The organism is Pseudomonas rosaeacicularis, assembly GCF_057128745.1.
Genome location: NZ_JBSKHT010000015.1, coordinates 170,689 through 212,480, shown reverse-complemented (window position 1 = coordinate 212,480; position 41,792 = coordinate 170,689). Strand labels below are relative to the sequence as shown.

Annotated in this window: 28 protein-coding genes (1 of these 28 running past the window's edge); 9 read left to right on the top strand and 19 right to left on the bottom strand. The window is 57.5% G+C overall.

Annotation, left to right across the window (positions count from 1 at the left end; translation table 11 throughout):
• The first annotated feature begins 218 nt into the window (after nt 1-218).
• The 5 genes from lpdA (at nt 219) to ACWKWM_RS20355 (ending at nt 8,687) form a co-directional block, all read left to right on the top strand.
• Nucleotides 219-1,619: a dihydrolipoyl dehydrogenase gene (gene lpdA / locus ACWKWM_RS20375; protein ID WP_483847864.1), complete on the top strand. Its 1,401-nt coding sequence runs from the start codon at nt 219-221 to the stop codon at nt 1,617-1,619.
• 268 nt (nt 1,620-1,887) lie between these two features.
• Complete coding sequence (locus ACWKWM_RS20370) at nt 1,888-3,507, top strand: glucan biosynthesis protein (protein ID WP_483847863.1); 1,620 nt, start codon at nt 1,888-1,890, stop codon at nt 3,505-3,507.
• Nucleotides 3,508-4,058: 551 nt separating this feature from the next.
• Complete coding sequence (locus ACWKWM_RS20365; RefSeq protein ID WP_483847862.1) at nt 4,059-5,369, top strand: hypothetical protein; 1,311 nt, start codon at nt 4,059-4,061, stop codon at nt 5,367-5,369.
• On the top strand, nt 5,366-6,679 hold the full coding sequence (locus ACWKWM_RS20360) for a hypothetical protein (RefSeq protein ID WP_483847861.1): 1,314 nt from the start codon (nt 5,366-5,368) through the stop codon (nt 6,677-6,679). Before ACWKWM_RS20365 ends, ACWKWM_RS20360 begins: the two co-directional genes overlap by 4 nt.
• 58 nt (nt 6,680-6,737) lie before the next feature.
• Nucleotides 6,738-8,687, top strand: coding sequence for an acyltransferase family protein (locus ACWKWM_RS20355; protein WP_483847860.1), 1,950 nt, complete (start codon nt 6,738-6,740; stop codon nt 8,685-8,687).
• Between the two features lie 661 nt (nt 8,688-9,348).
• Here the strand turns inward: ACWKWM_RS20355 and ACWKWM_RS20350 are convergent.
• From ACWKWM_RS20350 to gcvA, 9 genes are all read right to left on the bottom strand, one after another.
• Entirely contained in the window at nt 9,349-11,178 is a 1,830-nt protein-coding gene (locus tag ACWKWM_RS20350; RefSeq protein ID WP_483847859.1) for an FAD/NAD(P)-binding protein, read from the bottom strand.
• On the bottom strand, nt 11,169-12,176 hold the full coding sequence (gene sbnB / locus ACWKWM_RS20345) for a 2,3-diaminopropionate biosynthesis protein SbnB (RefSeq protein ID WP_483847858.1): 1,008 nt from the start codon (nt 12,174-12,176) through the stop codon (nt 11,169-11,171). The genes ACWKWM_RS20350 and sbnB overlap by 10 nt, the downstream gene beginning before the upstream one ends.
• On the bottom strand, nt 12,169-13,188 hold the full coding sequence (gene sbnA / locus ACWKWM_RS20340; protein ID WP_483847857.1) for a 2,3-diaminopropionate biosynthesis protein SbnA: 1,020 nt from the start codon (nt 13,186-13,188) through the stop codon (nt 12,169-12,171). Before sbnA ends, sbnB begins: the two co-directional genes overlap by 8 nt.
• A gap of 2 nt (nt 13,189-13,190) precedes the next feature.
• Nucleotides 13,191-14,555, bottom strand: coding sequence for a SidA/IucD/PvdA family monooxygenase (locus ACWKWM_RS20335; protein ID WP_483847856.1), 1,365 nt, complete (start codon nt 14,553-14,555; stop codon nt 13,191-13,193).
• A 48-nt stretch (nt 14,556-14,603) separates the two neighbouring features.
• Nucleotides 14,604-15,548, bottom strand: coding sequence for an ABC transporter substrate-binding protein (locus tag ACWKWM_RS20330; RefSeq protein WP_483847855.1), 945 nt, complete (start codon nt 15,546-15,548; stop codon nt 14,604-14,606).
• On the bottom strand, nt 15,548-16,669 hold the full coding sequence (locus tag ACWKWM_RS20325) for an NAD(P)/FAD-dependent oxidoreductase (RefSeq protein ID WP_483847854.1): 1,122 nt from the start codon (nt 16,667-16,669) through the stop codon (nt 15,548-15,550). The genes ACWKWM_RS20330 and ACWKWM_RS20325 overlap by 1 nt, the downstream gene beginning before the upstream one ends.
• Before the next feature lie 17 nt (nt 16,670-16,686).
• Nucleotides 16,687-18,195, bottom strand: coding sequence for a methionine--tRNA ligase (locus ACWKWM_RS20320; protein WP_483847853.1), 1,509 nt, complete (start codon nt 18,193-18,195; stop codon nt 16,687-16,689).
• Nucleotides 18,195-18,638: a cupin domain-containing protein gene (locus tag ACWKWM_RS20315; protein WP_483847852.1), complete on the bottom strand. Its 444-nt coding sequence runs from the start codon at nt 18,636-18,638 to the stop codon at nt 18,195-18,197. The genes ACWKWM_RS20320 and ACWKWM_RS20315 overlap by 1 nt, the downstream gene beginning before the upstream one ends.
• A 284-nt stretch (nt 18,639-18,922) precedes the next feature.
• Entirely contained in the window at nt 18,923-19,831 is a 909-nt protein-coding gene (gcvA, locus tag ACWKWM_RS20310; protein ID WP_483847851.1) for a transcriptional regulator GcvA, read from the bottom strand.
• 157 nt (nt 19,832-19,988) lie between these two features.
• Between gcvA and ACWKWM_RS20305 the strand changes: the two genes are divergently transcribed.
• Nucleotides 19,989-20,909 (top strand): DMT family transporter, encoded by a 921-nt coding sequence (locus ACWKWM_RS20305; RefSeq protein ID WP_483847850.1) that lies wholly within the window; start codon nt 19,989-19,991, stop codon nt 20,907-20,909.
• Nucleotides 20,910-21,112: 203 nt separating this feature from the next.
• Nucleotides 21,113-22,045: a LysR substrate-binding domain-containing protein gene (locus ACWKWM_RS20300; protein WP_483847849.1), complete on the top strand. Its 933-nt coding sequence runs from the start codon at nt 21,113-21,115 to the stop codon at nt 22,043-22,045.
• 16 nt (nt 22,046-22,061) lie between these two features.
• Here the strand turns inward: ACWKWM_RS20300 and proB are convergent, their stop codons facing one another.
• From proB to ACWKWM_RS20270, 6 genes are read right to left on the bottom strand one after another with little or no spacing between them, the layout of a single operon-like run.
• Entirely contained in the window at nt 22,062-23,168 is a 1,107-nt protein-coding gene (gene proB, locus ACWKWM_RS20295) for a glutamate 5-kinase (RefSeq protein ID WP_483847848.1), read from the bottom strand.
• 21 nt (nt 23,169-23,189) lie between these two features.
• Nucleotides 23,190-25,244 carry a phosphonate metabolism protein/1,5-bisphosphokinase (PRPP-forming) PhnN gene (gene phnN, locus ACWKWM_RS20290; protein ID WP_483847847.1) on the bottom strand — a complete coding sequence of 685 codons (2,055 nt, stop codon included), beginning with the start codon at nt 25,242-25,244 and terminating at the stop codon, nt 23,190-23,192.
• A gap of 5 nt (nt 25,245-25,249) precedes the next feature.
• Nucleotides 25,250-26,086 (bottom strand): carboxylating nicotinate-nucleotide diphosphorylase, encoded by an 837-nt coding sequence (gene nadC, locus ACWKWM_RS20285; RefSeq protein WP_483835254.1) that lies wholly within the window; start codon nt 26,084-26,086, stop codon nt 25,250-25,252.
• Between the two features lie 46 nt (nt 26,087-26,132).
• The gene (locus tag ACWKWM_RS20280; protein WP_483835255.1) at nt 26,133-26,864 is read right to left on the bottom strand and encodes an ABC transporter permease; all 732 of its coding nucleotides are present in this window, start codon (nt 26,862-26,864) and stop codon (nt 26,133-26,135) included.
• Between the two features lie 5 nt (nt 26,865-26,869).
• On the bottom strand, nt 26,870-27,619 hold the full coding sequence (locus ACWKWM_RS20275) for an ABC transporter permease (protein ID WP_483847846.1): 750 nt from the start codon (nt 27,617-27,619) through the stop codon (nt 26,870-26,872).
• A gap of 31 nt (nt 27,620-27,650) precedes the next feature.
• Nucleotides 27,651-28,499: an ABC transporter ATP-binding protein gene (locus ACWKWM_RS20270; RefSeq protein WP_483847845.1), complete on the bottom strand. Its 849-nt coding sequence runs from the start codon at nt 28,497-28,499 to the stop codon at nt 27,651-27,653.
• A gap of 616 nt (nt 28,500-29,115) precedes the next feature.
• On the opposite strand from ACWKWM_RS20270, the gene ACWKWM_RS20265 reads away from it, so the two are divergent.
• Both ACWKWM_RS20265 and ACWKWM_RS20260 read left to right on the top strand, forming a co-directional pair.
• Nucleotides 29,116-30,102 carry an ABC transporter substrate-binding protein gene (locus tag ACWKWM_RS20265; RefSeq protein WP_483847844.1) on the top strand — a complete coding sequence of 329 codons (987 nt, stop codon included), beginning with the start codon at nt 29,116-29,118 and terminating at the stop codon, nt 30,100-30,102.
• 1,091 nt (nt 30,103-31,193) lie between these two features.
• Nucleotides 31,194-33,095 (top strand): hypothetical protein, encoded by a 1,902-nt coding sequence (locus ACWKWM_RS20260; protein ID WP_483847843.1) that lies wholly within the window; start codon nt 31,194-31,196, stop codon nt 33,093-33,095.
• Nucleotides 33,096-33,386: 291 nt separating this feature from the next.
• Here the strand turns inward: ACWKWM_RS20260 and ACWKWM_RS20255 are convergent, their stop codons facing one another.
• The 4 genes from ACWKWM_RS20255 to ACWKWM_RS20240 all read right to left on the bottom strand — a co-directional run.
• Complete coding sequence (locus ACWKWM_RS20255) at nt 33,387-34,133, bottom strand: hypothetical protein (RefSeq protein WP_483847842.1); 747 nt, start codon at nt 34,131-34,133, stop codon at nt 33,387-33,389.
• 478 nt (nt 34,134-34,611) lie between these two features.
• Complete coding sequence (locus tag ACWKWM_RS20250; protein ID WP_483847841.1) at nt 34,612-37,068, bottom strand: hypothetical protein; 2,457 nt, start codon at nt 37,066-37,068, stop codon at nt 34,612-34,614.
• Nucleotides 37,065-40,274 (bottom strand): hypothetical protein, encoded by a 3,210-nt coding sequence (locus ACWKWM_RS20245; protein WP_483847840.1) that lies wholly within the window; start codon nt 40,272-40,274, stop codon nt 37,065-37,067. The genes ACWKWM_RS20250 and ACWKWM_RS20245 overlap by 4 nt, the downstream gene beginning before the upstream one ends.
• Nucleotides 40,244-41,792: the 3' portion of a hypothetical protein gene (locus tag ACWKWM_RS20240; RefSeq protein ID WP_483847839.1), read on the bottom strand. The gene runs 2,864 nt beyond the window's last position; the window shows 1,549 of its 4,413 coding nt (coding positions 2,865-4,413); the start codon falls outside the window, past its right edge — the gene reads right to left on this strand; the stop codon is at nt 40,244-40,246. The genes ACWKWM_RS20245 and ACWKWM_RS20240 overlap by 31 nt, the downstream gene beginning before the upstream one ends.

Sequence of the window (41,792 nt, the reverse complement as noted above, 5' to 3'; positions counted from 1 at the left end):
GCCGCCTGCTGTTTTCGAAAAGCTGGCGGCCTAATACTCCTACGTGATGGTCCAAAAAAACTGGACCACTACAAGTTCGCTCCTACAGGTGCTTTTACTCAACTCTTGCTCACAAAGATTACAGCTGTAATTCTAATCGTCTGATGATCGCTCCTGTCTTTTCCACAGAGCGGTCTACGCTTCCCTCCATTGTCGATTTTTCCTACAGGAGCAGCTCAATGAGTAGCTATGACGTCGTAATCATCGGTGGCGGCCCAGGTGGCTATAACGCGGCCATCCACGCCGGGCAGCAGGGTTTGAAAGTTGCCTGCGTCGAGGGGCGTGAGACCTTGGGCGGCACGTGCCTGAACGTCGGTTGCATCCCTTCCAAAGCGCTGCTGCACGCCTCGGAGTTGTACGAAGCGGCCGTGGGGGACGAGTTCAAGAAGCTCGGCATCGAAGTCACGCCGACTCTGAATCTGGCGCAGATGATGGCGCAGAAAGGCGAAAGCGTTACCGCGCTGACCAAAGGCATCGAGTTTCTGTTTCGCAAGTACAAAGCTGACTGGATCAAGGGCTGGGGCCGGATAGCAGGGCCGGGCAAGGTAATCGTCAAAGATGCCCAAGGCGTCGAAACCGAGCTGACTGCCAAAGACATCATCATCGCCACAGGCTCCGAGCCGACGCCACTGCCGGGCGTGACCATCGACAACAAGCGCATTCTGGATTCGACCGGTGCGCTGTCGTTGAGCGAAGTGCCCAAGCATCTGGTGGTCATCGGCGCGGGGGTTATCGGTCTTGAGCTGGGTTCGGTCTGGCGGCGTCTAGGGGCCAAAGTGACGGTGGTGGAATTTCTCGATCACGTTGCTCACGGCACCGACCTTGAGGCAGGCAAAACGCTGCACCGCTCGCTCTCGCGACAGGGCATCGAGTTCAAGCTCAGCTCAAAAGTCACGTCCGCGACGGCCAGCGACACCGGTGTCAGTCTGACGGTCGAGCCGGCTGCGGGCGGTGAAGCCGAGACGATTGAAGTCGATTACGTGCTTGTGTCTATCGGTCGTCGTCCGGTCACCAAAGGGCTGGGGCTGGAAACCGTCGGCCTGGAAGTCGACAAGCGCGGAGTGCTGGAGAACAAGGGCCATCGCACCTCCGTAGACGGCATCTGGGTGATTGGGGACGTAACTTCCGGCCCGATGCTGGCGCACAAGGCAGAAGACGAGGCGATGGTCTGCGTGGAGCGGATCGTCGGCAAAAAAGGCGAGCTGAATTACAACCTGATTCCCAACGTCATCTATACCCGGCCCGAGTTGGCCAGTGTGGGTAAGACCGAGGAGCAGCTGAAAGCGGAGGGCCGTACGTACAAGGTCGGTAAATTCCCGTTCAGCGCCAACAGCCGGGCGAAGGTCAATCACGAGACCGAAGGTTTCGCCAAGGTGCTGGCCGACGAGAAGACCGACGAGATCCTCGGCGTGCACCTTGTGGGACCAAACGTCAGCGAGATGATTGCCGAGTATTGCGTTGGCATGGAGTTCGCGGCGTCAGCTGAGGACATCGCCCTGACCTGCCACCCTCACCCGACCCGCTCCGAAGCCCTGCGCCAGGCGGCGATGGCAGTGGGTGGGCATACGACACAGGCATAAGGATACCGTTTCTGTAGGAGCCAACTTGTTGGCGAGGCCATTCACCGGCCGAGCCCAAGGGTACGTCTCGCGAACAAGTTCGCTCTTACAGAGCCCATCACCGCGCCAATAACGTACCAATTACCCCTCTGAAACGATTTATTTCCTTAATTTGCGAACAAGACGCCGAGATTGTTATCTGTTTGTTGGTAATTTGCGTTCGGCAAGGATTGGGAAAGCGCACTTATTCGTGCAGGAAGGCACAGCATTTCTTCAGAGGCTTCACCTTATGAATCGCAGGAATCTCCTGAAAGCATCTATGGCATTGGCCGCATATAGCGCGTTGCCAGCCTCTGGGCTTTACGCTGCACGCGCGTTGGCGGCAGCGGCAGATGGCGAAATCGAACACTTCGATTTCAAGACCTTGCAAGACAACGCCAAGCAACTGGCCGGCAAGCCCTACGTCAGCACCAAGCAAACGCTGCCGCCGACCTTGGCGAACATGACCCCTCAGCAGTTCAACGCGATCAAGTACGATGCCGGGCATTCCCTCTGGAACGACGTCAAAGGTCAGTTGGATGTGCACTTTTTCCACGTCGGCGCAGGCTTCAAGACGCCAGTGCGCATGTACAGCGTTGACCCCGCGACCAAGCAGGCGCGCGAGGTGCATTTTCGTCCCGAGCTGTTCAACTACGAAGCCAGCGGTGTCGATAAGGCGCAGTTGAAAGGCGACCTGGGTTTCGCCGGGTTCAAGTTGTTCAAAGCGCCTGAAATCGCCATCAACGACATTCTCTCCTTCCTCGGCGCCAGCTACTTCCGCGCCATCGACAGCAACAAGCAATACGGCCTGTCGGCGCGCGGTCTGGCGATCGACACCTACGCGAAAAAGCCGGAAGAATTCCCTGACTTCACCCAGTTCTGGTTCGAGAAACCGACCAAGGACGCCACTCGTTTCGTGGTCTACGCCCTGCTCGACTCGCCCAGCGCGACCGGTGCGTACCGCTTCGACATCGATTGCCAGGCTGATCGCGTGGTCATGGACATCGACGCGCACATCAACGCCCGCGCCGACATCGAGCAGATGGGCATCGCGACCATGACCAGCATGTTCAGCTGCGGCACTCACGAACGCCGTATGTGCGACACCATTCATCCCGAGATTCACGACTCCGATCGCTTGGCTATGTGGCGCGGCAACGGCGAATGGATTTGCCGTCCGCTGAACAACCCGGCCAAATTGCAGTTCAACGCCTTCGCCGACAAGGACCCGAAAGGTTTTGGTCTGGTACAGACGGATCACGAATTCAAAACCTATCAGGACACGGTCGATTGGTATCACCGCCGCCCAAGCTTGTGGTGCGAGCCGACCACGGCATGGGGTGAAGGCTCGATCGATCTGCTGGAGTTATCCACAACCGGCGAGACCCTGGATAACATCGTCGCGTTCTGGAACCCGCGTGATCCGATCAAAGCCGGCATGTCGATGAACTTCGGCTACAAGCTTTACTGGAGCCCGCTGCCACCGGTCAGCTCGCCGCTGGCGCAGGTCAATGCCACGCGTTCAGGCATGGGGGGCTTTATCGAAGGCTGGGCACCGGGCGAACATTACCCGGACGTCTGGGCGCGCCGTTTTGCGGTGGACTTCAAGGGCGGCGGCATCGACCGTTTGCCAGAGGGTTCGAGCATCGAGCCGGTGGTGACGGTTTCCAACGGCAAGGTCCAGGACTTCAACGTGCTGGCGCTGCCAGACATCAAGGGTTTCCGTGTGACGTTCGACTGGTATCCAACCGGCGATGGCGTAGATCCGGTCGAGATGCGCATGTTCATCAAGACCGGCGATCGCACTTTGAGCGAAACCTGGTTGTACCAGTACTTCCCGCCCGCTCCGGAGAAGCGTCGGTATACCTGATAGGCGTTTTTTGTAACGCCGGAATCTGACAACGATTGTGGGAGCGGACCTGTCCGCGAAGACGATATTCGGCGCGCAACATTGACTGAATGTGCCGACGTATTCGCGGACAGGTCCGCTCCCACATGGAAATCAGGGCTTCATCCTGCGCAGTTGTAACAAAACTGAGTCATAGCCAATCCCTAAATACCCTCCTCACCTCCCCTTTTTACCAGCGTCAAAATTCCACCTGCCAATAAATTCAATAAGTTACGACGACCCGATTTGCACGACTCAATCATGTGTCCGAAATTTTGACTATTTGATTGACAGTCCTCGCGTCTGAGGCTGATATATCCCCTGTCACGCCGTTAAGAAGAAGCCTTCCTGGCTGCCCTTACGCACTACGGCACTCTCGACATACCGCACTTTTTTCCTGATCGACAGCCTCGTGCTGAGTCGATTGGCGGTAGCTTTGCGCCGCGATACCTGCCTCAGGGATTGAACTGCAACCACGCAGAACCGGCGATTACTTCTATCGAGCTATTCGAGCGCTCCAGAGGGGCTGCACCATGATGTCGAACTCCGCCACTTACACCCCATACGTTGAAAAACCATCGATCATGTCGTTTAACAAGTCGACAGTGATCGTCTGGACCGCCATCAGCCTGATCGTCATCGAGACTTTCTCCGGCGCCCTGCGTTTCTATCTCGACAAAGCCGGTATTTCCGCCGTGCTATACGGCCCGAAAGTGCTGTGCTGTCTGTTGTTCCTGATGGAGCTGCGCACCCTCAAAACCAGCAAAGGTGTATGGCTGGGTCTGATCGCGCTAGTGCTCTACAGCCTCGTCGCCATGTTGCACGGCGCCGGGATTTCAAACATCGGCTTCAGCCTTTTCGGGATCTGCCCGATCCTGTTCGGCATGGTGTGCAGCGAGCACCTGCTGCACCGCAAACGCTTGCTGCTGTGGGGGGTCGCGTTTTGCCTGCTGGCGTCTTTGGGCGGCATCGCACTGGACAAACTGATCTCGGTCCCCTGGAAAGGCTACAGCTACACCTTGGGCGAGACTGAGCTAAGCGGCAACACCGCCTGGGCCGTGGACGAGGCGGACCGTATCGCCGGTTTCGCCCGGGTGTCCAATGTGCTGTCGATCAACCTGGCCATCGGCGCCCTGTTCGTCCTGATGTTCATGCGTTCCAAGCTGATGATGATCGCCCTGTGTGGCGTCACCGCCGTAGCCATCGTAATGACCACCAGCAAGGCGCCCGCTGCCGGCTTCGTCTGCACGCTGGGGCTGTTGATGATCTTGCGCTTTCACTGGTCAGCTCGGGTGGTAATGACCATTGCCGTGCTGATGGGGATGCTATTGCCACTGATCGGCCTGACCGTTGATTTCAATGCCGGGCTTGCCAGCAGCGGGGCGCTATCGTCCATGTATGACCGGTTTATCAACACTTGGCCCAACATGGCCCATGGGCTTATGGACGAAGGCTGGGAACTCACGGGCGCAGGCCTGGGCGCCTACGGCAGCACTATCGCGTTGTTTCCGATCCCAGGCGTTCCGGCACTGGCCTCGGACAATACGGCCATGTACCTGTGGGGCATGTTCGGTGTCTTCGGCCTGTTCCTGTTCGCGCTGCAGATCCCGATGTTCATCGCCCTAGGCAACGACATCACCCGAGCGGGCCGTGCGTTGCTGGCGATCTGTTTCTGCTGCCTGCTGACCGGCTGGACCACCGACATGCTGGAAGTCGCCACGGCGAACCTGTTTCTGGGGATGGCCATGGGTCACGTCCTGGCTGGCAACCTCACTCTGCGCCGCGTGAAATCCACCGCCAGCGGAGCGCAGCATTTCTTCCCTCTCGTACCCAAACTGCAGTGAGAGCATTGGCGATGAAGTCCGGCCGTACGCCCGCTGTTGTTTTGTCCCTGCTCGGCGCGTTGCTGTGCAATCAGGTCTTGGCCGACGATCCATTCATCGTGGGCATCGGCACGCATCTGATGAACTTCGAGGCGTCGCCGCGCAGGCCATTGGAGCTAGCCGCGCAAGCCGGCATCACAGCGCTCAAGGATGATGCGTTCTGGTCCACGGCAGAACCTGCGCCCAACCAGTTGCGAATCGTGCCGCAATGGCGCACTTACCTGAATACCGCCACCTCGCTGAACCTGAGCCGGCTGACGATTCTGGACTACAGCACCCTTTTCCACGACAACGCCAAACCGCGGGAAGGCAAGGTCAAGGCGGCTTATCTGAAGTATGTGGATTACGTCACCAGTCAGTTGGGCAACAAGGTCAATTACTACGAGATCTGGAACGAGTGGGATCTTGAAGCACCGAAAGACGCCAAACTGGCCGCCGATTATGCGGCGCTGGTGCGTGATGCGGTGCCGTTGATTCGCAAGCACACGGTGGGGCAAAACGGTACGCCTGCGAAAATTCTTGCCGGCTCGATTACGCCTGAAGGCATGGACTTCGGATTTGCTGATCATCTGATTGATGCCGGGATGCTAGATCTCGTCGACGGCCTGTCCGTGCACCCTTATGCGCACTGTGCCGGTGGCGGGCAGAACAACCCCGAGAGCTGGGTCAACTGGATGCGCCAGTACGAACGCCATATCCGTGCAAAGGCTGGGCGCGATGTACCGATCTACCTCACCGAGATGGCCTGGCCAAGCCACACCGGCGCGTGCGGCAACACGCCTTCGACCCAGGCGGCGTACATGGCGCGAATCATGTTTTTTGCCCGCACCATCCCCAACATCAAGGGCATGTGGTGGTACGACTTGATCAATGACGGGCCGGATCGCACGGATCAAGAGCACAACTTCGGCCTGCTCAACGAAGACTTGTCACCCAAGCCCGCCTACGACGTGATGAGAGTCATCACGCCGTTCATCAAGGATTTCACTTATGAACCGGCCTTGAGCGTCTGGGAAAACAATCTGTATCTGCTGCATTTCAACAAGGGCAACGAGCAGGTCGTGGTTGCATGGTCTGGCGGTAAAACCAGCGAAAAAACGCTGACGACGACCACCCCGCAAAACGGCGCGGTCACGCTGATCGATACTGCCCAGCCACAAAAGGGTTGGTTCGCTGGCGACAAATCCTGGGTGTGCCAGGCGCAGCAGTGCTCGACAGCGGTGACGCTGAGCAACTTTCCGAAAATCATCCGCTTGAGCGCAGCCGACTGAACCCTGCGTTCATTCACGGCTTGTTTCCACACACCGTCACGTCATTCGAAAAATCGCCATGGACTTCAGAAAAGACATCAATGGACTAAGAGCCATCGCGGTGATCGCCGTGGTGCTGTTTCACTTCAACCCCGGCTGGCTGCCGGGCGGTTTTTCGGGTGTGGATATTTTCTTTGTGATCTCGGGTTATCTGATCACCGGGATCCTGTTTCGCAGCCTGGAAAAAGACAGCCTGAGCCTGGTCGGCTTCTACAAGTCCCGCGCGCGTCGGATCATTCCGGCGCTTGCCGCGATGTGCTGCGTGCTGCTGGTCCTTGGCTGGTTTTACCTGTTGCCGCTGGAGTACAGCGAGCTGGGCAAACACGTCGCTGCCAGCCTTGGGTTCTACTCCAATTTCACTTATTGGTCGGAAGCTGGATATTTTACCGCCAGCGCTCACGAGAAATGGCTGCTGCATACATGGTCGCTCTCGGTGGAGTGGCAGTTCTACATGCTCTACCCCATCGCGCTTCTGGGGTTGAGCAAAGTGGTAGCCCTGCGGCATCTGCGCTGGATCGTGATGGCTGCCTGTGTGCTGGGTTTTGCCTTCTGTGTCGTGACGTCGATCAAATGGCCCGAGCCTGCGTTTTACCTGTTGCCCGCGCGGGCGTGGGAACTGCTGCTGGGCGGGGTGGCGTGTCTGTTTCCAATCAAGCTGGATCGCACCCGCCAACGTCTGCTGGAAGCCACGGGCCTGGCGCTGATGGCCACGAGTTTCGCGCTGTTGTCGGAGCGCGTGGTGTGGCCGGGATATCTGGCCTTGATGCCGGTGCTCGGCACATTCGCGATCATCATGGCGGGGCGTCAGGATTCGGTCGCGACCAATAACCGGTTCTCCCAGTGGACAGGCAAAATTTCGTATTCGCTGTACCTGTGGCATTGGCCGGTGGTGGTGTTCATGAGCTACGCCGGTTACTTGGGCAATTCGCGTAACGCACTGCTGGGGATCATCGCGGCGTTCGCCTTGGCCCAACTGTCGTACTCGCTGATCGAAAAAACCCCGGCCAAAAAGGCACCGATCAGGCAGTGGAAGTTTGCTTCGGTCAGTGCGCTAATTGCGTTGGTCTTCGTGGGTGGAACGGCCGTCAGCGCTACCGACGGCGCGGTAACTTCGTTGCGTACGGTCAGCATTTCGGACAAGGCTCGATTCGTTCAGGACTACGCCAACCGGCAGAAGGATCTGTTCGAAAACTACTGGCTCAAGTGCGACGCGTTTTCGGCGTTCACCGAGCGCGGCCTGTCAGGGATCGATGATTCCTGCACGCGCAAACAGGGCGAGGGCGGCGTGTTTCTTTGGGGCGACTCCCATGCTCAGGCGCTTTCGCTGGGGCTGAGAACGTTGCTGGCTAAGGGGACGCCGTTCTATCAAGTCGCCTCAGCAGGTTGCAGGCCGAGTCTGACCCAAGACCCAGGCCGCAATACGCCACCGAGAATGACCTGCAATTATTCCAACGCCACCGCGCTGAAATCCATAGCCGCACTGCAACCCGAAGTGGTGGTGATTGCGCAGAAGGATGAACACGACAAAACCCAGTGGAATGAACTGGCCGCGCGCCTCAAGGAACTGGGGGTCAAGCGCGTGGTGTTGATGGGCCCGTTGCCGCAATGGAGTCCGTCACTGCCAAGCGTCATCGCCAATCGGCACTGGGGCGATGAAGATTCCCACATCACCGACGCTGCTATGGACACCGGCCTGATCGCCACCGACCGCGCGACGCGGGGCATGATTAACCCGCAGGTGGTGGATTTTGTGTCTTTGATCGACGGGCTGTGTGTCGCCAATTCGTGCCTGGTGCGCTTGCAGGATGACCATTCGCTACTGCAGATCGATTCAGGCCACCTCAGCTCGGCCGGCTCGCTGTACATCGTGAAGAATTACGTAATGCCCGAGCTGCGCAAACAGAACGCAGCACTGGTCGGTACACGCGTTGTTGGCGCCGAAATCAGTGCGGCGATTGGGTTGTATTGATATCGAACGGCGAATTCAGCGAGCGGCGCAAATCCGCATCTGCCAAGAGGGCGTAGGAGCCTGGCTTGCCGGCGATGGGGTGCGCAGCAGCCCTACAATCAGGCGCCTCGGTTACGGCAGATAAACCGCACACCCCGTTCTGCTACCGCTTCGCGGCAGATCGTCAGCAAGCTGGACTCCTACGGCCTGCGGCCAGAATCAAAAACAAAGAGTAATGCCGCGCAATTGGGCGTCTGCCCGGAGGGCGTAGGAGCCTGGCTTGCCGGCGATGGGGTGCGCAGCAGCCCTGAACCAAACGCCTCGGTTCAGCCTGACAGGCCGCATTCACCGGTTTACTGCCGCTTCGCAGCAGATCGTCAGCAAGCTGGACTCCTACGGCCTGCGGCCAGAATCAAAAAACAAAGAGTGATGCCGCGCAATTGGGCGTCTGCCCGGAGGGCGTAGGAGCCTGGCTTGCCGGCGATGGGGTACGCAGCAGCCCTGAACCAAACGCCTCGGTTGAGCCTGATAGGCCGCATTCACCGGTTTAATGCAGCTTCGCAGCAGATCGTCAGCTAGCTGGGCTCATACGGCCTTGGGCCAGAATCAGAAGCTGAAAATCTGCACCACGCTCCCTTTCCCCTGCCCGCCTGATTTTCGTCAGTGCGGGCTTTTTTTGGTGTCAGGCGAGTGCCATCTCAGGTTTGGGCAGATCAGCTGCAATGACCGGTTTGCTTTCAGTCCGCATGCCAAGCACCTCACGGGCGATGCGATCGGCATCAACGAATGCGCGCGAATAGCTGCCAGTCGAGGGTACGTAGTGGTTGTAATACGTTGCGCCTTCAACGATGGGGCCAATTATCCACATATTGGGCTGCGCCTTGCCATGACCGTTTACTTGCAGCCCGTTACCATCGGCGCCCAAGCTGTGGATAACACCTGAATCCCTTAACTGGCGGATCAATGGGGGGTGAAGGCCAGCGCTACGATTATCGTCGACGTGCGCCAGAACCAGAGCATCAAGCGTCTGCGGCGCAGCCTTATCCACAGGCAAGATCCTGACTGCGTGATCTTCATCATTGCGCTCGACTCGCGAGCCATGCACCCACTGCAAGACACCCGCCTGAGCCAAAGCCAACAACTCCTGATGCCGCTCTTTCTGGGGTCCCGCGACCATGCGGTTGACCAAGGGTGCGTAGTGGCTAAAAAACACGCTGTGAGATTCAGCTGTCAGGCCGTTGTTATCCACAACCCGCCGTAATTGCTCACGACAACTGCGCCAGACCTCAAGCGCTGCCTTGACGGGGCTGTGGTCCAGATCAAGCGTACTTTGCTGCAAATCCTGCTGGATAAATGTGCACATCCAATCTTGATAACGCTCGGTGGGGACTTTTACCCCCAGGGGATCGAAAACGCTGCATTCCAACGGCGGTACGTCGAAGCGTCGCGCCAACTCAATCGCTTTGGACTCAGCCGCTCCGAACCTGAATGCCTGAGCAACTTCCTCTTTGATGGCGCCTGGCAACTCACCCTGAAGTTGAGCGACCATGCCGAAATACTCAGCGACCATTTCCGCTTTGATCAACGGCAACACCTGCGCTTCAAAATCCAGACCGTCAGGGTTATCAGCGCGCAGTCTACTGACCGCACCCAAGGTAAAAATCAAAGCCGGCGTGCCCAGACGATGCTCGCGTATGTCGGGGCGCGTCCGGTAAGGCAGCCCGCTGCGAGAAAACATGAACAGCTTGGGCTCCTGACCCGAAGGCTCGTAGCGCAAACCGTCCCCGGCGCCGACAAAGCGCCCGCCTCGCCCGACCGTCAGACCGGACACCACGTCCATGGCACACAGCCCCAGGCCTTCAACACCCACCAAACTCCCGGCAGTGATCTCATCAAACACTCGGGGCTGTGGATAAGCGTGAAGCACCTTCGTAGCCCGTGAACGGTTATCCACATAGGTACGTGTACTGGCATGACCCACGGTCAGCACCAAGGCATCCACCGAAATAGCTGAGTGCTGCGAACACCTCAAAACAAATCCGCCCAACGCTGTGGGATCGATGTTATCCACAACGCTGGCGTGATGATGAACCCGGACGTGAGCAGGCAATCCCTGCGTCACCACGTCATACGTCCAGGCCAGATATTCCCCCAGCCATTGCCGGGGCAAAAACTCATTAGCGCGCACAATCCGACCTGCGGATTTGTACCGCAGGCACCACTGGAAGAAATCCGGCCCCTCTCGCCCCTCCTCCCCATCAAGGGCCGCACGATCCGGAAACATCGAAATCTGCGACGCCACGGTGTTGAGCATCAAATATTCCGGTTGCTCCAGCGAATGCACGCCCGGCCCCGGCCGCTGTGGCTCATAGACATGGATATCCACAGGCGTGTCACCGCGGCTTGCCAGCGCACAGAGTCGCTCCAGTACCGTCAGCCCGCGAGAGCCGCAGCCAACGATTGCGAGACTGAGCGGAGGTTTTGAGATCGAGACGTTCTCTGTCAGCTCCATCGCAACGTCTCCCCAAAGAAGCCATCGATAGCTACGGCGCGCGATTGGCGGAGGGCTGTGTCGACGATGAACTTGCTCAGCGCCAAATCCAGCACGCCCAGACCGAACGGCGAGAAGATCGCCGGTTTGCTGTCATCGAGCTGAAATTCGCCGCGTATCAGCCCCGCCAGCGTCCCGTTCATGAATGCCCTGTTTCCAGAAAGCTGCTCGGTCAGATGCGGCGATGTGTTGGCCTTCATACAGTGCTCGACGTCGTCGCACAGGTTGTCAGCAGCCAGCAGCAGTTCCGGGGCGATATCGCGCAACGAAATGTTCAACACCACTTGCCCGGGGCGAAATGCACTTGGCGCCTTCACATAAGGCTCGCCTGCCGTCGTCGCAAAAATCACCAGATCCGCCGCCAGCGCTTCATCCAGCGTACCCGGGCGGGCTGTGCATAAGTCCGACTGCTCAATGTACTGAGTCAGCGAGTTCGCCGATGCTGGGTCGAAATCGTGCACAACCGCTTGTTCGATTGCCCAGCCTTCAACTGCGAGCATGCGCGCGATGTTACGGGCGATAACGCCGGCGCCGATAAATCCTACGCTCGCAGCTTTGCGCGACTGCCGATTGAGCCAGTAAGCACCGGACACCGCCGACGCTGCGGTTCTGACAGCGCTGATCTGCGCACCTTCCAGGCAAGCAAAGGGATAACCGGTGTCTCGATCATTGAGAATCACCACGGCCGATGCACGGGGTTTGTGCTGGGCGATGTTGCCGGGAAAACTGGAAATCCACTTGATCCCCGCCACCGCATCCTCTCCATCCAGCGCGGCCGGCAGCGCAATGATGCGGTCGGCGGGTTGCTGTGGAAAACGCAAAAAGTAGCTGTCGGGGTTAATGGTCTGTCCATCGTGATGCTGCAGGTAAACCTGCTCAACGCGACTGACCATACTGCTCAGATGGGTTTCCAGGATGTCTTTGATCACAGCGCCAGGAATGACATGAAAGTCAGACATTCAGTTCTTCCCCCTCGAAGGTGTGTACGTAGGACTTGAGGTACTTACCAATAGGCTGGGAATTGAGCGCAGACAGTTCGGCTAGCCCGAATTTCTGCATGATCCACTCATCGTTGTAGATGGTGTCCAGATACCGCTCACCGGCGTCCGGCGAAATGGCCACCACTACCGCATCACGAGGGATGCCCAACGAAGGCGCGGCGAGGCCGGCCACGACAGTCCCGGTGGAGCCGCCCGACAGCACGCCGTTGGATTTGGCTAGCCAGCGACACATCGCGACCGTCGCGCGCTCGTCCACCACTTGCTGTTTGAACAGGTGGCTGGAACGGAAGATCGGCGGCATCTGGCTTGAACCCAGCCCCGGAATAAAGCGCTTGCCCGGCGCTTGGCCGAAGGTCACGGATCCTACGCTGTCGACGGCGATGATCTTGGTGCGCGGCGAGTGCTTGCGGAAATACTGCACGCAGCCCATCAATGTGCCGGTTGTACCGGCGCCGATTACTAGATAGTCCAGCGCCGGGAAGGCAATGTGAATCGATCGCGCGGTGGTCATTTCATGGGTGCGCGCGTTGGCCGGATTGCTGTACTGGTTGAGCCACAGATAACGCGGATCGCGGGCCACCGTGTCACGGATGTGGCGGATTCGCGTGCCCAGATAACCGTCGTTGTCGTCGCGCTCGGTGACGATGACGATTTGCGCGCCGAAGGCTTCCATCATCTTGATGTTGTGCAAATTGGTATTGGGATCGACCACGCAGCAGAACTTGTAACCTCGTTCGGCGCAGATCATCGCCAGAGCGACGCCGAGGTTGCCCGAGGAGGATTCGATCAGCACCGTGTCCTTGTGGATAAGTCGGCGTTCGGCGTAGGAATCGATCAGGCCGATCGCGGTTTTCATCTTGATTGAACCGGCCGGATTGCAGGATTCGAGCTTCAGGTGCAGGTTCTCGAAGCCCAAGCCCTTGAGCCGGACGAAGTTTGAATCGCCGACGATGTGCGAAATGAAGTTCATGGTCAGGCCTCAATACGGGTCGGCTGAGAGAGCTTCGACGCTCGCGTCGGGTGTGCCAAGACGTTGGCCGGGGCACGCGGCTGCGAGGCCAGCAGAGCGTCGGTCAAGTGTTGAGCCCTCAGCGCCAGCATCGAAAACGACTGGGCGTCACTGATGCCGTGGGTTTTCTCGGAGGTGCCGTTAGCGAAGATGTGCACGCCATCGCTGTTCTGCAAACCAACCCGGTAATGACGATCCACCGCCAGCGTGCCGTCCTCATCACGCTGCATCCAAGGCTGAAGCAGAGTCAGCAGCGGCGGGATCGCAAGCTGTTCGTAACCGGTGCCAAGGACGATGCCGTCGACGTAAAGCGTAGTCTCAAGACCGGTATTGCTGTCGCGCAGCAGCACCGAATAGGCGTCGCCAACCTTTTCCACAGAAACCACGCTGGACCAAGTGTGCAGGTTCAGCCGCTGGTGCCCGCTGACCTCCCCTTCGTACATGAAGGAGTACAAGGCCTGACTCTCGTCGGCGTCGATGCCTGCGTAGTTGATCGAGCGGATTTCCTCGAACACCTTGGTCCGGCGAGCGGGCTCAAGCTCATGGAAGTAATCCACATGCTCCGGCAGGAACGCCATGTTGGGGAATTGCCCCAGTTGGCCGACGCGAAACCCTACGCCGCGATGCACTGAGTGCACTTGAGTAGTCGGCGCCGCCCCGAGCAAATGCGCGACCGCTTCACCGGCGCTTTGACCGGAACCCAGCACCAGCCAGCGTTGAGCGATCGGACCACCACCCAGATGGACGTTCTTGAGGTATTGCGAGGTGTGAAACACACGTCCGCCTAGGTGAGGGTCGAATACTTCAGGAATGCGCGGCAGGCTGCCGTGGGAAAGGATCAGTCGGCGCGTGCGATAAGTCCCCTGTGCAGTGACCAGATCTACCGCGCGCAGCGTGCCGTTTTCGGTCACCGGAAGGATCTCGGTCACGCCCTCGTCGTAGGACACGTACTCCTTGAGCTGTGCGGCCACCCAGGAAATGTAGTCGGACCATTCGACACGGCTGGCAGGACGACCCAGCAGCCCGAACTTGTACAACCGACCCTTTTCCTTCAAATACATGGCGAACGAGAATCGGCTGCGAGGATTGCGCGGTGTCACCAGATCACGGAAGACGTGGTGATTGATGTCGGTCCCGGCCAGCAGAAACGAGCCGTGCCACGTCGAGTCGCGGCCTTTTTCGAAGAAGCGCACCCGCTGATAAGGTTTTTTACCGCTGTCTTCGGCCTCGTCTTCCAATGCGCAAGCCAGCGCGATGCCAGCCGGGCCGAAGCCGACCGATGCAACGTCCAGGTCGTGATGAAAACTGTCGGTTTCAAACTGATTCATGAGTGATGCTTCCTGAAAGATTGAAAGGCTGATCCTGGCGAGTAGGAGTTATCCACAGAGCAGTCGCCGCTCATGGGCGCGCTCCTCGGCGTACACCCACAACGAAACCCGGGCGCGATCGTTTTCCCCATTGGTAAAGCTGATGGGGCCGGCAGGCGTGGAAAAGTGTTGGAATCTGAGGGCGTTGAGAAGCCCCTTAGGTTGTTGTACGGCGCGGTCCACCAAGGCAAAGGCGGCCAGCGTTTCAATGGCATAGACCGGGGCTTGTTCGCCATAAAGCCGCTGATAGGCGCGGTCCGCCAACTGAGCTTCCGGCAGGTCGCAAGCGACCGGAAAACTGACGACGTAGACGGTGCCGATCCTTTCGATCCCACTGACCAACGCCGGTGAAGCGGCGTCGTCGGTAAAGAAGAGCGGCAGCTGACATCCTGCAGCTCGGCATTCACGCAAAAACTGGTGGCTGGATTTCAGGCGTCCGCAGAACACCAGCGCATCGGCTTTCGCGGCATCGTCGACGAAGGTTGTGGATAAGTTATCTGCGGTTCGGAGTTCATGCAGTTGCTGCTGACCATGCAAGCTCTCATCAGCAAATAGCGCCAGCCGCTTTAGCCCTTGGCTGTGAGCAAACGCCAGCAATCGCTGGGCAAGCACGCGATCTGATGCACATACGCGAAATGTCGTGCTGCCGTCTTCGGTGAGCGCAGCACAGGTGGAGGCTGGCAGAATCAGTGGAATCCCGGCCTGTGCATAACTTTCTACGACAGCGGCGGCAGACTCCGACGCAAAGTGGCCAATGACCGCATCCACTTTCTCTCGTATGAACAGCTTGGCCGCCGCCCTGCCACCCTCGGCGTTGGCTTTGTCGTCGAAATAAAAGTGACGGGATCGGCGCACGTTTTCGAACAGATGCGAAGACAAATACACGCCCCGCAAAAAACTTCTGGCGTGCAACGTTGTGCCCACTTCCAGCGCGGCGCAAATCCCCAAGCGCATCACGACAACACAGCCGTTTCAAAACGCGTGGGCCGATAAGCTTCCATCAACGATCGGTGAATGGCATCGACCTGCAACCCGGCCATTTGCCCGCCAAGTTCGATCGCCAGCAGCTCGGCCACAGTAGGCGCCATCTTGAAACCGATTCCGCAAAAGCCGGTGGCCAGATAAATATGGCTGTCGGGACGGGAGCGGCCAATCAACGGACGCCCGTCATCGGTATAGGCATCGCTGGCGATCTTGGTCACCACCGGCATGCTGTGAGCCCCGTAACCCAGGCGGGCCATGCGCGCCATCACGTCTTGCTCGTTGTCCATCACTGCCAGGTTCAGCTCGCTGGCGTGTTCGGCACGGTTGCGCCGCTGACCGCCGGCTTGTGCCAGATGCCGGCCCAACGGCAAGACGTATGTGTTCAGACTGTGCGCGATGATCGGCATGCTCGGCGCCTGATCGCAGCCGAATCGGGTGAACGGGATGGTCCGCGCATGCACCGCGTGGGCAGGTCTTGCCAGCGATCCACTGGCGCCACAGGCGTCCACTACCCAGGTCGCTTCCAGGCACAAGGCGCCAGCGTAGACTTTGACGTGACCGTCGCCCTCTGCGCAGTGGTCAACGGCCAGGTTGTCCAGCAACAAACCTTTTTCGCCCACGTAGCGGCACAGATTGAGCACGCTGATGCGCGCGTCGACGATGCCGCCGTTGCGCTCGATCAGCAAGCATTCGCCCGGGCAATACGGCGCGAAACGCCCGTTATCCAGCGCATCCACCGACGCATGCAGTTCGACATTCAATGTGCTCTCGCTGCCCATGGCATCAAGGTAAGCGCCGCAGACTTCGGAGCTGGCGATGTAGGCAACGCCGGTACGCTTCATTGATTGTTCGAACGTCGCATGAACAATCCCGGTACCACCGGCGTGCGCCCCTTTAGCCGTCAACGGGCGCAGCGCGGGATCGAGCTCAAGCCCACGGACAATGCCGCCGGTGTAGCGCGTCGCTCCCTGCCCCGCGCCGATTCCCTTCTCAAGCAGCGCGACGTCGAGCCCGTTTTCCACCAGCGCCGCCGCAATCGAAGCGCCCATGACGCCAGCACCGATGACGATCACATCAAATGAAGTTTTCATCGTCGCGCCCTCCCCTGTCAGATTTCGTACTCGACGGCACTGACGTGAACCAACTGTTGAAACACTTCTTTTTCGGTCAGACGGCAGTAACGCAAGATGTCCCGCGCCAGGTCCGGGAACACCGGCGCGCCGATGGCCCCGATCAGCGCCATGTACGGCAGGATCCTTTTGCCCATGGACTGCCGGTCGCGAGCGGCATTGATTACGTCGGCCAGGAGCACCGCCAGGCCTTTCATGGAAAAGTGGTCCACCGAGGTCACTTCGAACCAGCGCGCCACCAGGATCTTGATCGCGGCTGCGTCGGCGGAATTGACCTTCAAGCTGTCGCCATCCAAGCGCTCGCGCTCGGCCTGAGCTGCGAGCTTGACCAGCACCTCGTTGAAGGTTTCCTCACGCCAGGCGGTGAATTTCTCAACGTCGAAGTCGTCGGTGTCCTGTTCGGGTGCGATCAGCGCCAGATAGAACCGAGCGCTGTCAGTGCAGGCGTCGGCCACCAGATCGCGGGCCCAGATCGCATAGTTGCGGCTGGTGGAGAGGTTCTTGCCGTTAAGGGTCAGGAACTGATTGGTATAGAAGGTCTGGCGCATGCGGTAGCCGTGCATGGTGTGCAGCAGCGAGGGGTAAACCACCATGTGACTGAACGCGCAGTCGTAACCGAGAAAATGCACCAGCCGGCCGTTGCCCGAGCGGCAGTATTCGTCGTATTCCCAAGGCGATTGCTTGTGTTCGTTGAGGTATTCGCGAAAGGCCGCCAGATACCCCGACAAACCCATTACCCATGTATGAATGCGCCGCGTACCGTCAGGCTTGAGGTCCAAGCCACCATCGTGGGGTCGGGTGATGCCCCAGTCCGCAGGGCCCATACGCATTTCTTCATTGAGAAAACACCGAATGAAGGGCCGCAATGGCGCATGTTCAAAGGTGCTCTGCAGATGGTTGCGGAAGTTCGACAACGCCAGGAATTCGCGCTCGATCGGGCGCCAGATCATCTTCGATGAGCACAGCTTGCAGCGGAATTCGGTCATTTTCGAAGCGTTGGGCGTGTGCGCGCACTCCTCGCACTGGCTGGCATCGGAGTCCGAGCCGCAATGGTCGCAATTGCCCCGGCCAAAGGCTTCGTAACCCCATTTGTCGCACCCCTCGCAATAGGGTTCCTGACTGACCTTCTTGTAGACAGCGCCCGCCTTGACCGCGAACTCGTACACTTCTTCGACGGCTTTCTTGAAGTAATTATTGCGATACGGGCGCATCCAGAAATCAACCTGAATGCCCATCTTGCGGAGCGTCTCGTTGATCTTGTCGGTATTTTCGACAGCCAGTTCCTGAGGCGCGCGATCGAGCTCGATGCCACGGCGCAACATGTACGACTGGTAATCATCGGAGTATGAAACCAGCGTGCAATCGTGCCCGCGCTGACGTTGTGCGCGGGTGTAGATATCAGCTGCCAGAAACGGCCCGGCCATATGCCCGATGTGCAAATCACCATTGGGCGTTGGCGGCGTGATGGTGACCAGTAACTTGGCCATCAGGACGCCCTCTGTTCGGAGACGTCGTGAATGGCGGCTTGCTGCAGGGAGACGTGCTGCAAAGGCGAGCCTTCCTGCGCGTCCTCATCGAGGAAACGATTGGCAGAATCTCGATCCCACCACACCACGTAAAAGTGGAAGTCTTCGTCGGTGTCATTGAGCACGTAATGATCAGTGTGTTTGGGAATAGCCGCGATATCTCCCATAACGAAGGGGAACGTCTCGTCACCCACTACTAACTTGGCGGTGCCTTTGATGCCGATGAAAAACTCTTGGTCGATCTGTGTGTGTGACATGGATTTGGTGTGAGGTCGCACGACACACCAGCCGCCGCCAATGGGCGTCGGATAGCCGGCCCACGGCAATAATCTTGAACCGTCCAGATCATATTCATGGACCAGTTTGTCCCACGCCATCGGACGAAAAATTTGGAAGTCCGCCATGATGTTCTCCTTCAGTCTTGAGCGTCCCTGCTCTTCATATTTCGACGTGGCACTGGATGAAAAACGCCCGTCAATGACTGGATAAACTGAAGAAATTTGTAGGCCGGAGCAAACAACGAATACGCAATCGCCGGTTAAGTTTGACTTAACCGGCGATCACCTAATTGCTTTATGGATCATGAAGTTAACGCTGTTTAAAGTGTCGCGTGTTTCACCACCGGACACTAAAGTACGACTTAACTGACAGCCAGAATAAACGCGCAGTTTAAACTCGCGTTATTAACCTAACGCCTGGTGAATTCCCGTTGGCTGGAAATAGCCTGAGAAACCAGCCAATCGCGAAATTGGCGGCTGGATTTGGGCAGGACAGCCGTTTCGTCGTAGACCAGGTAATACGCAATCGGGGTTTCGATCGTCACCCGAAATGGCACCACCAATCGACCGGACGCCAGCTCGTCGCTGATCAGGGACCTGCGCACTAAGGCGATGCCCATGCCGGCGAGCGCCGCTTCGATTACGCCGTTGGAGTCCACGAACACCAACCCCCTGTGAACCGCGGCCTCCGCGTCTTCGATCCCTACCGCTCGCAGCCAAAGGCCCCAGTCCTCACGGTGTTCATCGTGCAGCAGGGTGTAGCTTTTCAGGTCGATGGGCGATGACAGAAATTTTGAATCGGGCAACAGACTTGGGCTGCACACCGGCTGTAACCGGTCATTGATCAACATCTCCACTTCAAGACCCGGGTAGCGACCCAAGCCATGCCGGACCGCGAAATCCACGCCATCGCCCAGCAGATCCACCAGGCGATTAGTAGTGCTGATGAGCACTTCGACGTCCGGGCAAATTGTCTGAAAATCCGGCAGTCGCGGCATTAACCACTGCATGGCAAAGCCGCTGGTACAGCTGATGGTTATGGTGTTGGGGCCGTTATCGCTCATGAGCCTTTGGGTGGCATCGGCGATCTGGCCCAGTGCCGGGCGGATCGCCCTGAGGTAAATCTTGCCTTCAGCGGTGAGTTCAAGGCGCTTGGTGTTGCGGATGAACAACTGCACACCGACGGCTTTTTCCAGCTTGGCAATTTGCTGACTGATCGCCGCAGGCGTTACGAACAGCTCACCCGCCGCGCTCTTCATGCTCGCGTGACGCCCTGTTGCTTCGAAGCAGAGCAAGGCGTGCAGTGGCGGGAATTTCATGTCTGACCTCAGTTAAGAAAAACTAATGTGCTTAAGAAAAGCTCGCTTGAGCACCGCTTCAGACACTGCTCAAATCATCACACCCTGACTCGACAAGCGTCAATGCCGCATCTTTCGAGTCACTTTGTTGTTAACGGTCAGCGGCAAAAGGTAGCCCATGAAACTATCCGATTACGTGCGACTACTTGCTCTGGCAGCGATCTGGGGCGCCAGCTTCCTGTTCATGCGCATCGCTGCGCCCGTGCTGGGCGCATTGCCGACTGCCTTCTTTCGCGTACTGCTGGGCGCGATAGGCCTGGCCGTTATTCTTTTCGTGCTTAAAACCAAAGTAGATTTCAAAGGCAAGTTCAAGCCCACGCTGATATTGGGCGTTATCAACTCGGGCATCCCCTTTTTGATGTATAGCGTGGCCGCGCTGTTATTACCGGCGGGTTATTCGGCCATCTTTAATGCAACAACACCGTTGATGGGCGTGTTGATCGGCTCTATGTTTTTCAGCGATTCACTGACGCCGAAGAAAGCCGCCGGCGTATTAATAGGTTTGATGGGCATCGCGTTACTGACCACCACCGGACCGGTCACGCTTTCCACCGCGGTGGTCATGGGTGCGCTGGCGTGTCTGGTTGCCACCAGTTGCTACGGCGTAGCGGGATTTTTGACCAAGCAATGGGTCGCCGACAAGGGCGGGCTGGATGCAAAGCTGGTGGCCTTCGGCAGCCAGATCGGGGCAACGCTGTTTCTGATGCCGTTCTTCGGTATCTCTGCTGCGGTCAACCCTCCGCTGAGTTGGGGCGACTCGACTGTCTGGCTTGCGCTGGCGGCGGTAGGTTTCGTCTGCACAGCGTGTGCGTACATTCTGTACTTCCGCCTCATCGCAGACATTGGCCCGGTACGCTCTTTGACCGTGACCTTTCTCATCCCACCCTTCGGCGTGCTTTGGGGCGTGATGTTCCTGGATGAACGTCTGTCGATCGCGCACTTGTATGGCGGTGGGCTCATCTGCCTGGCCGTGTGGTTCGTGCTCAGCAAGAGCAAACCCAAGCAACAACCGACCCGGCATAACGCGGCCACAAGCTGACGCGATAACTTATCCACAATTGACTACTGCAGACAGGCGTCTGGTCGCGATGACCAGGCAGGGCATGGCTGTGCCCGATTATCCCTGGCCATTGCTCTTCGGGCTTAAAGCAAAACAGTGTTGGGACAGATGAACATGGCACTAAACATCGATTCAATCGCCATTCGGACTATTGGCTGTTACATCTGGGCGGAGTATTCAAGATGAGCAGAGCAATACCGTTGATTGCCCTTCGCACGTTCGTTGAAGTGTGCAAGGTCGGCAGTATGAAACGGGCCGCCGATCACCTCTGCGTATCCCCCGCTGCTGTCAGCCAGCAGATCAAAGGATTGGAAGATCAGATTGGCCGACGCCTGTTCGAGCGCGACGCTAAAGGCATTCAACTGACGGCCAGCGGTCGCACGTTGTTCGACGAACTGTCTGACACATTCGATGTAATCGAGAAAGCCTGGTCCAGCGCCGCACTCAAACCGCCAAGACAAACCCGACTGGTCATCAGCACCACATCGACCATCGCAAGCTCCTGGTTGATCCCCGCGCTGGGCGATTTCAAGGAGCGCTGCCCGAACATCGAAATCTCGATTCAGATCTGCTCCGGTCTTTCGGACCTTAAACACGGCCATGTGGATATCGCGATTCAGCGCGAGATGGCCAGCAGCCCGGACAATCACGCAACGCGACTGTGGTCTTCGTATCTGATTCCGGTGTGCAGCCCGAAATTGCTGGCCAAGCAACGCAGCATCGAAACGCCACAGGACTGTCTGACCTTCCCCTTGCTGCATGACACCGAACGCAATTACTGGAAGGTGTGGATGAACGCATTTGGCATGGGCAATCGCAAGATCATTCAGGGTTCGAGCTATGGCGATGAATCGCTGCTAATCAGCGCAGCCTGCGCAGGTCAAGGTATTGCCCTGGTGAATAATGTGTTCGCCTGCGAGGCACTAAAATCCAAGCGCCTGGTGCAGGTGCTGAATGCGACGTCGGAGCTCAAGTTCGACTATTTCGTGTATTGCGCCAAAGAACGCCACGAGGAATGGGCCATCGATGCGTTCATGAAGTGGGCCGTGCAGCAGGCCGGAAAATCCGCACACGGCCATGTGCAGGAAATGGATGGGGCGACGAAAGTAGCGTAAGCCCGTTGCGCCGCTTTCACGGGTTTAAGACCGTCACCAGATTTTCATGGCTGATGATCGCAGGTTCGGCGACATAGCCAATCTGCCGGGAGAACGCTTCGACGAACTGACCGCGCAGGCGCTGAATCTCCTGAGAGCTGTAATTGACCAACCCCCGCGCCAGCTCGGAGCCATCAGGCCCGCGACACACCACCATGTCACCCCTTTGAAAGACGCCTTCCACACGCAGAATCATCAGCGCGGTAACGCCCTCGCCCTCCGATATTTCGCCATACGAGCCCGCGATTATTTCCAGTTCGCCACGCATGGGCAGTTGGTTGGACAACCATCTGTCCCGCGACGCAACCGGGTCCGTGTCTGAAAGCAGTAATGTGCCGACCGATGCGCCGCTGGCGACCGCATCGAGAATGCCAGCTTTGCGCCCGTCAGCAATGATCGTGTGTGCCCCGGAACGTGCAGCGAGTCGCGCCGAGCGCAGCCAAGAGCGAACATCGAAGCCGAAGTGCTCGGTCATGTCGTGGGCGCAACGATCCAGCTGGGCATCGCCGGCCGCCGCTTCGCTGATGAGCGTGGCCGGCTGACCCGGGTTGAGCGCGAGGAAGCCCTCAAGCTCCGTCAGCAAGATATAAAGATCGGCCTGCACCAGATTGACCACCAACGCACCAAGGCTGTCGGTATCACCGGCACGTATGCCATGGCTGGCGACGGTGCCGTTTTCGCTGACCACCGGGATTGCGCCGTTCTTGAGCAACACCTGCATCGTGCTGCGGGCGTTGAGGTAATGCTTGCGGTGGGACAGGTCGTCCTGGGTCAGGAGGATCTGCGCCGACTGCAGGCCGTGGGTCTCAAGGCCCTTGGCCCAGGCGTTGGTCAGTTTGATCTGGCCGATAGCCGCCAGCGCCTGAGCTTCGTGAAGCGGCGGTGGCGATGCCTTGGCTTGGCTGGCGCAAGCGCCGGTTGCACCCGCTGACACCACAACCACCTCAATGCCCCGCTGATGCAGCGTCGCCAATTGAGCAGCGAGCCGCTGAACTGCGCCCTGATTCAAACCTTCAGGCGCACAAATCAAACGGCTCTCAACATGAATGACCCAACGCTTGGTCGTCGCTATCTCATTTCGCATGCTTCACCTCTGTTTTCGCGATCAGCCTGGTTCGCGGTCCGGTAGCAGCGTCACGCCATCGCTCATCTGCGCCAGCACGCTAGCCGACTCAAGGTCTGCAGCATTCGAGCCATGAATCACGTACAGGCATTGCCCGTGCACTACGCGCTCGCCCTGCCCGACCTTGAGATCAATACCGGCTGACTTATCCACAGGTGCTCCAGCGCGCCGGGCGATTTCGGCAATCCGCCAGCCATCCAGCTCACTCACTTGGCCGTCGGCCATCGCGCATACCGAGTAGGTCAATGCGCCAGGCAGCGTAGGCTCCTTTCTGCCCTGGGCGTCGATGATCCGCTCGAAGGCTGCGTTGGCTTCGCCGCTGAGCAACAGCTTCTCAGCCAATTGCCGACCGGCCTTGACGTTGCCCACCGCAGGGTCCCAAGACAGAATCTGCCCTGCAAAAAAAAGTGCCTTTTCCCTCAAATCCTGTGGCGCCGCCGGATCGTTCTCCAACACCAAACGTACGTCGCGCACTTCAAGGGACGGGCCAATGCCCCGGCCAATCGGTCGGCTGCCATCGGTCGCGAAGGCCACGACGGTCAGACCGAGCCCAGCGCCGACCCGCTCGAACAAATCTCCCAGCTCGCGCGCCTGCGCCTGGGTTTTGAGTTTGGTGCGCGGCCCGTAGGGCAAATCGACCACCACGTGGGTCGAGCCCGCCGTGAGTTTTTTCGACAGGATCGAGGCCACCGACCAGCGATTGGAGTCGATGCCCAGCGGCCGGGTAATGGCGTTCATCACGTCATCGACCACGGAATGATTGAGCCGGCCGTTCCAGGCAATGCATGCGCCGGCCTGCTCGACGCAACGCTGCACGTCGGCAACGGTGAGGTCTACTCGCGCCACCGCTTCCATCGCATCCGCCGTGCCTGCCGCCGACGTGATCGCCCGCGAAGAAGTTTTAGGCATCGCCATGCCGTGGGCCGCAATGATTGGCACCACCAACAGCGTGATGCGGCTGCCGGGGACCCCGCCCATGGAATGCTTGTCGACCACGATGGGCCGATCCCAGTGCATTGTCGGCGTGAAACGGGTTCGCACTTTGGCCAGCGCGATGACCTCGGCGTCGGACAGACTGCGAGTGGCGCTGACCAGAAAAGCGCTGATTTCGCCGTCCGTATAGCGCCCTTCGATGATGTCGCGCAGCAACATTTCGTACTCGGCTTCGCCCAGTTCCTGACCCTGAACCTTCTGGATCAACGCCTGGCGGCTGGCCGGGGACGGCGTGCGGCGCAGAGCGACCTCGGCGCCTTCGGCAACGTCCCAGCTGGAAAACGCTTCTTCGCTCAAGCCGATTTCATCCGGCTCAAGAAATACCCCGGCGGCCAGGCCATGAATCTGCACGCTCAACGATTTGCCGTCAGCGAGCAGGTCCACTTTTGAAGCGCCGAGATAATCCGCGGCGCAAAGCACCGCGTTCTGCATCGGGAGGTAGGCGATACGCTCAAGGCCTGTAGACACCGGCACTCGCCGCAGTCGCAGGCGCTGCGTGGCGTTGGCCAACGCACGGATGAAGGCGTTGATGCCGTGTTCGAGCGCGCCGTCATTGCTCACCCGGATCGTTTCGATATCGATGGGCAACGGCTCGACCTGACGCATGACCCGCGCCCGAGCCTCCAACGCGTTCTCGCGGCCGCGCGCCAGAATCCGCGCCGCCAGCACATCGATGGACGCCGTGACCTCAACCACGATTAGCCTGGGCACAAGGCCCGCCAGTTCGCGGATCATTTTTCGTGAGCCATTGGCGATCACGTTGTAGCCGTTGCTCAAGGCGGTCAGCAGATCGGCTGACAAACCGTATGACAGCCCGTGAGCCTCCCAGGTGATCAAGAAATCCCCTGCGCTCACGGACTCATTGAATCGGGCCTCGGTGACGCCGTCGTGATCCTCGCCGGGGGCGCCTGTGGGGCGCGTAATCGTGCGACGAGCGAACACATACCGACCGGCCTCACCGAGATGGGCGCGGGCGCCTTCGATCAACGAATCCTTACCGGCACCGCTTGGGCCGACAACAAAGAAGAAGATGCCCTGCGCCATGAGTCTTACTCCGCCTCGTCCAGGCCGATGTCCACGCACACCGCTGCCTGATTGAGCTTGCTGGTGGAAATGTAGTCGACGCCGGTCTTGGAGATCGCGCCAATGGTGGACAGATTGATACCGCCCGAGGCTTCGAGCTTGGTGCGGCCGTTGACCATTTTGACCGCTTCGGTCATGTCGGCCACGCTCATGTTATCGAGCATGATCACATCGACGTTGGCTTCAAGCGCTTCGGCCACCTGGGTCAGGCTGTCGCATTCCACTTCCAGCTTGGTCAGCACTGGCAGTTGGCGGCGGGCGCGCTGCACAGCCTGAGTGATGCCGCCGCAGACGGCGATGTGGTTGTCTTTGATCATCACGCCGTTGTCCAGGCCCAGACGATGGTTCAGACCGCCGCCGCAAGTGACGGCGTGTTTTTCCAGCATGCGCAGGCCTGGCGTGGTTTTTCGGGTGTCGATCAGGCGAGCGTTGCTGCCGGCGACGGCGGCGACGTACTTGGCGGTTTCGTTGGCGATCCCCGACATGCGCTGCACGATGTTCAGTGCGGTGCGCTCGGCGGTCAGCACGCTGCGTGCGTTACCGCTCACGTCGATCATCACGGTGCCGGCTTCGATTTTCTGGCCGTCTTTCACCCGCACGATGACTTCGAGCGTCGGGTCATAGCGCTTGAACACGCGGGCGGCGATGTCGATGCCGGAGACGATCAGTGTTTCCCGGGCGTTCATATAAAAAGCACCGGTTTCCTCGGCTTCGATCATGACTTGCGCGGTCAGGTCGCAGTAACCGATGTCTTCGGTCAGCCAAAGATCGATGAGGCGGTCAGTCTGGAAAACGTCGTACATCGTGGTTACCCCTATGTGTGGATACAGTTCGGTGCGAGAAAGTCGTTTATCGGTGCTGAAGTTTCTTGTCGAGCATCAGCATCAGGCTGTTGCAGGTGACTGCGATGACCGTCAGCAGCAGCGCCACGGCCATGATGGTCGGTATGTCTCCCAGCCCCATAGCGTTGACGGCCATGTAGCCAAGGCCGCGCTGGGAGGCGAACATTTCGCCGATCAACACGCCCAGTAATGTCAGGGCAAAGCCCAGTCTTACCCCGGCCACGATCTCCGGCAGAATCGCCGGCAGCAGCACGTGGAACAGCGATTGAATCGGCGTCAGGCGCAACGTGCCGGCGGTGCGCATGTACACCGGGCGCATCTGGCGGATGGCGTTCATGGTGAACAGTAAGATCGGGATCAAGCCGTGCATGACGCCGAACGCTACTTTTGAAGACAGCCCCAGCCCAAAGCACAGCAGCACAAGTGGATAGAGCGTTACTTTGGGGATGGCATACAGATTGAGCAGAATCGGCTCGGCGACAGCGCCCGCCAGCTTGTTCACGCCCAGCAGCACACCCAACACGATGCCGCCGATCAGCGCCAGGCTCATGGCGTATGCAAAAGCCTTGGCGGTCTCGCCGACGTTGGTCCACAACTCGACGGTGCCCATCATCGAGATCAGGTGGGTAACGGTCATCCACGGCGAGGTCAGCGCGCCAGCTCCGATGGCCAGATGCAGCAGTTGCCACGCTGCGATCAGCGCGAGCACCAGTAGAAAGGTCGGGAGGAATCTCTGCATGCCGGTCACCGTTGACGACGCGCTTGCAAGCGGCGGTCGAAGAAGTTGAGCGCCGCGTTGATCAACGTGACGCTGATCAGCACCAGCAACATGAGGGCGTACATGTTGTCGCTTTCAAAGTTGTTGTAGGCAAAGGCGATGGCGTAACCAATGCCGGAGCCGGACAAAATGAATTCCGAGGCAATCACGCCGATGAACGAGTACGCCACTGCCAGCTTCACGCCGCCAAACAGATACGGCAGCGCAGCTGGCAGCTCGATACGCCAGGCGGTCTGCAGCCTGGACATGCGCATGACGGCGGCGCTTTTGCGCAGCACATGAGGGATGCGGTCCAGCCCGGTCAGGGTGGCGGTGATCATCGCGACAATCGCCAACAGCACGGCGATGGCAATGATCGAACCATGCCCGACGCCGAACACAACGATAAATACCGGATAGAAAATGAACGTCGGCACCGCGTAATAACTGGCCAGCAACGGTTCCAGCGCGCCACGAAAACGTGGCATCGAGTGTACGGCCAGTCCAATGAAGAACCCGCTGATGATTGCGACGAAGGCCGAGACGATGATGTTGGTGAAACTGAACACGATGTCTTTGCTGTACTGACCCGCCGATACCAGCGTCAGCAGATGGGTGAACATCTGCGACGGCGGGATCATCACCGTCTGTGGGATGACGTGAGTGCGACACAGCGCCTCGATCAGCCCGATGAACCCTGCGACCAATGCGGACCGCAGCACGCTTTCGATATTCAAATCGACGTCCTCAGATGATGGCCGAACCGGATCAATGCTGCGCGCCCATGACCTTCATGGTTTCCACCCGCAATTTGTCCCACAGGCGCGAATTGATTTCGCCAAAACGCGGGGTCGACACCACCCGACTGTCGCGATCGCGGTCCCAGCCGGTTTCGACCATGTCGATGAACAGCCCCGGCCGCGAAGACATCACGCCGACACGGTCTGACAGCATCGCTGCTTCGTCCAGTGCGTGGGTAATCAGCAACACCGTGGCCGAGGTTTCGCGCCACAGCCGCAGCAGTTCATCGCCCATCAGCAGGCGGGTTTGTTGATCGAGAGCGCCGAAGGGTTCGTCCATCAGGATCAAGCGCGGCTGCATGACCAAAGTGCGAGCGATGCACACGCGCTGGCGCATGCCGCCGGACAACTGCGCGGGATAGGCCCCCGCGAAATCCCGCAGGCCCATGAAGCCCAGCGCGTAGACGACACGTCGCTCGACTTCAGGGCCATCCATGCCGCTGCGACGAAGACCGAAGGCGATGTTGTCGCGTACGTTCAACCAGGGAAAAGACGCATCCTCCTGAAACACCACGCCTACTCCGTCCGGAACGCTGGTGATGACTTTGCCTTCGAACGTCACTTCGCCCGAAGTAGGACGGGCGAGACCGGAGAGGACATCCATCAGCGTTGACTTGCCACATCCGGACGGACCGACCACGGAGAAGAACTCGCCTTTGTTCAGCGTCAAATCGATGGGGCCCAGCGCGTGGAACAGCTCTTTGGTACCCGCCTTTTTGAAGGAGCGCGTCACTTGTTTCAGGGTGACATGCGCGGTCCGGGTATCCGGTGCCGCACGCAGCGCCTCAACCTCCCCGCCTTTCAATGCAAACGTCATATTCACTCCTCCAGATCGGCCGGTGAACCTTGAGCCAACTAAGGCTGAAAGCGTTCAATTTATAATGCACACGCTAGATATATAGGTGTTAGCAAGATAGGAGCCAACAGGGAAGGAAGAGACGAACGCGTTAAAGATTTTATTCCATCTATCTGATTAATAACGATTTAAAACATAATTTTCCGATTCATCGATTCGTAAATGCATATAAAAACAGCTACTCATAATAAAGCAGCCGAGCACTTCAATAGAACGTACACACTATTCGCTCCAGCGTAGTGCCGCCGTTTGGCTCATCGCACCAAAGCAGGACGTCTTTCAAAGCAATGTTCGGACCCGGCGGGATGTTTCGAAAGCGCCCTCAAATCAACGTGTACGCTTCTTTATCGGTCATTCCTCTAAAGTCAGAAGTAAACGACAGATATGAACGTCTGACTGTAAAAACCATATTTTTCAGATAGATAAATCATTTAATAACCTAAGTAAGGCCACCCTATGCACTTGGCCTGTATCTTGCTCCGTCACTTTTAATAGCGTACAGAAACTAAAAAAATGCCAACGCTGCTTAAATTTTTGCCATCACGAACGCCCCCCGATGCAATTAGGAGTTTCGAGAATGACTGCACAGCAAGCCCTTATGCGCTCCACCCGCAAGTTCGCCGTTGCTGGTCTGGCTGCATTATCACTGGTGACTTCAATAGCGCGCGCTGACGAGATTTCCGTGACCCAATGGGGCACGAGCCTGTATGGCTTGCCGTACGCGGTGGCGATGGAAAACGGACTGTTCAAGAAGGCGGGCGCTGACATCACCGGCATCCTGGGTTCAGGCGGGGGCGGGACTACCGTTCGCAATATTCTCGCAAGCGACACACCCTACGGTGAGGTAGCAGTGGCCGCAGCGTTGGCCGCTCAACGTCAGGGTTTGGACTTGGTGATCGTCAACATTGGCACACGCTCGGTAGCGGAGTCTTCGGTAGTCACGCTTAAAGGGTCGCCGCTTAAAGCCATCACTGATCTTGCGGGCAAGAAAGTCGCTATCACATCGCCCAAGGGCGTTTCTGAAATGCTGCTGTTGATGTCGTTGAAGGCTAAAAGCGTCGACGCAGACAAGGTCGCAAGAGTCGCCTCTGGCGGATACGTGAACGGCTTGACGCTACTAGACCAGAAGGCCGTGGACGCAGCCGTATTGATTGAGCCGCTGTCGATCATTCGCAAGGACCAGTACGACACCCTCTATAAATCCAGCGACATACTGCCGCCCATGACCACGTCGGTGGGCATCACCACCCGTGAATTTGCCAAGGCGCATCCCGACAAGCTCAAAGCAATCATCGAAGGACGGCGGATGGGTGTGAAGGCGATCTACGACAACCCGCAGCAGGCAGCAGAAATCCTCGGCAAGAGCTTCAAGCTTGAGCCCGCCATCGCCAAAGAGGCTGTGGATAACATGGTTAAATCACACATGTGGAGCGAGGGGGACTTCAATCTCGTCGAGCTTGACCGTATGGCCGACGGCCTGAGACTGAACGGCGAGCTGAAAGGTGACGTCGATTGGCAGGCGATTGTGGATAAGTCCTATTTGCCAGCTGATCTGCAGCGCTGAATCTTAGCCAACCGGCGACTAAACCTTAGTCGCCAGTAGATATGGATTTAGAGATTTAAAACTGTCGCGAAAGGGTACCGTGTTTCGCGGACTGTAGCCTCTTGTAGAGGAAACGCAAAACTGTCGCAACCGCCCGAAAAGCCGGTTCGGACACATGTTCTAGAGAATTAAAACTGTCGCCGCCAATAGCGACGCGGCTTTCACGCACATTCAAGAGCACCGGCGGCTGGTTAGCCGCCGGGTCATGGAATCATCGACGAGGAATGAAGTAGGCAACGAGACCGATGGTCATCAACCAGACGGGGGTTGAACTGTCGACCGGGGTGTCACCTGAGAATAGGGTCATGGCGTGCATGGGCGACTCTCCGGCCAGGGGAATGCCCTACAGAAGCAATTCACGCTCGAAACTGTTGTGCGTACGCCAATATTCCCACCCTGCTCAACCTTTATGACGACTGTCTGTCCGACACTCCGATCCCGGCCAAAACTGCGAATGTAGTCATAGCCGATCAACAAGAGTACCAGGGAGGCAATTCCGATCCCCTGCTGGCATAACCAGCAGAAAGAACCCGCAGCGGCCTGAGCTGCTGCGGGCTTCATTTAAAGGGAGTGTTGGCACTCATACGATTTTGACCCAGGCTGCTGAACTTTCCTGCCCATACGTGGCCTTTGAAATCCCGAGCAAGGTCATCGTTTGCTGAGTCTTCGGGTGGGTCAACGATTTCCGGCAGCCTGGGTCAAAATCGTATCAGCGCCAACAGCAGGCCCAAGCTGTCCGGCCGCTCTCTGGCCTGGCGTTAGGCGAAGGTCCTTTATCTCACCCTGCAAAGCTTGATACCTATCGACACCAACCAGTACTGCGACAGGCTGTAGCCAGTGCAGCGGGCGCCAACAATCAGCGAATCCGGACCTAACCGATTGGCTTAACCGTAAGCGCCAATCCCTTGGGCATCTGTTAGCGGCACCTAATACGCTTGAAAAAGCGCGCTGATGCACGAAAATGCAACGCCCCTAATTAAAAGCTAAGGCTCGCGATGTCCAGGACATATCCCATCCGTTTCGGAAAGCAAGGAGAGTATGAGCTAAACGAATTGGCCCTCAAGCACATCTTGGCCGGAGAAACAGCAGTTCGACCAGTTAATGCGCTCGGCGTGCGCGCCGTGGAGGTGGTCCTGTCTGGTGGGTTACATACTTGGTCGGGCTGGGAAGAACTCTTGAAACAGCACCCTGCCGTGGTGCACTTACTTGATTACGACAGTGACCGACATGCCGACTGGTTCTATGCGCGGGAGCTTCAAAACGGAGTTATTACTCTAAAGATACCGCGGAGGATGTTCACGGGTGATGCTGCCAGCATTACGATGAAACCGGATGTCCATTACAAATCTGGTTACCTTTGGAAGACGCTGTATCCCGTGGGATTCTCAGAAGACGACATCATCAATGTCCTCGCTGAAGCATTCGGCAACCTAGATCGCGAGGAGTCCACACATCCGACACCAGAACGGCCGGCTGGTGTCCTCTATGGATACGCATTACTAGATGACCCTCTCAAGGCCATGAAGTTGCGCATTCAGGTTCGGGGTAATCAGATTCAATCGGCCTTCCCCGCCTGGGAACAGCCTGCATCGGGAAACAACGGTAAGCCTTATTCGCATTCACACTCAATCAATTTCGCCGTTGCCGTGTCAACCGTCCATCACGAACGATACAACAAGCCTTGGGGACCTGTATTTTCGGCAAATCATTTTAGTATGTCGAAGCTGCTGAATCTCACTCCGCCCTTTATCCTACGTAGACCGCGGCGCGATCCAGCGATCGGCGTAGACATCTGGCGTGACACCCGCGAAAAGGAACTGATAGCGCTAGCCCCCTTGATGACGTCTGAAGATCTGCGGCAAATTGAGACGTATTTGTGCGACTACGTGTGCAGCAAGGACCCGTACGGTGTGCAGGCAAACCTTTACATCCAATTCGCAGAAAAAATTGAGCGTATCGATTTTGTTTTCAACGCGGCACAAGTCCTCGAAAACGTGGCTGAGTGCGTCCAAGTGCTGACACATAGTGATTTACAACACGGCACGCGACGGGCAATGGATGCGATGCTGCGCTTCCTCAGTATAGCAATAGTACATACCGGCGGGCTCTGTTCGTTGATGTTTAAGCGAGTTATCGGTGAGTTCGTAGAAGCTGCACTTGGCCATCACGACAAGGACTCACTTCGCGACTTTTTCGCCGCGCTGGCATCTTCACCATGCCGTGCTGCACTGTACACGGAGTTCAATCTCAACCCGTTCGTGATGAAAAATGATGAGACGGGTTGGCGGACACTCGGAGCACTTCAAGTCTGTATCGACCTCAAGCCCGAGCACCTCGACGAGTTCATCTCTTTACAGCTCGGGGAGAACTATATGATGGTGTGCTCCAAGGAACAGCGGCTTGCCATCGCGCAAGGTTTTTTCCCACTTCCCGAGCAGCGAACTATGGTGGCAGACGCTATGTCATTCCTCTCCGGAATCGATTTCCAGTTCTTCATGCCGTCACGTTTGGAGCCCGCGTGGCTTGAAGCGAAGTCTCCGCCAGCGGAGGACGATCTGATCGCGATAGCGAGAGACTATAGCCGAATGCTAGTGATATACCGGCAGCGCATTGTTATGGAGGATTACGCTGCGTACAAGGCTGTCCCGGACTTCAAGCAAGCTGGTACTGAGGAGTTCTTTAATCTTATTCGCCAGAAGCACAAGAGACAGTTTGTCCTCACGCTGCACGAGGCCATGCTTCACCACCTGATCCACTACGCTGGCAACGTCGGCTATGAGAGACTAAAAACTAAGGCGGAGAACATGCTAAAGCAGCTTCCGAAAGAGGTTGTCCCGATGCCAAAGCCGATTCCCGACTACATCATGGAGGGCCGCCATAGGCCAGATTCATTCACGGGAGATACTCAGGCCATGGTTCGAGCAATATTGGGAAACCGGCCCGCTAGCACCTGAGTAGAAGATGGTTGCCTGATAGTTGTCTCCACTCATGCGGGTGGTAATTCGATGATCAGATATCCCGCGCCCCGCATAGCCTGCCAATTAGGGTAACCGGTTGGCATAGCTCACTCAACGAGGGCACCTAGCCTGCCGGTTTCAAGCGGATATTACCCCCAGTATCAGGCTGCTAGGAGCCGAGTCAGCACGGCAGGAGTGTCAGGAAATTCGGCAACATTCAGATCACGCAGCAGCAAACCACGGTTCTTCCTCACGAGCCTCTTTAGGCCAGTTTTTGTTGCTTAGCTCCTAAAACCCATACGATGGCGTTAGATCTGGTTGGAGTGCGCGCTGCTGGAAACTGGATAGAGACAGGTTGAGGTCGGTCAAACTCTGTATGCGCACGAAATTAACACCGCCATCGTTATCCATGATCAGAACGAGACCACCTCCACCTATGGCATTTTTACCTTTAAGCGCTTTTCGAACAAATTGTAGGTAGTCGCGAGCACAGTCTCTTTCATCGGAAGTATCCTCAACCGCTTCCTGTGCAGTTAACTTTATTAAATCTTCGAGAGCTTTGGGGGCGAGGCCGGAATCTTCCAGAAAGGCATCAAGATACGATGCGACACGTGATATCACCACCTCCTTCTCTGCTCCCATTCCCACCTCAACGTACCAATGAACCTTTCTGGAGACTTTGATCAGCGAGGGGTTCCCCTCATTTTCAAGGGCCTTAACCAACCTCTGGACTCGTTCTTCTTCTTTTTCTATACCTTTCCTAGAAGTCGCCATTTTGAATTCGATTAACCGTACGATTCCTGGGAACGTAAGCAGGACGTCGGCCAGCGATGTGTCCGCTGGAGACTGCTGCAACAAATTGACCATGGCTGGAATACCGGGGGAGTCACCGAGACATGACCGAACTGCGAACCCAAGCCCATAAAGGAAGTTTCCAATCACCACGTTTTCGTAGAGTTTCACTTGTAAGCTCATCTGAATTATCAAAAAAGTTGAAAAGCATACTGCTTGGCTCGAAGAATTTGTGAGCTTCATCAGTATTCCCTAAAAGTGGTCAAGGAACGCCACGACATATGCTTGACGCACTCGCGCGAGCACCTCTTGGAAGCTTTCGTATTCAGACCCTGGCTGGAGGTATGGCATGATCTCCGGGAAGGCGGCACGAGCCATTGGGCGCGAAGACTCATTCAGATGAACCGCGTTCGCGAGCAGCTCAGGACTGGCGCATCCTCTCCGGACAACACCACTCAAAGTGAGCAATGTCGTTGGGATGACTGGCTCTTCGCCGGCCGAAATTGCCTCCGCCGCTAAGATCCGCGCAGGGAGGCCAGCCACGAAAGCAAGATCAGCCGCCAAACGCACAGCAAAATGCCTCGCCGTCTCACAGGTTTTGATTTGCCTCTCAGCAGTTCCGAGCCTTGCCCATCCCAATACGAAAGCGGTGCGGTTGCAGATGCTTGCAACCCGCAGTTTTCCACCAGTGCTGATAAGCCACCCCCAAACTTTTGCTGGCTTACGGAACAGAGGATGGTTTAGCGAGATGGAAAGATTTCGCCTGCTGGCTAAGCATTCGCAGGCGAGGATTGAGGAAAAAAGCATATTTATTCTGACTCTCGCTCTTCACCCAGGACGGAGCTGCAATATCGTCGAACTGTTCAGGAAGCGTGTCATGCGCTGCGCCTGTTTTTTTAACAAATTTTTCGAGTTGCACACGTAGCTGAATTATCAACTCGGCTTCCCATGCGTCATTGTCACCTGGGTCGTTCGGTACTGCAGCTGCGTAGGAATCGGCGATATAGTCGCTCGCTCGTAACTTCTTATCTTTTTCGTAAACTACACGATCAGGTGTCTTGACATGCCAACGCAGTATCTGCGCTACAGCTAACTCGGATGTAAACACCGAGCCGATTGTTGGGGTCGATCCCTTGGACTGCCGGCGATCGGGCGGTGGGTTTTCGAGCACGATCGGTACGGCGAGTAAAGCGTGCAGTCGGCGCAGTGTCATTTCCCAAGTCGCCAGTCCGATTGTCTGATGACTACGACCTATCCGTACCCATCGATAAAAGGAACGCCATGAAGGGATCATGTCCCTCGGACCCTCCGCCGTCATGTCGCGTACCAAGCCTAAATCGTCCACAAAACACAACTGGTTGATGAAGCGTGCATTACTCGAGAGCCTTGCCGTCGTGGAGACGCTGGCGCCAGGTTTGATTGGTACCTTCAATCCTTGGGCTGCGAATACGTCGATGTCAGCGATGTGCTCCTCGACATCAAGATAGTGTAAATAAGCAGCAAACCCGCCGAGCTCTGTTGCTCCCTTCGGGTTGCCAATTGCAAATGCCATCGACCAGTGGCATGGCCCGTAAGAAATACCGGCGTCATCATATGCGTTGATCTGGTCGAGGTATCCCTTGCACTCCTGCTCGGCGACCGCACGCACTACCTTGAAAGTCGATGCTTTCGCAAGATTGGGGTCGGCTACCGCAGGTGGGAGTGCAGCAAGTAACTCCTTTTGATCGACACCAAGCATTCGCATCGGCATGACCTCTGCGTACTCAACACGGCGCTTGAGGTTCGGTTCAAGGCTACCGGGGCCGCGAATGATCGTATCTTTGTCTTTGTGCCAGGGAGCGCAATAGCCAATTAGCTCGAGGCTCGTCTCGGTCATTTCGCCCCCGATGGGGAGTCTAGTAAAATCAGCCGCAAACATTCGCAACTTGCTGTTGTCAGTTTCAGCTCGTCTCCACAGATCGGCTTTCGCGGAGACGACCCCAGCCGGCGGTCGCTCATCAGCGTCGAGCTGAGCGTCATCGTAGGCCACAATAATCAATGGTGATCGCTGGCTATTTTCTGACCATTGATCGATCAGTGCACGTGTGTGTTGGTTGGCGCGACCGCTGAACTTTCCAGCGTACTTAAACAACACGTTCGATTGGGGTGCCAAATCATGGAAGTCCCGTCGCGCTAATCGTTCGGGTGAAATCATCGGATCACGGGCAACTGCTGCGACCTGTCCCGCCGCGCTGATCTGGAATTCGCGGATCACCTGCTCTAACGGCATCAAACCATCAATGTCGCCGAACCCCATTGAATTGAGCTTAGCCGCTAGTCTCTGGGACCAAGGGACGCTTGTATCTTCATCGTCGAAGAGTTTCACTATCAAGGCATCAACACCGTCGTCGCGATGCACTGGCTCTCGTATCAACTTTCCTACGTGGCGTAGGAATGCGAGGGTCGGCACGACCTCGACATTGGGGTCACTTGGCCCACTAGGGACGAGTTTCGGAGCGATCGACCAGCCGAGAGAGATCCCTAGAGCGAAGCTGGAATCATCACCAAGGATAACTTCTGGCATTGGCACCCGGTCGGAATCGTCCGCATTGAGCACATCGCGGGCACGCAGCACCGGTTCATAGCTTCCGGCCAAGAAACTCTGCAAACCCAGCGCTTCCCAAGCGACATCACCCGGATCGACTCGACGCATATCTATTTTAAAAGACGCAGCGAGCAAACCGTCGCGAAAGTCTAGTAGCGCACTGCGCAAGAAGGCGGGGGTTAAGCGTACAGGCCCGTAGAAGGCGAAGGCCGGCGCAGTGCCCAAGGGAGGGAGTGTGCCAAGACTCTTCATCTGTGTTAGCAATTCTTTGTCTTGGACGCGCACCAGTAGATTGCCTGTCAACGCCAAGCGGTTAAGACAACGGTCAGTTACCCTGCCGCTCTGAACTTGGATTTGTTCGGCAGTCGGAATTTCTGCTGGATTCGCCGCGATGAACCGCAGCGCGCCTGGGAAGATCGGACGAATAGTTGGCGGCGCTGCCATTCCTACCGGCCAACTCCCGGTGATCGCTAACGCCTCAAGCGGCCATCCTGTGATTGTATTGCCCGGCATTGCATCGGGAGCGATGATTGCTACGCGGTTCGCCGCCGCGAGCGGAGCGCGAAAATTTAGCAGCCCGAATGGATTGGTCATGTTTTCCTCCAATCAATCGATATCTGCTCTGATAAGACACGTCTACCGTGGCCAATCGCGGCAAGCTCGTAAATCCACTCGCCCGAATCGGATAAGGGATAGTCTTCGCAGAACATCTCTGTATCCTTGTCAATCTCGCGGCGCTCGAATCCTGATCGACCCGGTGCCCGTCGCCTGAGTTCAAGACCTGCGTAGCGATCTTGGCTACGCCAACGTAGAGTCACGATGCCGGCGGCGCTTACCACTGCGCGCATGTTTTCAGGCGGGTGAAGTTCGCCATTCGCTCGGGCACGCATGGGATTGGAGGGTCTGCCATCGACTCTTCGCAACATTTGTGCGCGAGGGTCCTTGGGATCGAGCGCGTGACGGATCGGCACAATCCGGAACTCCTGCCACAGCCCAGGAGAGCAATCAGGGACGACGGCCTGGAATCGACCTGCGTCGTCGGACCTGATCGCGCTCGGTAGAAAGTCGCAGACTCGGTACCATCCTTCGTCGGCCGAAGTGTCAGCTACGATCGGACGCGTCTCGATCACAAAACCGATGCCCTCGATCGGCCCAGGTTGGACCCACCTGCACAAAATTGCCCGTTCCATTCCCGGCACGGGTACTGTGAGCAAAAGGCTCGGCCGTGGCGCTATTCGGACATCGCTGACGCGCACGAGTGCCACCACCTGCCAATCGCTGGTTACGCCCGCTGCCGAGATTCCGCGCACGCGATAGACCGCTCGGGTCGGCGAACGTCCTGGCAATGAGTCAGACCACCGTGGCAGGAAGGCAGCGTTGGTCACGCGTTCGTACGCAACGTCACTTGTTGGTGCCTGCGCTGCGTGTAGCAGCGCATCCTCACTTGCTCCGGGTGAAAGACCCAGACCGGATTCAAGCACCCGCTCCACTTCATAGCGGACTGCACCTTTCATTGCGGTCCAGCTGAGCGAGGCTAGTGCATGCTCGACAAACTCGCCGGCATCCCGCGCCCAAAAACGCGGTATCGTCATCGCGGCTGGAACTGGCCGTGCCGCCCCCCGCGCAGCTACCATTAACTCACAGCGCGGCCCCTCATTACCAACGCCCGAGGCCCCTGTAACATAGCTAGCACCGTCAGCGGAGCTGACCCCTAGACGCAGTGTCCCTGCTGTGAATTCCGATGGTGGATCCAGCAAAACATCTAGACGGTGGAGGGGCAAGAACAATGCAGGCGATCCGTCGAGCAATGACTTAGCTTCATCGACGGTAAGGCTATTTACATGGCCATATAGGTTTAGCGCACGCTGGCTTGCGCCCGTGGGCGGATCAATTATGAAGTGTCCGTTCTCGTCACGCGCGGTGTAGTGCTCGTCCAGAAGATATAGATAAAGTGTCCCCGACGCGGACGTGATCGGATTTTTTGTTGTATCGATAAGTTCGAACGTCAATGGTTTGAGCTTCAGTAATTTTACCGCCCCAGGAATGGCTGGCATTCGAGTAAGACGTGTCACTGAAGTACTCTCATTTGCAGCAACTGCATATTGCGCCGCTACTCCACCCAGCGGCGGCTCGCGTCCAGCCGAGCGTCGCACGCGTAGCGTGGAGTTTCCCGGTGCACTTATGATCGTGAACTCGCCTTCAAACGTGAGCAGTTTACTGTCGACGAGAGGATCAAGGATCGACTGTGGTACCGGATGATTACCGGCGTCACCCACAATGATGTCTACTTGGACCGCGTTAAGGGCGTTCTTAATCTGCACAACCTCGAGAACCACCAGGGGCTGGTACGCAACCGATGTCCATTGCTGATAGACCCGGAACTCGACTGCGTCGGGTGCAGAGAATTCATTAGGCGCTTCCCAGTCAAGTGTGAGAGACACGTTGAGTGTGCCATGCATAGGAAGCTCGACCCGTTCTCGGTCGAGTGTTGCCCGAGGTGGAGGTGGTGCAAAACGGTCTCGCAGCAGGACCGGCATAGGCGTGGAAGGTGGGCCTACAATCCCGAAGAGATCGATACCGCGCAGTCGATATGCATACCAGCCCTCAAGCGGCGCCGCGCCCCAGGGCAAGTCAATATCGTCCTCGAAATGATTTTTCTTGCCGCGCATCAGCGGATCGGCGTCATGGCAGGGCTTGAACGCTGCTGCCGGGTCGAGTGGCGGCGGAAACTCGTCCTTGGCCGTCTTCGCACCGAAATCGAACCGTTCGATCTGCCACGCGTAAGCGTTACGCGAGAGTAAGGGAAGCAATCCGTCAGTTGGCGGATCCGCATTCGCAGACGGCTTCCAAGTGATACAAGCGCTCGGTGTAGGGCAGATTCTAGGACCCTTTTTGGCGGTCTCGATCAAATCCAAGGAAAGGCTATCGTTGGTTGGTGCCTGGGGCATCCATCTAGCACCTGGCGCGAAGAAACGAGCGAAACCAGAATAGCCGGCAAGAGCGGGATGTTTGGAAAGATTTTGGTGTATCGGGTCGAGAATTGGCGGCGCGGGCCAGTCCAGGTTCGGCTCAAACATCGTGCACATAGCTTCCTGCGCTCTACCATTCCACGTCGCCTCGATTCTATATTCAACCGGTCCTCCAACGTTCTGTGGTAGCTCATCCTCTACTCCCAGCCCGAGTAGCTTCGCCATGCCAAAATTGCTCGCACTGAACAGTAGGAAGACCGTTGCCCGCAGCCTGTAATGGTCAACAATCGCATCGTAGGCCCGCCGTAAATCGTAGTTGCCATGTCTCATCGACGCGAGAATGCTGCGATCGGGGGCTGGCTTACCAGGCCAATGATCGTGTTCAAGCTCGAGATTGGTCGCATGCGAGTCACCAAGCATTTTGGCAACTGCTTCGATCTCAGTTTCTAACATGTCGGGCGCAGCCAGCGGGAGTGCAAAAGCGAGTATTGGCTTCAGAGTGAGTACGGCAGCAAGCGGCGGTAGCGCAGCCCCGCTCATTGTTGCGCCCCGTACTGCATGGTCGGCCGCGATTTGTGCGTCCTCTATGATCCAGTTCTGGCTTGCTCCATCCAGCAGGGCGCCTGGCAGCCGCAAGTCCTGCAGCAGTGTTAGTGATTGGCCAGAGACTCTCAATCTTCGGATCAAGGTGAAGCCATTTTCTGGGAACAGGCGCTCCACCGGTATGGTCCAGCGAACCACTGCAGTGGGAGGGACGCGGTCCGGATGGAGGCGCGCGAGAACGTCGATCATTCTCTTCATTAAAATAATTTCTCCAGTGGTATGCGCCATACCAATTTAACGTCAATGGCTGCGCCATAGATCGTCCTGCGTGCCTCATCTGGTGCCCCTGAAGGCGCCGCCTGCCAATCAAGCGTCACATCGATCTTTTCGGCGGGCTCAGTGAGGGGACGTGGGGGGGATAACACAGCAATGATTCGAGTTCGGTCGAGGTTGGGGATCAATGCCAATGCTGCGTTGTTACCGGAGATCTTCACGCTGAGCCGTTCGGCCGTATCATCAAGCGGCTCAGGTGCTTCAATCAGCAAATACTTCAGTTCATTTTCGACGCGGACTGGCGTAATCCGTGTTTCGGCGACCACCGCGACTGCCGGGGCACCAAACGCTTGAATCAGTGAGGTAAAGTCTGTACTCGAAGACAAGCCAATTTGGACGAGGCCAAGTACGGGGATGTGCGACGGCGGGGTAGCGAGTGCCTCAAAATTGGCGAAACGTGACGTAGTAAAACTCCAGCGCGCCAGCGGTGCAGTCGGGTTGGCGTCGCCTGCACCGCGATCGACCGCAACCAATTCAGCCGAATAACGTGTCTCTGGCAGGAGATTGAGGTCCTTGAGTGCGATCGGTAGTACGGTGTTGCCCGACTCAGGTGGGGGGGGCCCAACCTCGCAAGGTATGCCGGGGTCGCCAATGCGCGCAGCGCCCCACCAGCGCTCGATAGGCGAGAGGTTTAGCGCGCCGCGCTCCCAATGGGTGGGCAACAGCACATGTCCGTCGGGGCCCGACACAAGGTTGCCATTTGCGTCGCGCAGCCGGACCCCTAGGATGCGTTTGTCTAGTGTGTATAGCGCATCGAAATAATCGTCGTGGAAGTGGACGAGGAGATCGTAATCGCGAAACGCGGGACGCAGACCGTCATTGGGATAGACGCCTGCTATCGCGCGCTCGAGGCCGTCTTTCCAGTCAGGGGCGCGCCCGGCTGTGAAGCTGTACAGCCGCCGCGTTGTTAACGGGGCACCTACTGCATTTGTTCCTCGCAGTGTTTGTCCTACGATTGAAACGGTAAGCTGATACGCGTGTCCTGGGATCAGTAGCCTCCGACTTGCGGCGACTGTCCATTCCTCAGTGCCGGACGAACCTTGCCAGTCCAACTGTGAACCCGACCCGTCATCAGCGAGGAGTTTCTCCCAACAGAGATTTTCCAACATCCATTCGCGATCGCGGTATCTCACTGGGACGGGGTTTGTGACGACCTGGTGATCGACCCGAGATGTATTTGGTGCTGGAGGACGGTTTGGAATGTATTGGGTGAGAGTGACATCAATAGCGGCTATGCCTTCTGGGGGATAGATCAAAAACTCATCCTCGACCCCGAGCCCGACGCCATAGCGGTTGTCGCGATAGGGATCGTCAGATGAACCGCTCCATCTATAGATCCAGCCGTTCTTCAGGCGCCCTACCCCCATTTGGAGATCGGAAAGGGGGATACACAGGGTCTTCGTCGTCGGCCTCTTACTGCAATCGACGGGCGGCGTTTCTTCCGCACCTCCCCCGCCGTTTGAACCGTCCTGG

Coding starts and splice junctions, on each gene's coding strand:
- lpdA (WP_483847864.1), top strand. CDS start 219: ATGAGTAGCTATGACGTCGTAATCATCGGTGGCGGCCCAGGTGGCTAT.
- ACWKWM_RS20370 (WP_483847863.1), top strand. CDS start 1,888: ATGAATCGCAGGAATCTCCTGAAAGCATCTATGGCATTGGCCGCATAT.
- ACWKWM_RS20365 (WP_483847862.1), top strand. CDS start 4,059: ATGATGTCGAACTCCGCCACTTACACCCCATACGTTGAAAAACCATCG.
- ACWKWM_RS20355 (WP_483847860.1), top strand. CDS start 6,738: ATGGACTTCAGAAAAGACATCAATGGACTAAGAGCCATCGCGGTGATC.
- ACWKWM_RS20350 (WP_483847859.1), bottom strand. CDS start 11,178: ATGGAGCTGACAGAGAACGTCTCGATCTCAAAACCTCCGCTCAGTCTC.
- sbnB (WP_483847858.1), bottom strand. CDS start 12,176: ATGTCTGACTTTCATGTCATTCCTGGCGCTGTGATCAAAGACATCCTG.
- sbnA (WP_483847857.1), bottom strand. CDS start 13,188: ATGAACTTCATTTCGCACATCGTCGGCGATTCAAACTTCGTCCGGCTC.
- ACWKWM_RS20335 (WP_483847856.1), bottom strand. CDS start 14,555: ATGAATCAGTTTGAAACCGACAGTTTTCATCACGACCTGGACGTTGCA.
- ACWKWM_RS20330 (WP_483847855.1), bottom strand. CDS start 15,548: ATGCGCTTGGGGATTTGCGCCGCGCTGGAAGTGGGCACAACGTTGCAC.
- ACWKWM_RS20325 (WP_483847854.1), bottom strand. CDS start 16,669: ATGAAAACTTCATTTGATGTGATCGTCATCGGTGCTGGCGTCATGGGC.
- ACWKWM_RS20320 (WP_483847853.1), bottom strand. CDS start 18,195: ATGGCCAAGTTACTGGTCACCATCACGCCGCCAACGCCCAATGGTGAT.
- ACWKWM_RS20315 (WP_483847852.1), bottom strand. CDS start 18,638: ATGGCGGACTTCCAAATTTTTCGTCCGATGGCGTGGGACAAACTGGTC.
- gcvA (WP_483847851.1), bottom strand. CDS start 19,831: ATGAAATTCCCGCCACTGCACGCCTTGCTCTGCTTCGAAGCAACAGGG.
- ACWKWM_RS20305 (WP_483847850.1), top strand. CDS start 19,989: ATGAAACTATCCGATTACGTGCGACTACTTGCTCTGGCAGCGATCTGG.
- ACWKWM_RS20300 (WP_483847849.1), top strand. CDS start 21,113: ATGAGCAGAGCAATACCGTTGATTGCCCTTCGCACGTTCGTTGAAGTG.
- proB (WP_483847848.1), bottom strand. CDS start 23,168: ATGCGAAATGAGATAGCGACGACCAAGCGTTGGGTCATTCATGTTGAG.
- phnN (WP_483847847.1), bottom strand. CDS start 25,244: ATGGCGCAGGGCATCTTCTTCTTTGTTGTCGGCCCAAGCGGTGCCGGT.
- nadC (WP_483835254.1), bottom strand. CDS start 26,086: ATGTACGACGTTTTCCAGACTGACCGCCTCATCGATCTTTGGCTGACC.
- ACWKWM_RS20280 (WP_483835255.1), bottom strand. CDS start 26,864: ATGCAGAGATTCCTCCCGACCTTTCTACTGGTGCTCGCGCTGATCGCA.
- ACWKWM_RS20270 (WP_483847845.1), bottom strand. CDS start 28,499: ATGACGTTTGCATTGAAAGGCGGGGAGGTTGAGGCGCTGCGTGCGGCA.
- ACWKWM_RS20265 (WP_483847844.1), top strand. CDS start 29,116: ATGACTGCACAGCAAGCCCTTATGCGCTCCACCCGCAAGTTCGCCGTT.
- ACWKWM_RS20255 (WP_483847842.1), bottom strand. CDS start 34,133: ATGAAGCTCACAAATTCTTCGAGCCAAGCAGTATGCTTTTCAACTTTT.
- ACWKWM_RS20250 (WP_483847841.1), bottom strand. CDS start 37,068: ATGACCAATCCATTCGGGCTGCTAAATTTTCGCGCTCCGCTCGCGGCG.
- ACWKWM_RS20245 (WP_483847840.1), bottom strand. CDS start 40,274: ATGGCGCATACCACTGGAGAAATTATTTTAATGAAGAGAATGATCGAC.